Here is a 46,946-nt window from a genome sequence, read left to right as displayed (position 1 = left end):
CGATGGGGCCCTCGGGCGCCTTGGTGTCCCGGATCTCCGGACCCTCTACGTAGTTCACTTGACGACTCCGAAGGTGATGGCGAGCGGCGGGGCGACCGTCCCGGGGTGATGACCCTCGACTGGGCCAGCGGGGCCGGGTACGGCATCAGCAGCGCCCCGCCGAGGATCAGGCAGGCCCAGCGCCGGGGGAGGTTCTTTCTCACATCCGTGAGTATATGTCGACGATTATTCGCTGACGGAGTAATGCGCCCTGAGAGAAATGCGCCCCCAGCGAAAAGGGCGATGAATGGCGCGGGGCCGGGTCTAGCGTTTGGGCAATAGTCCGAGAGAAAGGCGACCCATGACGGAGACCCCGCGCGCGCAATGGCCTGACCAGCTCAGCCAGCGCCTGCTGAAGGAACGCATCCTGGTTCTCGGCCAGGAGGTCGACGACGACATTTGCAATCGGCTGTGCGGCGAGATGCTTTTGCTGGCGGCCGAGGACCCGAAGCGCGACATAACTCTTTACATCAATTCGCCGGGCGGTTCCGTGCACGCCGGGATGGCCCTGTACGACATGATGCAGTTCGTGCCGTGCGACGTGGCGACGGTGGCGATGGGCTTCGCCGCCTCCATGGGGCAGTTCCTGCTGTGCGCCGGCACCAAGGGCAAGCGCTACGCCCTGCCCAATGCCCGCGTCGTCATGCACCAGCCGCTCGGCGGCATCGGCGGCTCGGCGAGCGACATCCAGATCCAGGCCGAGAACCTCCTCTACACCAAGCGCCGCATGGCCGAGCTGATCGCCCACCACACCGGCCAGCCGCTGGAGCGCATCCAGGCCGATTCCGACCGCGACCGCTGGTTCACCGCCAAGGAGGCTCTGGAGTACGGGTTCGTCGACCACATCGCCGAAGGGATGAACTGACATGAGCGGACGCTACGTGCTGCCCTCCTTCACCGAGCGCACCTCCTACGGCGTGCAGGAGACCAACCCGTACGCCAAGCTGTTCGAGGACCGGATCATCTTCCTCGGCACCCCGATCGACGACACCTCCGCCAACGACGTCATGGCGCAGCTGCTGACGCTGGAGTCGCTCGACCCCGACCGCGACATCAACCTCTACATCAACTCGCCGGGCGGGTCGTTCACCTCGATGGCGGCCATCTACGACACCATGCAGTTCGTCCGGCCGGAGATCCAGACGGTGTGCATCGGCGAGGCCGCCTCGGCGGCGGCGGTCCTGCTGGCGGCGGGCACGCCCGGCAAGCGGGCGGCGCTGCCGCACGCCCGGGTGCTGCTCCACCAGCCGTCCGCCGAGGGCGGGCGCGGGCAGGCGAGCGATCTGGAGATCCACGCGCGCGAGCTGCTGCGCATGCGCGACCAGCAGGAGGAGATCCTCGCCCGGCACACCGGCCGCCCGGTGCTGGACATCCGGCGTGACCTGGAGCGCGACCGCATCTTCACGGCCGAGCAGGCACGCACGTACGGGCTGGTGGACGACGTCTTCGCCTCCCGCAAACGCACCCTCGCCCCCGCCCGCTGACCCGCGTTCCCGGACGGGCACGGCCCGGGTGGAGAGCAGGGGGGCACTCTCCACCCGGGTCCGGGCTGGGCTCGGCTGGGCCGGGCTGGGCTGGGCCGGGCTGGGGGGAGCTGGGGCGGGTTACGGCAGGGCGGTGCGGGGGAAGGCGAAGACGGCCCGGCCGCAGCGCTGCGGGGTGGCCGTCTCGGTGGCGCACTGGTTCCTGGTCCACTCCGTGAGCGACCAGACCATGCCGGTGGCGTAGTTGTACGACAGCGACTCGGGATGCAGGGACCAGCACGCGCGTGGCGAGCTGTACGGGTTGGAGCAGGTGTGGGACCTGCCGGTGGAGGTGCTCAGGGCCCACAGCTGGCCCCGCTCGTCCAGCCGGCTGTGCGAGACGTACCAGGTGCCGTTCCAGGACAGGACGCCCTGCATCTTGCCCACCTGGGCGCGGTACGCCTGGGCGGCCGGGGTGTAGCCGCGGGAGTCGCCGCTGAGCAGGAAGTTCGCGCCACCCAGGTGGTAGCGGTACAGGCGGCCGTGCAGGGCCGGGTCGCTGAAGTACTCCACGGCGGTCAGGCTGTCCGGGGTGGTGCCGCGGTCCAGCGAGATCGACGCGAAGCAGGGCACGCCCGAGTCGGTGCTCATCGAGCAGGTGCCGCTGGCGTAGCTGTAGAAGCCGATCTCCGGCAGCACGTACTGGTAGCCGTAGGCCGCGTAACCCGAGGCGGTCCTGCCGATGGCCGAGCTCCCGTCGTTGACCTGGAGGATCTCGTTCATGCTGAAGACCCGGATGCCCGTCGAGTTGGCGCCCGTGGCGCTGACGTAGAGCTTGTCGCCGTACCACGCCATGCCGCCGATGTGCGCCTTGGCGGGGCCGAAGGTGTTGTTGGCGTAGCTGGTGGCGTTCGCGTTGGCGGTGCCGTCCGTGGGGGCGACCAGGTAGACCCAGCGGTACTTCGGCGCGGACGGGTTCGTGTAGTCGATGAACGCGACCCTGGCGTCGTTGTTGCGGGGGCTGCTGCCGCATTCGGCGGAGTTGCAGTGGTTCCAGCCGCCGAGCATGACCTGGTACGGCCCCCAGGCGCCGTGGTCGTCGGCGTCGCCGGAGGTGGTCACGCTCTGCGGGATCCAGGTCTCGGTGTCGGCGTCACCGGTGTCCCAGCACCAGCTCACCGTGGCGGCGGGCAGGATCGGCAGGCCCGCCGCCTCGGTGGTGTCACAGGCGCGCATGGGGTGGTTGACGCTGCCCATGACGTCGCCGAACCCCACCGGCGTCAGGCCGGCCTGCGCCTTGAGCGTGGCGAGGCCGGTCGTGGGGTGCCAGACGAGGCCGGCGCCGGGGACGGCGACGAGCGGGGTTCCGTATGCCGAGTCGTCCACCGGGCCGGCGTACGCGGCGGTGGCCGCGGCGAGCGGAGTGATCAGGAGCAGGAGAAGGGCGGCGAGTCTCGCGATCGACGTGGACAAGGGGGTGTCCTCTCCGTGGGGGGGTGGGTGGAGCAGGAGCGGCGCGGGTCACCTCCTCGAACGTCGCGGGGACCGGGGGCTCAGAGGGGGGCCGTGAAGGCGTAGTCGCCGGAGGCCAGCTCGACGGCCAGCACGCCGCGCCACTCGCCGGCCACCCGCACGCCCTCGGCCGCCTCGACCGGCAGGCCGCCCTCGCGCACGGCCGCGGCGTCGGAGGTGGGGACGTGCAGGACGGCCGTCGCGCCCGGTGGCACCGACGCCTCGACGCGGACGCCACCGTCCTCCCGGCGCCAGCCGCAGGCCACGCGGCCGTACGGGGTCTCCTGGTGGGCCCGGGCCCAGCTCAGCCGCCCGCCGACGGTGGGCCGCAGCAGCAGCCGCCGGTAGGCGACCGAGCCGGAGTCCTGGTCGATGCCGGCGACCCGCCCGTACAGCCAGTCGCCCACGGAGCCGAGCGCGTAGTGGTTGAAGGAGTTCATGTTCGCCGACTGGAAGCCGCCCTCCTCGGTCCAGCCGTCCCAGCGCTCCCAGATGGTGGTGGCGCCGTGCCGGATCGAGTAGCACCAGGACGGGAACTCGTCCTGGTGCAGCAGCGCGTACGCCAGGTCGGCGTGGCCGTGCTCGGTCAGCACCGGGCACAGCAGCGACACGCCGAGGAAGCCGGTCGTCAGGTGCCGGCCGCGGGCCTCCACGTCGGCGGCCAGGTGATCGGCCGCGGCCGGCACGAGATGGCCGGGCAGCAGGTCGAAGGCCAGCGCCAGCAGGTAGGCGGTCTGCGTGCCGCCGGCCACGCGCCCGTCCGGCTCGACGAACGCCTCGGCGAACGCCTCCCGGATCGAGCGGTGCAGCTCGCCGTACGCGGCGGCGTCGTCCTTGCGGCCGAGGACGGCGGCGGCCTGCGCGGTGAGCTGGGCGGAGCGGGCGAAGTAGGCGGTGGCCAGCACCTCCCTGGGCGTCTCCACGCCGATCTGCAGCCAGTCGCCGTAGTGCTGGCCCACGCGGGAGCGCCAGATCAGGTCGGGGTTGTGCCGCCGGACGTGCTCCACCCAGGCCGTCATCGCGGGGTACGAGCGTTCGAGCACCCGTACGTCCCCGTACGCCTTGTACAGGTGCCACGGGATGATGACGCCCGCGTCGCCCCAGGCGGGGGCGCCCTCCTGGGTGACGCACACCTTCGGGGCCACGTTCGGGAACGCGCCGTCGGCGTCCTGCCCGCTGACCACGTCCCGCATCCAGCGCGCGAAGAACGCGGCCACGTCGGCGTTGCGGGCGGCCGTCGGCAGGAACACCTGGGCGTCGGCCAGCCAGCCGAGCCGCTCGTCGCGCTGCGGGCAGTCGGTCGGCACCGAGACGAAGTTGCCCCGCTGCCCCCACACGATGTTCGCCTGGAGCTGCGTCACCACCGGGTCCGAGCAGTGGAACTCGCCCGCCGCGGGCGTGTCGCTCATCAGCACCACGCCGGTCACGTCCCCGGCGCGCAGCGGGCCGGGCAGGCCGCTGACCTCCACGTACCGGAACCCGTGGAAGGTGAAGCGCGGCTCGAACACCTCGACAGGCTCCCCGGCCGCCACGTAGTGGTCGGTGGCCTCCGCAGTGCGCAGATTGTCCAGGTACAGCTCGCCGTCGTCGAGCATCTCGGCGTGCCGCAGCCTGATCGCGGTGCCGCGGGGCAGGCCGCGCAGGGTCAGGCGGACCCGGCCCACCATGTTCTGGCCGAGGTCGGCGATGTGGCGGCCGTCGCCGCGCGGCGTGACCGACACGGCGGGCAGCTCCGCCACCGCGCGCACCGGCCGGTCGGTCGTGGCGGTCAGCGCCGACAGGTCGCGGTCGAGGACGACGGCGGGCGTCCAGCCCTGGTCGTCGTAGCGGGGCGCGTCCCAGCCGGTCAGCGCCAGGCGCGCGTCGAACCGCTCGCCCATGAGCAGGTCGCCGTACACGATCGGGCCCCGCCGGGTCCGCCAGGTGCCGTCGGTGGCGACGACGCGGCGCGAGCCGTCGGCGAAGTCCACGACGAGCTGGGCGAGCAGTTGCGGCGCCGTGCCGTAGTGCAGCGCCTGGTGGCGGGCGTCGAAGCCGACGTAGCCGCTCCACCAGCCGTCCGCCAGGATCGCGCCGAGGACGTTCTCGCCCTCGCGCAGCAGGTCCGTCACGTCGTGCACCTGGTACGGGACGCGCTCGTGGTAGTCGGTCCAGCCGGGGGCGAGCTCGTGGTCGCCGACCCGGTGGCCGTTCAGCGACAGCTCGTACAGGCCGCGGGCGCTCACGTACACCCGGGCCCGCACGGCGGCCGCGTCGAGCCGGAACGCGCGGCGCAGGTGCGGGGAGGGGTTCAGCGGCCGGGTCCGCTCCGTGCGGTCGTCGTCGGCCGGCGGGTCGACGATCGGGATGAGGGCGGGGTCCTCGCCGATCCAGGCGGCCGTCCAGTCGCCGGCGTGCAGCAGGCCCGTCTCGAACCAGGACGTCGCCTCGCCCGCCGGCGCGCCGGCCGCGTCCCACAGCGAGACCCGCCAGTGGTAGCGGGTGCCGGACTGCAGCGGCGGCCCGTCGTAGCGGACGTACGGGGTCTCGGGCGGCTCGACCAGGTCGGTGTCCCACAGCAGCCTGCCGGGCTCGTCGAGGTCCTCGGGCCGCGCGGCCACCCTCAGCCGGTAGGCCGCCGGGGTGTCGCCCCGCCGGTCCGAGGCGAGCCTCCACGACAGGCGGGGACGGGGCTCGTCCAGCCCGAGGGGTTCCTCCAGGAGTTCGCAGGTCAGGCCGTATGGGGTCAGGCTGGGCACGATCGTCCTTCCTCTGCCTGTTCGGGGAGTTCTTCGGTGGTTGTCGTACGGCCTGGGTGTCAGGCCTTCCCTCGGACCGGCGCGCCGGGTGACGGGCCGGCCGGCCGGGCCGCGAGGCGGCCCGGCCGGACGCGTGGCCGGGACGAGGAGGCTGCGGAAGGAAGTCCGTCGCACCGAGGCCGCGGGTATGACCGGCTCGTGTCCGGGCTGTTAAGGAGCGGACACGAAGCATCATCCGAGGCGGTGCGGTCCCGCAGATAGCACTAAAGACATCAGACTTGGACAAAATTGACCTGATCTGTACGGCTAGGGTGGCTGCGTGACGGGATCGCCGCTCAAGATGTCCCGCGGGTTGCTCTACTTCGACGACGGCTCGCCCGCCTACGCGAGCCGCTTCACGCACGAGGGCGAGGAGCCGGTCCACACGCACAGCTTCGTCGAGATCGCCGTCGTGGTCGCCGGAACCGCCGTCCACCACTCGCTGTCCGGACGCCAGGAGCTGCGGGCCGGCGACGTCGTGCTGCTGCGGCCCGGGGTGTGGCACGGCTACGAGCGGTGCGCCGGACTCGACCTGTACAACTGCTGCGTCGGCACCGACCTGCTCCGCGGCGAGCTGGCCTGGACCCGCGAGGACGCCCGGCTCGGCTACCTGCTCTGGACCGGCCCGCACTCCCTCCAGCGCCGCGGCCTCCTGACCGCCCATCTGCACGATCCTGAGCTGATCGCCGGCGTCGGCTACCTGGAGCAGCTCGACCGGCTCCGCGAGCGCCGCATCCAGGACCACCGGGCCGACGTGATCGGCTGGCTGTCCCTCTTCCTCGGCCTGCTGTCCCGCACGGTCAGCGCCGGCCAGGACGAGGTCGCCCCCGGCACGGCGCTGACCCATCCGACCGTCATGCGGGTGGTGCGGATGGTGGAGGCCGAGCTGGCCCGGGAGTGGACGCTGGGCGAGCTGGCCGGAAGCGTCGGACTCAGCCCGGCGTACCTGGTGCGCCTGTTCAGGACGGCCACGGGGCTGCCGCCGATGGCGTACCTGGGGCGGCTCCGGGTGGAGACGGCGGCCGACCTGCTGCTGCGCACGGACGAGCCGGTCACCTCGATCGCCCAGGCGGTGGGGTGGCCGGACCAGAGCTACTTCGCGCGGCGCTTCAAGGGCTACTACGGTCTGAGCGCCACCACCTACCGCACCCGCTTCCGCACCCACCTCCCCTGACCGGGGCTGCGTGCCCCCATCAGGTCCCAGCTCTTCCATGCGGGGGTGGTGCGGACGGCGATGGTGCGCCGGTCGCCCGTCGCCGGCGACGGCAGGGCACCGGACCACGCGACGACCATGAAGCGTGTCATCGGCGCTGCTCCTGCGGTTCGCCGGTGATCCAGTTCCAGTCGGCGATCGTGGCGCGCATCAGGCGGGCGGCGGTGGACAGGTGGCTGCCGGCGCCCCAGTACAGGGTGACCGCGCGTCGGCAGTCCGGGCTGTCGACGGGGACCCAGACGGCATGGACGCGCGTGGAGCCGCTCAGGGCGAAGGCGGGGACGAGACCGACGCCGAGCCCCGCGCTGATCAGGGCCGCGATGGCGCTGGGCTCGTCGACCTCGCAGACGATCTTCGGGGTCAGGTCTCGTGCGGCGAAGAGCCGGTCCAGGAGCCGCCGCTGCCAGTGCCCTCTGCCGGCGCTGACGAAGGCCTGGCCGGCGAGCTCCTCGACGCTCACGGAGGCGCGGCCCGCCAGCGGATGGTCGAGCGGCATGGCCAGCCCCACCGCCTCGTCGAGCAGCTCCACCGACTCCAGGCCCTCCGCGGGGATCGGCTGCGAGGCGACACACAGATCGACGTCCTGGGAGCGCAGGCGGCGGGCCATGTCCTCGGCCGGCGCCCAGCGGAGCTCGACCTCGACGTCGGGGTGGGCGCGCTTGTAGGCCGCCAACGGCCCGGTGAGCGTGAGGAAGGTCTCCGAGGCCAGCCGCACGCTGCCCACCCCCTCGCTGGTGGCCTCGGCGACGGCTCGCCGCCCCGCGTCGAGCTCGCCCAGCGCGCGCTCGACGTGATCGCGGAAGAGCCGCCCCGTGTCGTTCAGCCGCAGCCGGCCGCTCCGGTCGAACAGCGGCGCGCCCAGCTCGCTCTCCAGGCGGGCGATGGTACGGCTCAGCGAGGGCTGGGCGACGCGCAGCTCCTCGGCCGCGCCGCTGAGATGTTCCAGCCGCGCCACCACCAGGAACTGCCTGAGCGAGTTGAACTCCATCACGCCTCCAGATGTATCGCGCCGCAGCGATATCGATCTCAGAGAAGATAACTCGCCCGCCATGACGTCTGGATGTTCGCGGCGCGGCCCCGGGCGGCCCGCCACGACGGTCAGGATGACCTGGGGCGCGGCGCCAGCGCCGCCTCGATACGGTCATGGATCCCGGCCGCCTCCGCCGAGAGCGGCGGCCTCCGCACCGTGGGAAGACGGCCGACCTGCCGCAGCACCAGCATCGCGAACCGCTCGGCCTCGTGCTCCTCCGGCTCGGAGTATGTCGTCCGGCCCAGTACCGAGCGGACCATGGCCGGGTCCAGCGTCGGCAGCAGGATCCGCAGCAGGGCGTCGGGGGCGATCGGCGCCGACACGTGCTCGCACACCATGTGACCCAGTTCGTGCAGGATGATGTGCTCCTGATGGGAGCGGCTCGTCCGCTGCTCGTAACAGATGTAGTCGACCGTGTCGGTGGCCAGCCACATGCCGCTCGGGCCGTCCGCGGAGGCGTCGACGGGCCTGAGCTCGATGCGGCGCCGCCGGACCCGCGCCACCTGGTGGGTGAACTCCACGATGTCGAACGGGTGCGGGATCTCGAGTCGCTCGACGATCTCTTCCAGGCGTTCGCCGCTCACGAACCTCCCCAGGGCGCGCATCGGCAACTACACCAACATCATAGGCGCTCGCGTCGCCGGCGGGGCGCCCGCGATGCTTCAACCGAAGTTGAAGCACACCGCCGTCGTCCTTTGCTTAGATTGACAGGGATGGCGGCGTCGCGGCATTGTGGCGCGTAACTGTGGTTTATCCACCTTCACTAATCCAGCAATGCAGGCAACACGGTCCGTAGCTCGTCCCCGTGGGAGGTCAGGCATTGGCAGGCGCGTCATCCGGAACGGCTGCGGGATCACCTGGCGGCGACATCAGCTTCGGCGTCCTGGGGCCCTGGGAGGTCCGGGTCGGCCAGGACCCGGTGGCGGTGCCGGTCGGCCAGCTACGGACGGTCCTCGCGTCGTTGCTGCTGTCGGTCGGCCAGTCGGTCTCGACGCCCACGCTCGCCGAGCGGCTCTGGCCGGGCGAAGGGCCGGGCTGGCCGCGCGGAGCGGTGCACACCTATGTCACCAGGCTGCGGCGGCTGATCGGGGCGGACCTCATCCAGACCGAGCCGGACGGCTACCAGCTCCAGATCGAGCCCGACGCGGTGGACCTGCACCGCTTCCGCGGCCTCGTGCGTCGCGCCGACGACGCCGGCTCCGCGGAGGAGGAGATGGCCCTGTTACGCGAGTCGCTGCGGTTGTGGCGCGGGCAGCCCTTCGGCAACGCGAGCGGCCCCTGGCTGGAAAACGAGGTGATACCCCTCCTGACCGAGGAGTGGTTCGCCGCCACCGAGCGCAGGATCGACCTGGAGCTGGCCAGTGAGCCGCCGGGGCGTCTCGTCGCCGAGCTGTCGGAGCTGACCAGGCGTTACCCGAGCCGCGAGCCGCTGTGGACGCGCCTGATCACCGCTCTGCACCGCAGCGGCAGGCGTGCGGAGGCGCTGAGCGCCTACCAGCGCGTACGTACGGTCCTGCGCGAGGAGCTCGGCCTGGACCCGAGCGAAGAGCTGGTCCAGCTGCACCAGACGGTGCTCAAGGGCGACACCGGCGACCACCCGGCCGGCACGGCCGCCCGGCGCCGGACACCGAGCCCCCGGCAGCTGCCGCACGGCATCGTGCGCTTCACCGGCCGGGAGGAGGAACTGGCGGCACTGGACAGGCTGACCTCAGGCGTGGCGGCGCCGGGCCGGAACGGCAGCGGCACGAACGCCCCGATCATCGTGACCATCGACGGCGCTCCCGGGACGGGCAAGACGACGCTGGCCGCGCACTGGGCCCACCGGGTCGCCCATGACTACCCCGACGCTCAGCTCTACCTCAACCTGCGCGGCTACGGACCGAGCGAGCCGATGACCCCGGCCGCCGCGGCGGAGAGCCTCCTGCGCGGTCTCGGCGTCGAGAGCGACGCCATCCCCGTCGACGTGGACGAGCGCTGCGCGTTGCTGCGCACCGTCCTCGCCGACCGGCACGCGCTCATCCTGCTGGACAACGCCCGCAACGCCGACCAGGTGCGCCCGCTCCTGCCGGGCGCCGGCGGCCTGGTCATCGTGACCAGCCGCGACCAGCTACGGTCTCTGTCGATCCGTGACGGCGCGCACCGTGTCACGCTGGGCGCGATGCCCGAATCCCAGGCCGTCGAGCTGCTGGCGGCGGCGGTCGGCCCCGCCCGGGTCGCCCGCGAGCCCGCGGCGGCCTCCAGGCTGGCCGAGCTGTGCGACCATCTGCCCCTGGCGCTGGCCATCATCGCCGAACGCGCGCAGCGCGCCGCCACGCTCGCCGAGGTCGTCGACGGGCTGGAGGACGAGAAGGCCCGCCTCGACAACCTGGGAACCGGCGAGAACGATCCGAACATCGACCTGCGTGCCGTTCTGTCCTGGTCCTACGCGGCGCTCAGCCCGGCGGCGGCCGCCACGTTCCACGCGCTCGGCCTGCACCCCGCCAGCGACATCGCGCTGGAGACGGTCGAGGCGCTGGTCGACCTGCCGCCCGCCGAGGTGAAGCGGGGCCTGGACCAGCTCGTGGCGGCACATCTGCTCGAACAGCGCCGCCCCTGCCGTTACCAGCTGCATGACCTGATCCGGCTGTACGCCGTCGACCAGGCACGGCTGCACATGCCGCGCGGCGAGCGGCAGGCAGCCGTGCGGCGATTCCTCGATCACTACCTCTTCACCGCCGTGAGCGCCGACCGGCATCTGGTGCCGTACCGCCGCCGCGACTTCATCGCGCCGATGCGGCCCCGCCGGCGTCCCCTGGCGTTCGCCGACGCCGACGAGGCGATGGCATGGCTGGAGCTGGAGTACGACTCCCTCCGGGCGGTGACGTCGTGGGCGGCCTCGAACGGGTGGGCCCACTACTCATGGCGCACGACCATGGCCATGACCAGCTTCTTCGACGCGCGCATCCCGTGGTCGGACGGCCTGGACAGCCTGAAGTCGGCGGTACGCGCGGCTCGGGCCGCGAGCGAGCCCGTCGGCGAGGCCTACACCCTCAACTCCGTGGGCTGCATCTACTCCGACAGAGGCGACGTCGATCTGGCGGAGAGACATTTCCGCGAAGCGCTCGTCCATTTCGAGCGGAGCAAGAACCCGTACGGCGAGGCCATGGCACTGTGCAATCTCGGCATGACATATGGCGAGGCCGGAGAATACGGAAAGGCCCAGCGGCTCCTGATGCGTGCGCTGGACCTGCACGAGCGGAACGAATATCCCCGTGGAATCGCCCTGGCCCTGGACAACCTGGGAATCGCGCGGACCGTGGCAGGCGACTACCGGAGCGCGGTCAAGGCGTTCCAGCAGGCGCACAGGATCAACCTGCGGCTCAGGGAGTACACCTCCGACGCGATGTGCCTGCGCAACCTGGGCCGCGCCTACGTCATGACGGGCGACACCCGGGCGGCCGTCCGCGCCTTCCGCCAGTCCGTCGACCTGTTCCGCCTTACGAGGAACCAGCGCTGGGAGGCGATCACCCTCGCCGATCTCGGCAACGCGCTCAACGAGGCCGGACACGACGTGCTGGCCCGCGGCATCCTGCGGACGGCGCTCGAACTGATGGGCGGGCTGGCGGACCCGCGGGCCCACCACATCGAGGCCGTTCTCGCGTCCACCGCGTGAGCGGACGCCATCGGCGCGGCCGGGCCTTTCCCAGGGAGATCTCAGCGCCGACAGGTCGGTGACAGGCCGGAGAAAGGCTGTTCTCCGCGCGCCGGGGTTAGCCTTCCGTCGGAGCACATAGCCGCACGTTTCCTGGAGGTGAGCAGGGACCGGTTATTCACGGCTATAGGTCCTTCGATTTTCTCCCGAGAAAGGCTGGAAAGAAAAATGAGCGTTTCCCAGAAGCTCGACTTCGACCTCAAGAACCTGCCGATGGACGTTTTCGACCTCGCCGACAGCGGTCTCGCCATCGAGTCGCTGACCGCGGGCCACGGGATGGCGGAGAACGGCGCGTCCGTGCTCTGCCCGAGCGTCTGCAGCACCTCGACGTCGTCGACGAGCTCGAGCAGCAGCTGATTCCCGGCTGGGCCGCCGGCGTGGCGCCGGCGGCCCGGCTCCGGCGCTTCCGGAGGACATGGTGATCTTAACGAGCGGCGCCCACGTGGAGTCGTCTGTCGTGGTGCGGGTCGCGGGTGTGCCGGTGGCGGCGTTGTCGCGACTGCGCCTGGACAGCGCGTACGGCCGGGCGGAAGGGCTGGCCCGGCTGGCGGCCACGTTACGGCGCGACGGCGAGGCGTTGTCGGAGGCACTGTATCCCCTGATCGGAGCGCTGGACGCCGGTACGGCCAAGCCGGCTCTGGTCGGCTTGCGCAGGGCGCTGCACCAGCGACGACTGCCCCGCGACACCGAATGGAACGCGCGGGTCGCCGCGCTCGTCCCCGCCGAGATCGGCGACGCGATCGAATCCTGGATCGTCACCAGGCACCGCCTCGATGACGGGCGACGCGCACTCGACGACGTGTTCGCCTCCGAGCTGCGGGAGAAGGAGCTCGTCCTGCGTGAGGTGGCAGGTCATCCGGGCTTCCGCCGGGCCTTGTCCCAGGCCAGCCCGGCCCTGTTCGGCGAGCTGGCCAAGTGGCTGGCGGACGCGCGGCGACGACCGCGCAGGCAGTCACTGGCGCGGCTGGCGAAGTACCTGGCGAGAGCGGCCGCCAAGACGAGCCCCTACGGCACCTTCATGGCGAGTGGCACCGGGACGTGGGCGGACGGTGCAGCGGGTGAGTCACCCGTACGGTTCGCTCCCGCGGAGATCCAGGGAGTGCTGGAGATCCACACCTTCCTGCTGCAGCGGATCGGCGAAACGCTGACCCGCGATCCACGCCTGGCCCGGCACCTGGTCCTGCGGGTCAACCCGAGTGCGACCCGCCGGGACGCGACCATCAGCTTCCTCGGGCGCTCCGCCGACGAACCCATCGTGACCCTGCCGGCCACCGCCGCGGTCGAGGCATGCCTGAGCCTGGCGGCGGGCCGCCCGGGATCCACGCCGGCCGAGCTCCGCTCCGGCCTGGCGGGCGGCGCCGCCGACGAGTCCCCGGTCGAGGCGTTCCTCCAGGCGTTGGTGCGGGCCGGACTCCTGGAGGAGCAGCACCCTGTCGCCGACCAGTCGACCGATCCGCTGGGCGACCTGGCCGCGTGGGTCGCGGACCACGGGGGAGCCGAGTTCGCGGACGTCGTCCAGGCGTTGCGGCGCGTACGCCGGCAGGCGCGGCTGCCCGTGGCCGTGGACGACGTCGAGGGGCACTGGAAACGGCAGTACGAACTGGAGGCCGCGCTCACCGACCTGGCGCAACCGCTCGGGTTCGAGCCGGCCGCGCTTGACGGGCAGGGCAGGCACACCTTCCGCGAGAACGCCGTCTTCACGGGTCCGGTGGCGGAGGTCGGGTCGGCGGCGTGGCGTCCGGCGCTCGAGGACCTGGACGTGGTACGGCGCTGGCTGGGCGCCTTCGACCTGACGCTGCCGTTCCGTATCGCCCTCGCCGCCTACTTCTCCGAGCGCTTCGGCCCGGGTGCCCGCGTTCCCCTCCTCGTCCTGCACCGGGCGCTCCAGGAGGTGCTCGCGCAGGACGCCGAATCCGCCGAGCTGAGCGATGCGGCGCGCGAGGTCGCCCGGCTGATGGGCCCGTCCCTGGGGGCGGGCGGCGCTCTGTCCGAGAGCCGGCTGCCGCAGCTGCGGGAGCTGGCCGCGATCCAGCGGGAGGCACGTCAGGCGGTGCTCGCCCAGCCGGAGAGGGACGGCGTCGTGAGCGTCCCGGCGGAGGTGATCAGGAAGCTGACGGAGGACTGGCCGTCGTGGGTGGTGCCCCCGCGCTCCCTGGCCTGCTATGTGCAGGTCGTCCCCGGTCACGGCGGGCTCGGGCTGGTGCTCAACGCGGCGCACACCGGTTACGGCCGTGGACGGAGCAGGGTGCTGGCCCTGATGGCGGAGGCCACGGGCGAGAGCCCGGCCACGGAGCGCCGGCCGAGTGCCCGGGTGCTCGCCGAACTGGGCGGGGTGGCCGCCTCGGCGTTGAACAGACGGGTGCCGCACGTGGCGTACGAGATCGACTATCCGTTCGCGGTCAGCAGCCGTCCCGTGGAGGAGCGCATCCCTCTGGGAGACCTCGGGATGGTCCTCGATCCGCGCAGCGGCCTGCTCACGGTGGTCTCGGAGCGGCTGGGCGCCGAACTCTCCGCCCTTCATCTGGGCATGATGTCCGACCTGCTGCTCCCACCGGCGGCTCGCCTGCTGATCCAGGTCTCGGGAGAGACGCACTACGTGCATCCCAGCATTCCGTTGCTGGCCGATCCGGCCGATCTCGACCTCCCCGTGTCGCCGGTGGCCTATCCCCGGGTGGACATCGGCGGCGTGGTGATCCAGCGTGCCCGCCGGATCGTGCCGAAGGAGATGCTTCCGGAACGCGCCAAGGGCGAGGACGACGCCGCCTATCTGCTGCGCCTGGTGTCGTGGCTGCACGAGCACGACATCCCGGTGCGGTCCTTCGTCCGGTTCGCACGTCCGGACGAGGGCGAGGGGACGGGGGACTGGACGCAGTGGATCTTCGACAAATCCCGCAAGCCCGTCTACGTCGACTTCGCCAACTGGTTCCTGGTCACGGCCTTCGAGAAGATGCTGCGGAGTTCGGGGCCGATGGTGATCTTCGACGAGGTGCTGCCCGACTTCGAGGACGCGCTGGGGCCGGACCCCGACGACCCCAGCGTCACCGAATTTCTCATCGAGATCTCTGACCAGGACGGCCGGAATGCATGAATCAGACTGGGTCAGCGCCCACGTCTTCTATCACGAGAACCTGGACGCGCTGCTGACGGACGCGGCCGGTCCGCTGATCGCCGAGCTCGCCGGGCGGGGGCTCGCGGAGGACGCGTTCTTCCTGCGGTACTGGGACGGAGGGCCGCATCTGCGCTTCCGTGCGCTGCCCACCGACCCCGCGCACCGGGCCGAGGTGGAACGGGTCATCACGGAGAGGTTCGAGAAGTATCTCGCCGAGAATCCGGCGGGCCGTTCCATGAGCCGGCAAGACTATGCCGCCGTGGGCGAAGCCCTGGCCCGGTGGGAGGGACTTCCCGGCCACACGGCGCAGCTCGCCCCGAACAATTCCGTGGCGTTCATCCCGTACCGGCGGGAGCACGACCGCTACGGCACCGGGGCCTCGATGGAGGCGGTGGAGCGGCACTTCACGGAGTCCAGCCGCATCGCCCTCGGCCTCCTGTCCGCCGGCCTGCGGCCGGAGGACCGCACCACCGCGGGGACCGCGATGATCCTGCTCACCTGGTTCTGCGGTGAGCAGGATGCGGCCCGGCTCGCTCCGTGGGTCAGGGTCGACCAGGACCGGCCCGGCGACGTGACCGAAGCCGGCCTCGCGGGAGCGACCGCGCAACCGACGGAGCACCACCGTGATCGCGTCGTCGGCCTCGCTCGCGCGATGAGAGAGCTCGCCAGGCACCTGGAGCAGGTCTCCGGGCCGGGCTCCCTGGCCGATTGGGCCCGATCGGTGTCCACGCTCCGTGAGGCGCTGGCCGCCGAGGCCGCCGCCGGCCGGTTCGAGCCACCGCCCCGGGGCTGGGAAGGGGAGGGCGCGGTCAAGGCCCGGCAGGTCCTCACCGTTCTCGACATCTGCGCTCACCTGGTCTGCAACCGGCTGGGCGTGACCGTGCAGGAAGAGGGGGCCGTCCGGCTGCTGTGCGCGGACGCGGTGGCCGTGCTCGCGGAGGAGGAGAGATAGTCCGTGGACTGGAACAGCATTCACGTCCGCTACTACGACCATGACAAGGACCCGTTGATCCTGCACGGAGTGCGCCCGCTCTTCCGTGAGCTGGCAGGGCGGGTGGACAAGCTCTTCTACACCCGGCACTGGCGGCAGGGACCCCATCTGCGGCTCAATTTCCGCACCGACCACGACACCTTCACGCAGGTGGTGTGGCCGGCCGCGGAGAAGATCATCGGCGGCTGCCTGGCCGAGCGCCCGTCAACGCTGCCGCTCGACCCCGGGCAGGAGCTCTCCTCGCATCAGCGGCTGGCCGAGCTGGAGCGGGAGACCGGCCCCCTGACGCCGTGGTTCCCCGACAACACCCTCCGCGTCGCCGAGTACGACGACCGGGAAGAGGTCCTGGGCGGGGAGCACATGGCGGAGCTGGTGGCGGATTTCTACGCCGACACCACCGGCCTCGCCTTCGCGATGACCGAGGCCGGTGGCGGCGCGCGACGGCGGCAACTGGCGTTCAAGCTGATGGTGGCGACGGCGCACCGCCTGTCGGGCACCGACATCTCACAGGGATACTTCACCTTCAGGTCCCACGCCGAGGCGTTCCTGTCGACCTTCCCGGAAGCGCGCGGGATGAGGCCGTTGTGGGACGGCTACTACCGCGAACACCGCCAGACCCTCCTCGCCCAGCTGCGGGCGGTGCTCGGCGGCGACGACGTGGACGCCTCGCTGCTGTCGGACTGGGTGGCCGCGCTCATCCCGTACCAACGGCGGGGGGCGCGGCTCCTCGAACAGGGCGCGTTCGTCGTGCCGACCGTCAGCGCCGAGGAGGAGTCGAAGCTGGCCGAGTCGAGTCCCTTTCATCGCGCGGGCTACGCCGATCCCGTGTGGGCGCAGATCCGGGACGCGCCCGAGTTCCTCCTGTACCGGCTGATGCTCAACCTCACCTATCTGCACCTGACCCGGCTCGGCCTCGCCCCCGTCGAGCGCTTCCTCCTGTGTCATCTGCTCGCCGACACCGTGGAGACGTACCTGGAGACACCGGTGCGGGAAGGACGTGCGTCATGACCGGCGAGGCTCCGGCGTACGAGGAGCATCTGCGGCTGCGGCCGGGGGTCTACAGCGCGACGGGCGCGGACGGCGAGCTGCACCTGTTCCGTCATGATCTGTGGCGGAGGGTGGAATCGTTCGGGCCGGTGGGCGCGGGCGGTCGTGCCGTACTGCGTCGCCTGGCCGAGGGGCCGTGCCCGCCGTCGGAGCTGACGGCGATCGGTGAGTCCGACCCGGGATTCCTCGCAGCCCTGCGGAGCGGGGGATGGGTGACGACCACGCTGAGCCGTCTCGGCAGGCCGTTGTACACGGTGCAGCCCGTCCGGGCGCCCGCCCCGGACGTGGAGCAGGACCTCCACCACGAGGTGAAGCTGTCCGGTTTCGCGGTGTTCCGGCGTGAGGGGGAGGACATCCTCGCCGAGGCCCCGGCCTCGTGGGCACAGGTGCTGATCCATGACCCGGAAGTCGCGGCCGTGCTCACGGAGATGGCGCGGCCGCTCTCGACGGACACGTTGAAGGGCCCGCTGCCCGAAGAGCTGATCGCCAGGCTGCTGCGCGATCTGAGCTGGACCGGCATCGCGATCCCCGCCGGGAGCGACGCGGAGTCGCAGTGGCGCCTGCGCCAGTGGCGCCCGCACGACCTGTGGTTCCATTCGCGCAGCCGCAACGGGAACGGAGGCTACTTCGACGCCGGATTCGGCCGGACGAAATGGGGGCAAGGGCAGTTCCCTCCGCTCCCCGCGCGCCGGGAACCCTATCCGGGACCCGCGGTCGACCTGCGGGTACCGGTCCTGGACGAGATCCGCGTGCGCGACCTCCGCCTGACCGACGCCATCGAGGAGCGGCGCTCGATCCGCGAGCACGACGACGACCGCCCGATCACGGCCGACCAGCTCGCGGAGCTGCTCTACCGGTGTGCCCGGGTACGCCGGGTCAACGTGTGGGAGGGCGTGGAGTACGTCGACACGCCCCGTCCCGCCGGCGGCGGGGTCGACGAGCTGGAGTTGTACCCGGTCGTCCGGAATGTCGCGGGCCTGGCGCCGGGCATGTACCACTACGACGCGCACGAGCACAGGCTGCGCCCGGTCTGCGAGCCCGGCCCCGCGGTCGGGCGGCTGCTCGCGACCGCGGGCCGGGCGGCGGCCACCACCACGTGGCCCCAGGTCCTGATCGTCGTGTCGGCCAGGTTCGGGCGGGTGATGTGGACGTACGAGGAGATGCCGTACGCCCTCATCCTCAAGCATGTCGGGGTGCTCTTCCAGACCATGTACCTGGTCGCGACCGCCATGGGACTGGCCGCCTCCGGTCTTGGCGGGGGTGACGCGCCGGCCTTCAACGAGGCCACGGGAGCCGATCCGGCGATCGAGGCCAGCGTGGGCGAGTTCATGCTCGGGAGCCGGCCGAGCCCGCCCGCCGACGAGGAACAGGAGTAGACGAACGTGGGCCTGCTGCTACGCCCCGATGCGTTCCATGCCCCGGATTCCGCAGGGATGTACCTGCTCACGTACCGGGGAGCCAGTCATCTGAAAGGCCGGTCCGCCGGGCCGCTGATCGACCTGCTGAAGCCCTACCTCGACGGACGGCACACGCTGGCCGAACTGACGGAGGAGCTGCCGCCCGAGCGCCGGGCCGCCGTGGAGAGCCTGCTCACCGCGCTGCTGGAGCGGGACGTCGTGAGAGACGTCGGCACCGCGGAGCAGGAGGCGGCCCTGGAATATCCGGAATATCCGGAATATCGCCATGAGGTGGCTTTTATCGCGCATTTCCGAGACTCGCCTATCACCATATTTCGGGCATATCGGGATAAAGTGATGCTCGTTCTGGGGTCGGGGGACCTGGTGCCGTGGGTGGCACGTGCCGCCCTGCGCACGGGATCGCGCCTGGTGAAGATGGCCACCCCGGAGCCTCAGGACGTCGCATGGGTCGAGCGCGGGCGGCGTACCCCCGACCAGAAGGTCGAGCGGCACCGGCTCGCCGACTTCAGCGAGGAGGGACTGCTGCCCCTGCTCGAAAGCGCGGACCTCGTTCTGCACGTCTCCGGCGGCGCGGCTCATGAGCCGCTGCTCGACAGGCTCTGCGCGGAGCGCAGGATCCCCCTGGCTCAGGCGGTCCTGCTGGACGGCGAGGTCTGGCTCGGCCCCGAGGACCTCGGCACGCGATCGGCGGCGAGCTGGACGGCGGGCCGGCGCCGGGTGGCGGCCCGGCCCGCGCAGCGCTCGCCCGTCGCCGTCGATCAGGCGCAGGCCGCCGCCGTCGCCGGTGTCCTGGTCCACCTGGCCTTCCGGACCGCCACCGGCCTGCTGGACGACCACCATGCCCGGCTGACCAGGATCGACCTGGCCACGCTGCGCCGTACGTCACACGCCTTCGTCCCGCACCCCTACCTCCGGCCGGCGGAACCCCCGCTCCCCGGTTTCGCCGGCCCGGCCGGCGACGTTCTCGGCCGGGAGGAGTTCTCCCGGCGGGCGGTGGTGTGCGCCGACGATCTCCTGGGAGTGTTCGGGGAGCCGACCGAGCGCGACTACGCGCAGATCCCCCTGCACGTCAGCGAGGTGGAGGTACCCGACCCGGCCGGACTGCTCGGTGGCGCCGTCTCCAGGGTCGTCGGAACGGGTCTCGACTTCGAGTCCGCGCGCCACCAGGCCGCCCTGAAGGCGTTCGCCGTCTACGCCTCGCTGATGGTGGATCCGCGCCGGCTGCTCTCGGCCGACGGCCGCGCTCCGCTGGCCACGCCGGAGTCCGACCCCGACTCCCTGCTCGCGGACCTGCGAGCCGGAAGGATCAGCGGGCTCGTCCTCGGCCGCCGGCTCACCGACGGCGGAACGCGAGCCGTCGCCGCGGACGTCGCCTTCCCCGCGCTGTCCGGCACGGGCCGGGCCACCGCGGGAATCCCCACGGGAGTCCCCACAGGCATCGCCGCGGGATACAGCTGGCAGGAGGCCGTCGACGTCGCGCTGGCCGAGCAGGCGGGACGGGTGGCGCTCGCCGATCTGGAGCACCGGACGACGCCCGTGCCCCACTTCGACCTGGACACCGGGTCGCTTCCACCGCGCGGCGAACGGTACAGGTCCATGCTCCGGGTCACGGGCGAGGCGGTCACGTGCTACGACCTCACCGGGCCGTCGGGGATTCCGGCCGCCATGACCTACCTGGGTGACACGCCTGTCGGGTACGCCGCCGGCTCGTCGGCGGCCGACGCCGTGACCGGCGCGCTCGAACAGGCCCTCCTCCATTACCAGGCGCGGCAGAACGACCAGGCCGCCTACGCGCCGCCCGCCCCGCCGGGAATACCGCCCGGGCTGCGCGGTCCGGCGACCCGGCGCTTGCCCGACTCCTTCCGCACCGACTCGGCGATCCTGGTGTCCGCGCTGGCCGGACGCGGTCTCTCGCCGGTGGCGGTGCCCCTCGACCACGATCGTGAGGTTCATTCGATCATGCCGTACACCGTCCGCGTGGTGCTGACCCATGCATGAGATCGCCGTCCTCGGCGAAGGGCTGCTCGCGGAGAGCATTGTCGCGGCGCTGTCCGGCAGCGGATCCTCCGTCTCGCCGCTCCTGACCTCCGGTGCCGTCGCGGCCGTCGTGGCCCATGACCGCTGGGACCTCTCCGGCTACGCCCGGGTCAGGGCCTCCGCCGAGGAGGCGGGCGTGCCCTGGCTGCCCGTACGTGCCGAACTGGGCCGGGTCGTCATCGGCCCGCTGGAGGTGCCCGGGCTTCCCGGTTGCGTGGACTGCGGCGAGTTCCGGCGGAGGCTGGCCCGTCTCCAGCCCGACGGGCACGAGACGGTGTGGCGGGAGCACGGGGCCACCCTGTCCGCGATGCCGTCGGCCTGGCTCACCGGGTTGGCGGCCGACCTCGCCGCCACCCTGGCCGCCGAGGAGATCGCCCGGCTCGTCAACGGGCAAACCGCGCGCACGAGATCCGCCTTCCTCTACGTGGACCTGGAGACACTGGCCGTCGAGCCGCACCCGTTCCTGCCCGACCCGCTCTGTGACACCTGCGGGACGCTGCCGCCCGACGACCGCTCGCGGGCGGGCATCTCCCTCCGGTCCCGCCCCAAACCGGCCCCGGACGTCTACCGCCTCCGCTCGATGATCGGCGAGGTGGACCCGCTCAAGGCCAGGTACGTCGACGGCGAGAGCGGTCTCATCCGATCCGTTCTCAAGAGCACCGAGGGCGGCATCGTCGTCGCCGCGGCGCCCATGGGTCTGCGCCAGGGGTCGACCGAGTACGGCTTCGGCCGTACCCGCAACTACCAGGGCAGCCAGGTCACCGCCATGCTGGAGACGCTGGAACGGCACGGCGGCATGGAGCCCGGGGGAAAGCGCACCACGGTGTCGGCCAGTTACGCCGAGGTCCGCCGCGACGCGATCGACCCCCGGACACTCGGTCTCTATCCGGCGGAGCGGCATCGGCTCCCCGGCTTCCCGTACCGCCCGTTCGACGAGGAGCAGGTGTGCCGCTGGGTCTGGGGATACTCCTTCGCCCGCAGCGCTCCTGTGCTGGTCCCCGAGACCTACGCCTACTACCGGGCCCGCCACCATGACGCCGCCCGCCCGCCGTTCGTCCAGGAGGTCTCCAACGGCTGCGCCCTGGGCGGCAGCCTCGAGGAGGCCGTCTTCCACGGGATCCTCGAAGTGGCCGAGCGCGACGCCTTCATGATGACGTGGTACGCGCGCATGCCGGTCCCGCGCATCGACGTGACCTCCGCCCGCGACTCGATGATCCCGCTGATCATCGAAGCCGTCGAGGCCGAGACCGGCTACCAGGTGATGCTCTTCGACACTACCCTCGAACAGGGCATCCCCTGCGTCTGGGCGATGGCCGTCGATCCAGGCGACGACGAGAAACGTCCGAAGGCCGCGTGCTCGGCGGGCGCGCACCCCGTCCCGGAGCGCGCGATCGAGAACGCGCTCAACGAGCTCGGCCCCCTCCTCGCCGACCTCGTCAAGCGCTATCCCGACCACATGGACGAGGCCGGCCGGATGGTGGACGACTCGTCGCTGGTGAAGGAGATGGAGGACCATCGCCTGTTGTACGGCGACCACAGGACGTACGACCGGCTGCGGTTCCTCGTCGAGACGCCACGGCGGCGGCACATCGACGACCTTCCGGCGCCGGCGCGACTGCGCAACGCCGATCTGCGGGACGACCTGATCGAGCTGGTCGACCGCTACCTCGTCACCGGTGCCGACGTCATCGTGGTGGATCAGACGACCCCCGAGCACGAGGTGTCCGACCTGGCCTGCGTGAAGGTCGTCATCCCCGGCACCCTGCCGGTCACCTTCGGCCACGACTACCGGCGGGTCGACGGTCTGCCGAGGCTGTACGAGGTGCCGTACCGGCTCGGATACCGGGATCGGCCCCTGGAGCCGCAGGACGTCAACCCGTACCCGCACGCTTTCCCGTAGAAGGGCCGGTCATGTTCGTATCGATCGTCGCCTGGGATCTCAGCAGGTCCACGGCGACCGTGGAGAGCCTGCGCGACTACCTGCGGGACTACGCCGTCGACGCCTACGCCACGCTCGAGGGGATGCGGCTGAAGGCGTGGTTCTCCAACCCCGACCGCCAGACCTGGGGGGCGGTCTACCTCTGGGACTCCGCCGAGGCCATGGACGGGTTCGCCAGGGTGAGCCGCGTCGTCGAGCTCATCGGCTACCCGCCCACGTCGGTGAGCGTCTTCCGGCTCGAAGCCATCGCCGAAGGCATCAGTGCGTACCCGAGCCTCACAGGGCTCGGCGCCGCGATGGAAGGAGACCACTCGACCGCAGGCTGAGCGGGCCCGCCTGCGGTGAGGTCTCCGGCGGTGAGGTCTCCGGATCGCTCAGGCTCTCGGCCGTGACGGCCGCCGCCAACCGGACCAACCAGTCGAGTTCGGCGTCAGGATCGGCCGGGCTGTTGTCGGGGATCGCCTGTCCGCGCGTGTCCGGCCGCTCGCCGAGCCTGCTGCGGCGCAGGGCGGAGGTGATCAGAGCGGCCTCGACGGCGATCGTGCGCGCGTCGTCGGACAGGCCCGTGGCCCGCGCCCGTCGCGTTTCGGCGATACGCGGGTCGAAATAGGGGAGGAGCCGGAGGCGGCCGTCCCAGATCTCGACGATCCGCCGGTACAGGGCCTGCTCCGGATTCCGGAGATCGACGTGCCGGGTCCTCGGCGGATCGAGGGCGATGGCCGGGAACGCGTCGTACAGCAGTTTCCAGAGCGGGAAGAGCCTGCGATAGGAGCGATCGAGCGACCACCACCGGGCGAGACGGTCCAGCCCCAGTCGCGGGCCCGCGACAGGCAGCAGGATGCCGGTCACGACGAACAGGATCGCGAGGCGGAACACCATCCCGATCAGGTTGCCGTACAGCCACGGCACCTCCCATCCGAGGAGGTGGGCGGACATGGCGGCGAGCCGTAGCCCCGCATAGGCGATGGTGCAGGTCAGGCCGAGCAGCAGCAGGCGCAGGCCGTTGCGGAGGGAGAAGCCTCTCGCGGCACTCGCGCGGTAGCGCGTGGCGCGCGCGATCTCGGTGACGATCATCGCCAGATACACGGCATAGACGTAGGAGCCGGCCGAGATCACCGGGACCTGCACGGCGGTCTGCTGACTGGCCAGGGCCTCCGCGTAGTTCGACGGGGTCGTCGCGTGCAGGATGCCGATCAGTGCCAGGACGCCGGTCAGCAGCCGCAGACGTACCCGGGTGCTCCGCACGGCCTGCCCGGCCGGATGGACCATGTAGAAGAAGGCGCATTGCCCGGAGGTCGCGGCGAGCAAGGTCAGGCAGTTGGAAAGGGTGCCCGCCGTGTTGAGCGTCGTGTGGCCGTCGATCACCTCGTGGACGGTCCGGTCCTGCAGGCAGATCGACACCGAGAGCGTCAGCAACGCGGCGCACATCCACCGCGTCGACCGGCAGTCGGGTGCGGCGCGCAGGTGGAACAGCTTGATGCCCGCCGCGATCCAGCCGGCGACGGCCAGGCCGATCAAGATGCGTGCGCCATGGCCGGGTCCGGGGCCGGCGGCGGACATCGAAGATCGGCGGCCAAGAGATCACCTGGCGTCTTCATCGCAGGGATTCTCCAGCTTCCATAGCTGATTGACCATTTCGGTGATGGCGGCGCGGCTGCCCTGGGTCAGCTCGGCGCTGCGCAGGGCGATGTGCGTGACACCCGCCTTGCGCATGCCGGCCAGCAGCTCCAGATCCTTGTCGATCTTGGCGGTCTCCGCGTCGTCCAGGAAGTAGGCGACCGGCACCCCGAAGAACGTGGCCAGCGCCGTCAGATGCATGATCGTCGGATTGACCCGCCGGCCGGTGCGCAACTGCCAGATATAGGTATGCGAGATCTGTACGTCCTGGCCCTTGCTGATGGCCTCCGCGACCGCGACGTTGCTGTATTCGGCGTCACCTTGGCGACGGACCGTCTGGAACAACCGGTTCAGCTTGTCGGCCAGCGTCCGGGGAGTCTCATCAACGCTCATCGCCGTGCCGATCCTTACAGCCAGAGTTTAGCGACTTTGCCGTCATCCTACACAGGCGTTGACGGACGGCACCTTCTCCGGCGCCGCCCAAGGTCTTCCGGCCTCCACCTGTTGACCAAAGCGGACCGGAGTCCGTATCGTGGCGCTCATCGAGATAAGCGGACCGCAGTCCGCTAGATGTGAGGAGGTCGATCACGATGGGCAAGCTGCTGCACATCTCCGCCTCGCCACGCGGCGAGGCGTCGGAGTCGTTGCGGATCGCGCGGGTGTTCACGGAGACGTACCAGGAGGCCCACCCCGGTGACGAGGTCGAGCACTGGGACCTCTGGGACGGATCGCTGCCCGGCTTCGCCGTGGGGGCCAGGGCCAAGATGACGGTGTTCGCCGGCGACGAGCCGCGGGGAGCCGAGGCCGAGGCGTGGGCCGCCGCGCGTGCGACGTTCGAGCGGTTCGACTCCGCGGACCGGCTGCTCTTCAGCGTGCCGATGTGGAACGCGTCGGTGCCGTACGTGCTCAAGCAGTTCATCGACGTCGTCAGCCAGCCCGGCTGGATCTTCACCGTCGACCCCGTGACCGGGTACGGCCACCAGCTGGCGGGACGCGGCAAGCGGGTGGCCGTCATCTACACCAGCGCGGTATGGGGGCCGCCCCTCGGTCCGGAGTTCGGCAGCGACTTCCAGTCGACGTTCTTCGAGGACTGGCTGCGCTGGACCGGCCTGACCGACCTCCAGCAGATCCGATTCCACCCCACCCTCGCCGGCGACTGGGACGAAGCGCGGCGGGCGGCCGACGCGCGCGCCCGGGACGTCGCGAAAGTCTTCTGATGGCTGTTTCCGAGGAGGAGGGGCTGCGGCTCGTCCGGGAGTACGGCGAGACGGAGCGGTGGCTCGCGGTGCTCGTGACACTGCGGCCGGACGGGCAGCCGTCGGTCAGCGTCGTCAACGCCGGGATCCTGCCGCACCCGGCCACCGGGGCGCCCACGCTCGCTCTCGTCGCCCGCGGGGGCACCGCGAAGCTGGCGAATCTGCGCCGGAACCCGCACGCCACGCTCGTCTTCCGGTCCGGATGGGAATGGGTCGCCGCCCACGGGTCCGCCCAGCTCGCCGGCCCTGACGATCCGCTGCCGGGAACCGGCCCCGACAGGCTGCCGGGGCTGCTGCGCGACATCTACCACGCCGCCGGCGGGAACCATTCTGATCTGGCCGAGTACGACCGCGTGATGGCCGCGGAGCGCCGTACCGCCGTACTGCTGCGGCCGGCCCGATTCACCACCAATCCCGTCGGAACCGAACATCAGGAGCACGGATGACAACGGACCCTTCCGCGCCGCCGCCGGTCGCGGCGGGCACCGTCCAGGTCTGGTCGGACCTGCTGTGCCCGTTCGCCTACGTCGGTCTGCTGCGGCTGCGCCGGGCACGTGCGCGGCTCGGTCTGGACGGAATCGTCCGGCTTGAGCACCGGACGTTTCCCTTGGAGCTGTTCAACGGCCCGCATCCCCGCCGCGGCACCGACACCGAGGCCGTCGGGCTGGGGCAGATCGAGCCTGACGCGGAGTTCCGGGTCTGGACCGCCGCCGACGACCTCTATCCCCACACCGTGCTGCTCGCCGCCGAAGCCGTGCACGCCGCGAACGCCCAGAGCCTGGCGGCCGGGGAGGAGCTCGACCTCGCGTTGCGACGGGCGTTCTGGACCCACTCCCGGTCGATCAGCCACCGGCAGGTCATCCTGCAGGTCGCGGGGGAGCTGCCGGCCGGCGTCGTCGACGTGACCGAGCTGGCCGCCGCGCTGGACGACGGCCGGCACCGCGCCGACGTCATGCGCGACTTCGCCATCTCCCGGACCGACACCGTTCCCGGCAGCCCGACGTTCCGCTTCGCGGACGGGACCGCCGTCGACAACCCCGGGGTCCGGGTGCACTGGGAGGGTCCGTGGGCGGCCGGCTTCCCCGTCGTCGACTCCCATGACCCCGGCGTGTACGACGACCTGCTCGAACGGGTCGTACAGGTGTGACCGCCAGGGCCGTGCTGCGGCGGGTCGTCGTCGGCGTGCTCGGGACCAACTGCTGGATCCTGCACGCCCACGGCGACCGCCGCGCGCTGATCGTGGATCCCGGGGACGAGCCAGGTTCCGTCCTGGACGCCGTCGCCGGCCTGGACGTGGTCGCCGTGCTCCTCACCCACGCGCACTTCGATCACGTTCTGGCCGTGCCCGAGGTCGTGGAGGCGCTCGGCGTCCCGGTTCTCGCGCACCCCGCCGACCAGCCCGTATGGCCGCACGAGATCGCGACCGCCCGCCGCACCGGCCACTGGGACGCGGGCACCGCGACGGCCGATCTCCTTGCGCGCGACCCCGCGCGGTTGGCCTTCTCCGCTGATGCCCGGCTGTGGGATGGCGTGTCCGTGCCGATCCTGGACGGCCAGGTCCTGCACGTCGGTCCGCTGGCGGTCCGTGCCCTGCACACCCCCGGGCATACTCCGGGCGGGCTGACGGTGGCAGTGGACGGGCACCTGCTGACCGGGGACACCCTGTTCCCCGGCGGGCCCGGACTCACCGGCCCTCCGCTGTCGGACTTTCCGGTCATCATTCGGTCCGTACGCAGGCTCCTGGCGTATCCGGGCGCGGCCGGCATCCATCCCGGACACGGCCGCAGCACCACCGTGGCCGCCGAGCTCCCGCACCTGGACGAATGGATCGCACGCGGCTGGTGAGCGGTGCCGACCGGCCGTCCGGCACGGGTCGCCGCGTGCACCCGCCGAAACTGCGCCGGCGGAGCTACGCTGCTGTGCCGTGCAGGAGACGCGCCTCGACACCGCCCGGATCCGGGCGGCCCGCCGGGTGATCGACCCGGTCTTCCTCGACACTCCGCTGTACCGCTGCGAGGCGCTGGAGCGCGTCCTCGGATGCGCGGTGAGCGTCAAGCTCGAAACGGCGAACCCGGTGCGCAGCTTCAAGGCGCGCGGCACCGAGGTGGTCGCGAGCCTGCTCGCCGACCGTGGCCCGCGAGCCGTGGTGTGCGCCAGCGCGGGCAACCTCGGCCAAGCCCTCGCCTGGTCCGGTCGCGGCCGGGGGCTCGACGTCACCGTCGTGGCCTCCCGGTTCGCGCCTGCGGCCAAGCTCGACCGCATCCGCGCCTTGGGCGCCAGGCTGGAGCTGGTGGACGGCGACTTCGACATGGCCCGCGAGCGGGCGGCGGACATCGCGCGGTACGGCGGCATCCGGCTGGTCGAGGACAGCCTGGACATCGAGACCTGCGAGGGCGCGGCGACCATCGGCCTGGAACTGGTGGAAACCGTGCCGTCGTTCGACGCCGTCCTGATCGCTCTCGGCGGCGGGGCGCTGGCCACCGGTGTGGGTCATGTGGTGAAGGCTTGCGCGCCCGAAGTCGAGGTGATCTGCGTCCAGCCGCTGGGCGCACCGGCGATGACACACTCGTGGCGCCGACGGCGCGTCGTCACCACCGACTCGACCGACACCATCGCTGACGGCGTCGCCGGCCGGCGTCCCATCCCAGCCGTCCTGGACGACCTCCTCCTGGTCGCCGACGACGCCGTCCTGGTCCAGGAGGCGTCGATCATCGCCGGTATGCGGATGCTCCTCGACCACGCCGGCCTCGTCGTCGAGCCGTCGGCCGCGCTCGGCATCGCGACGATCCTCGAAGACCGTGACCGCTTCGCCGGGCGGCACGTGGTCACCATCGTGTGCGGCAGCAACGTCGACGTGGACGCCTACCACCGCTGGGTCGGCGCGGCTCCCCTCCACAGGTCGTGACGATCGCTCCTCGCCCCCATGCTTTCGGCGCTCCTGATCCGTGTTGCGCTCGTCGAGCCAAGCAGCGCTGAACGTGGTCGATCACCACATCGGGAATGTCGTCCGGGGACGGGGAGGGACGTCACTCTGGAGAGCCGTCAGGGGGAGGCGGGCCGGATGCCGACGAGCTTGGCGAGGAACCTGTCCACCTGGTCCTCCAGCGGCGGCCACGGCATGTCGGGCTGGTTGACGCGCATCGACACCGCGCCGTGGACGGCCGCCCGCAGGTCCAGCGAGACGAGCGCGGGATCGTCCGGCGGGGCCAGCCCGGCGTCCATGCAGCTCCGCACCACGGCGGTGGTGCGCTCGGTCAGCTCCTGCTTGAACGTCATCGACGTGCGCTGGTTGAGGGTGCTCTCGTGCAGCACCTTGTACAGGCCCGGGTGGCGCCGTACCCACTCGCCCAGCGTCAGGACCCGGGCGCGCAGCCGGCCGGCGGGGTCCGGGGCGGTGGCCTCCGCCTCGTCCACGGCGCGTACGAGATCGCCGTGGAAGCGCTCCAGCGCGGCGAGCACGAGGGCGTCGCGGTCGGCGAAGTGGATGTAGACCGAGGTCGTCGCGATGCCGACCTCGCGCGTGACCGCGCGCAGGGACAGCGCCTGGTCGTCGCCCAGCTCGTCCAGCAGCCGGACGGTGACGGTGACGATCTCGTCGCGCAGCCGGTCGCCCTGGCCGCGCGGGTTGCGCCGCCGCCCGCCGCCCCGCCGATCGCCCCGCCCGCCGCTCTGCTCGCCGGGCTGCTCGCCGATCGTGTCCATGACGACCCATTGTAGGGGGACAGGTGTTGGGCTACAGTCGTAGCGCTACAACCGTTCAGTCATCGAGGAGAGTCATGTCGGATGTGAAGGCGCTGGACCCCGTGTTCGCGGAGATGAGCGCGGCCACCTACCGGGCGGTCTGGGACGAGCTCCCGGAGCTGAGCACGAGAGAGAAGATCCTGCTGTCCGTCGTCGCCGACGTGTGCGAACAGACCCTCGGGCTGCCGTTCGAGGAGCATGTGACGACGGCGCCGGAGCACGGCGTGCCCGTGGGCGACCTGCGCGAGCTGCTCCGCTTCATCGCCTACGACAGCGGCTACCCCGCGGCGCACGCGGCGCTGGCCCGGCTGGCCGAGATCGAGCGGGCGCACGGCCTGGACGGCTCCGCGGGGGAGGGGCACCAGGTGAACGCCGACGGCACGGGCAGTCCACTGCCGGCGTCGATGCTGCGGGCGGTCACCGAACTGGACGCGCCCTTCGGCGGGTACATGGCCCTGCAGTCACGCATGCGGGCCGGGATGACGCGGCTCAGCGTGCGGGAGCGCGCGTTCGCGACGATGACCGTGGACGTGCTCTATCAGACGCTCGACGAGAGCTTCCGCGCCCACACGACGCGGGCCCTCGGCGCCGGGGCCGCGCCCGAGGAGGTCCGCGCCGTCGTGCGGTTCTCCGCGCTCTTCGGGCTCACGCGGGCCTGGCGCGGCATGCGCGTGCTGAACGCGCTGCTCACCGAGACAGGCTCGGTCTACGCCTGACCGAGGTGGGCTCTGTCCGCGCCGCGTGGCCTCCTGAGCGTCAGCCGATCTCCGCCTTCCGCACGACCTCCAGGGTGGACCCCAGCTCCGGCTCGGGCACGAAGTGGCCGAAGGTGTCGTTGGCGAAGAACGAGACCCCGGCCACCGACGCGGCGTGCCCGGCCAGCACCTCCCGCTGGTAGACGTACGTCCGCCGGTCGTCCAGGTACGTCCGGTACCAGTACCACGGGTCGACGAAGTCCAGGCCGAGCAGCGGGCGCGGCCCGCCCAGGGCGGCCTTGCTCAGCAGGTTCGGGACGATCTCGGTGCGCTCCACCAGCACGGCGAACGTGCTCACCAGGATCGCGTCGAGGCTCTGGTAGGCGGCGTCGGTCATGCCCCACGCCGCCCGCTCCACCTCGGCCCGCCAGTACGTGTCCATCCAGTACACGAGCCGCCCGCCCATGGCCTCGCGCAGCCGCAGGAAGAACCGCTCGATCCCGGCCGACCGCTCCGGGGTGAGCGGCGGCGCGTTGTCGGGGTGCCAGAACCCGACCAGCCCGAACTGGTTGCCGAGCATGACGCCGTCCAGGCCGAAGTCGTCCGCGAACGCGGCCGTCTGGGCGGTGACGAAGTCCCCGGCGGGCAGCCCGGCCGGGATGCCGCCGGGGAAGGCGGCGTACCGGCGGGCGTCGGCGGTCAGCGGGGCGGTCACGTCGATCACGCCGGGCACCAGGTGCCCGCCGGCGTCGGCGGCGCTCGCCGCCACCTCGGGATGCAGGACCGTCTTCCACTCGCTGCGGCAGAACTCCGGCCCCGGCTCCAGGTACTCCAGCAGGCTGACCCGCAGCCCCCGCCGCTCCGCCTCCGCCCGCACGGCCGCGTAGATCCCGGCCAGCGTCGCGTAGTCCATCGGCTGCTCGGACAGGGTGAACATCGGCCCGGCCGAGTACGGGTTGGCCGAGCGCTCACCGCCGTCGCGCACCCGGGCCAGCCAGTCACGGTTGTGCTTCCTGACCATCGCGGCGGGCCCGCCGGGACCCAGCGCGAAGCAGTTGTAGCGGGCCCAGTCGAAGCCGTCGCCCCACGAGCCGCGTCCCGCGTAGTTGAGGACGTGGTCGCCGTTGCCGGCGCAGAACACGATCGTGACGGGCCGGTCGACGAGCCAGCCGGCGTGGTGGTCGAAGAACGCCGCCACGCCGGGGGCGGGGTCGCGCAGATCGTCGAAGATCTTGGGCGTGATCCACAGGCACGCCTCCTTGAACGTCATGGTGTCCTTCGTCGTGTTCGTCGTGTTCGTCGTGTTCGTCGGGGGATGGACATACGCCTCTGTCAACGGGCGGCCGTGAACGCCTTGTCCATGCGGCCGAGCACGCCCGGCACGTCCACCGTCCCGTTGAACAGCTCCTGGATCGAGGTCAGGTGCTCCTGCTGGACCTTCGGGCCCGGCCACGCCTGGTCGGGGTAGAGCGTGGACTTCTTCGCCGCGACGGCGTCCAGCACCGGCTGCTGCAGCGCGTCGGCCTTGAAGCCGGGGGCCGCCAGGGCGGGGCTGCTGCCGGAGGCGGTCGCGTACACGGCCTGGCCCTCCGGGGAGGCGAGGAACTGCACGAACTTGCGGGCCAGCTCCGGGTTCGCGGCCTTGGCGTTGACGCCGTACACGATGCCGACCGACACCGGCACGTACGTGCCCTCGGCGCTGTCGGTGGCGGGGAACGGCGTCATCGAGAACGTCGTCCCCTTGGGTGCGTACTCCAGCGCCGACTGCACGGCCGACAGCACGTGGACCACGCCGAGGGCCTTGCCCTGGCCGAACATCTGCATCTGCTCGTCGTAGCCGACGCCGTTGGGGCTGTCGTTGAAGCAGCCCTCGTCGCGCATCTTCAGGTACTTCTCCAGCGCCTGCTTCCACTCCGAGGCGGCGAAGGTGGCCTTGCCCTCCTTCTGCTGCTGGGTGAAGGAGGGGTTCGGGCCGTAGACGAGCGAGGCGGTCAGCGCGTACGGCACGAGCTGGGTCACCCAGGCGGACTTCAGGCCCAGCGCGAACGGCACGACGCCCTTGGCCTTGGCCTCCTTGCAGAACGTCAGGACCTCCGGCCACGTGGTCGGCTTGGCCAGGCCACTGGCCTGGAGCGCCTGGTCGTTCCAGACCGCGCCGATGGCGCCGATCGTGACGGGGACGGCGACCACCTTGCCGGCCGGGTCGGTGGTGACGGCCTTGAGGTCGGTGCTCATGCCGCCCGCCCACCCCTCGCCGGACAGGTCCATCAGCATGCCGTCCTTGCCGAGGTCGCGCACGGCCATGGTGTTGCCGCCGCCGGGCCACATGCGGAAGACGTCGGGCGCGGTCCCCGAGGCGAGCTGGGTGCGGACCTGCTGCTGGTAGGAGGCGTCGTCCTCGGTGAAGGTGGCCTTCACGGTGACGCCGGGGTTGGCCTTCTCGAACGCCGCGATCGCGGCCTTGGCCGGGCCCTGGCCGGCGGCGGCGAGCGTCAGCACCTGGCCGGGCGAGGCGGCGGTGGTGGAGCCGCCGCCCGAGGTGGAGCAGGCGGCGGCCGCGAGCGCGAGGCAGCAGGCGGCCGTGATGGTGGTGAACGACTTCATGACAGACTCCGGGGTCGGTGACGGGGGTGGGGAGCGCTAGCCTTTGAGGCCGCCGGCGAAGCCCTTGATAATGTGCTTCTGCAGCGCGAAGTAGACGACCAGGATCGGGACGACACTGATCACCAGGCCGGCGAAGATGAGGGGCCACTGGGAGACGTACTGGCTGACGAAGCCGTAGATCGCCACGGGGGCCGTGGTGTTGTCGCTGCCGCCCAGGTAGAGCAGCGGCGTGAAGAACTCGTTCCAGATGCCCACGGCGTTGAGGATCACCACGGTGCCGGTCACCGGCCGCAGCAGCGGGAAGACGACGGTGACGAACGAGCGCACCGGGCCGCAGCCGTCGAGCAGCGCCGCCTCCTCGTAGTCGAGCGGCAGCTCGCGCAGGAACATCGTGTAGAGGAAGACCGAGAACGGCATCTGCTGCCCGACGTTGATCAGGATGACCGCCCACAGCGTGCCGAGCAGGCCCATGTCGCGCATGGTCGCGTACAGCGGGAGCAGGGCGAGCTGGCCGGGGACGAGCAGGCCGCCGATGACGAAGGAGAAGGTGTAGCGCGACCAGCCGCGGGTCACGCGGGCCAGCGGGTAGGCGGCCGCCGCCGCGAAGGCGATGATCAGCACCACGCTGACGATCGTGATGACGAAGCTGTTGCCCAGCGCCGCGCCCAGGCTTGCCTCGTTCCACGCCCGCGCGTAGTTGTCGAGGGTGGGCGGCCAGGCGAAGGCCAGCGCGCTGGTCTGGCTGTCCTGCGGCTTCAGCGAGACGTTGAGCAGCCCGGCCAGCGGGACGAGGAACAGCAGCGCGAGCAGGATCAGCGTCGCCTCGCGGGTGAGGGTCCGCCAGGTGTAGCGGGCGTGCATCAGGAGCTCCTCCTCTGCGTCAGGCGGAACTGGACGCCGGCCAGCACCGCGATGACCACGGTCATGACGACGGCCAGCGCGATCGAGAACGGGAAGTCGCCCAGGGAGAAGGCGCTCTTGTAGATCGCCGTGGAGATCGTCTCGGTGGCGGTGCCGGGGCCGCCGCCGGTCATGGCCATCACCTGGTCGAACTGCTTCAGCCCGCCGATCAGGCAGAGCATCACGTTGATGACGACGGCGCCGTTGAGCAGGGGCAGCACCACGCGGCGGAACTTGCTCCACGCGCCCGCCCCGTCGATCGTGGCGGCCTCCAGCACCTCCGCCGGGATCGCCTGCAACCCCGCCAGGTAGATGACCATCGAGTACCCGGCGAACTGCCAGACGATCTCGGCCACGACCGCGTACAGCGCCGTGTCCGGATCGCCCAGCCAGTCATGCCTCAGTGAGCCCAGGCCGACGGCCTCCAGCGCGTCGTTGACCGCGCCGTCGGGCGAGAGCAGGAAGCTCCACACGTAGCCCGCGACCAGCGGCGTGAGCACCACGGGCGCGAAGAAGACGACGCGCAGCACGTAACGGCTCTTGACCATGCTGTTCACGCCGAGCGCCAGCAGCAGCCCGGCGACGTTCTGCGCCACGGTGGCCGCGGCGGCCAGCAGGAGGGTGTTGACCAGGGCGTCGCGGGCGGTCCGGTCGGCGAAGACCTCGGCGTAGTTGCCCAGGCCGACGAACGACCAGTCGGGGCGCAGCCCGTTCCAGTCGGTGAAGGAGAACAGGGCCCCGTTGGCGCTGGGCACGACGACGATGAAAAGGTAGACCGAGATGGCCGGGACCACGAACCACCACGGGGCGCGCACGCCCACCCTGCGACGGGCCCTTCCGGGAGGCGCCTGCGCGGCGGGTTCGCGTGCTCCGGGCTCCCGCCCTCCGGGCGGTGACGTCGTCGCATGCGGCACGGCCACGTGTGACTCCTCTCGCAGATGGGTGCCGGGGCTCGATGAGCCACGGGGGATGGATCATGACGGGCGCCCCTCGCGACGCCTGGGCGGCCGGGTCCGGGGGAACCGGCTCGCGTGAACGAGTCGTGAATCGATTCACGAGCGTTTCGGGCAGATTACGCGCCGTCCTCGAACCATGTCAACGGTCCGGCCGCCGGCTTCGTGAATCCATTCACGGATGCGCTAGGCTGACGGCGATCCGACCCCGCACGACAGTGAGGAGCCCGATGACCTCCCCACCGGCGCCACGGCGATCGAAGGTCGTGAGCTCCGCCCCCACCGTGGGTGACGTGGCGGCCCGCGCGGGGGTCTCCCGGGCGACGGTCTCCTACACCTTCACCCAGCCTGACCGGGTCTCGCCGGACCTGCGGCGCCGCGTGCTCGCCGCCGCCGACGAGCTCGGCTACGTCGGCAACGACGCGGCGCGGCGGCTGCGCGTCGGCCACAGCCTCGCACTCGGGCTGCTGGTCTCCAGCGCGGGCAACCCCGTCTACGCGGAGATCGCGGCGGGCGCCGAGGCCGAGGCCGCCGCGCACGGCCGTTTCATCCTCGTCGCCAACAGCGACGAGAACCTCGAACGCGAGCGCGCCTACATCAACTTCTTCGAGTCCCAGCAGGTGAGCGGCATCGTCGCCGCGCCGGTCGCGGACGTGCCCGCCGAGCTGCTCGGGCTGAGCAGGCGGGGGACGCCGTTCGTCCTCGTCGGTGTCGCGCCGGGCCCGCACAGCTACCCGGCGATCTCCGGCGACAACGAGCGGGGCGGCTACCTCGCCGCCTCCCACCTGCTCGCCCAGGGCAGGAGGCGGCTGCTGTTCGCGGGGGGCGCCCATCCCCACATCGACCTGCGGCTGGCCGGGGTGAGGCGGGCGATCGCCGAGTCCGCGGAGCCGGCCTCGCTGGAGATCGTCCGCGTGCGGGTGCAGACCGCGCAGGTCGGGGAGGAGGTCGCGCGGACACTGCTCGAACGCCCGGAGGCCGACTTCCCCGACGGGATCGTCGCGGGCAACGACCTGCTCGCCCTCGGCCTCCTGCACGGGCTGATCGTGGCCGGGGTCCGGGTGCCGCAGGACGTGTCGCTCGTGGGGTACGACGACATAGAGTTCGCCGATTTCGCGATCGTGCCGCTCACCAGCGTCAGGCACCCGTCGGCGGCGCTCGGGGCGAGCGCCGTCCGCATCCTGCTCGGTATCGAGGATGAGCAGGACATGCAGGGACGTTTCGAGCCGGAGCTCGTGATCCGCTCGACCTCCCTGCCCATCGCCGGCTCCGCCCCCGCGTAGCCCGCCCGCCCCTCGCGTAGCCCGCGCCTCACCCTGGCCGCCGGGCGCGCGTGCGGGAGCGTTGACATCGCTGAGATCTCGCCACTACGCTCGCCCGCACACCTCGCCGTGAATCGATTCACGAAGACCGGTCACCGGGCGAGACGGCCCTTCCTGGAGGCACGATCATGAGATCGACACGACATGGCGACGGCCCGGGGGCCCGTGGCGCGCGGCGCGTCACCGCCGTGGCCGTCACCGCCGCGCTGGCGCTCACACCGGCGGCCCAGGCGGCCGCGGCGACGACGCCGGGAACCGGCGTGACGGCCACGGCGGCCGCACAGGCCCCGAGCGGCCCGCTGCCCGAGGTCGCCAACCTCGACCCGGGCACGATCGACCTGGCCGACTTCACCGGCCTGGAGCAGCAGATCGCGCCCTACCTCGCCAACCTGGCCCGGCTGGCCAACAGCGTCAACGACGACAGCGCCACGAACTACGGTTTCATCACCTGCGGCTGCTGGCGCGCCGGTCAGGGACCGGACGACGCGCGCGTCATGGAGAACGTCCTCACGCTCGCCTACTTCTACACCGCCGACCGCCCGTGGAACCCGTACCGTCGCGACGAGGCCCTGCGCCGGCGGCTGGAGGCGGCGCTGCGGTTCACGCTCGGCACCCAGAACGCCGACGGGTCGTTCCCCCAGGGCGGCGGCGACGTCCACTCGCGCGCCGCGACGGGCTTCGCGCTCGAACTCTACGCGATCATGCTGGAGCTGCTCGACGCCGACGGCACGGTCGACCCTGCGCTGGTCTCGTCCCTGACCGCGGCCATGAAGCGGGCGGCCACCTGGTTCCTGGAGGACCAGGAGGTGTGGGGGCCGCGCGGCTCGCAGTTCGCCAACCAGGTCGCGGGCGGCCTGGTCGGCATCTCGCGGCTGCTGCGCCGCCTCGACGACCCGGCGTTGCGCGCCCGCTTCGAGCAGCGCCTGGCCGACCACGAGAAGATCTCGCAGAGCGAGGCCGGCTTCTTCCGGGACGGCACGGTCGCCCACCGCTACAGCCTGGAGGTGGAGACCGAGGACCTCGCGGGCTGGGCCGACCCCGCGACCCGGCCGGTGATCGACCGGATGCAGAGCCGCTACCTGGACTGGGCGCAGTACAACCTGCTCTACGACAAGCAGCTCGACGGTTACTTCATCAACACCGCCGTCGACTCCCGCCACCGCGGCTGGAACTACGCGGCCGAGCTGCCCATCGGCTCCAACGACCTCTGGGGCCGGACCATCCCGCAGGCCCGCGCCTACGCGGCCACCCGGGAGGAGGTCGCCGAGCGTCGCGCCGCCTTCGTCAAGGGCGGCTGGCAGGCCTCGGTCGCGCCGCTGGTCGCGCCGGCCTGGGCCTACCTGGACCCCGCCGTCATCCGCGACGTGGCGCTGCGGGACGAGTACTACCCGGCCGAGGCCGAGCGCGAGGCGGCGGTCGGCACGCTGCGGCCCTACGCCGGAGCCCCGTACACCGAGGTCCGCGCGGACTCGGCCACCGGCCAGCGCTTCGTCTTCGCCAAGCGTCCCGCCTACGTCGCCGGCATGGGCTTCGGCAAGCACGTCAACACCCAGTACGGCTTCTGGGACAACCAGCGCTTCGGGCTCAGCTACCTGTACGACCCGAAGCTCGGCGTGGTCATCCAGGGCCAGAACGCCCCCCAGGTCGGCGCCCCGCGCACCCGCCCGGCCGAGGCGGAGCTGTCCTGGGGCACCGGCTGGGCGGCGGCCGACGGCTTCCACGTCGACGCCTACGACCAGCCGGTCCCCGAGTTCTTCCGCGACGGCTCGCCCGTCGCCCCCGCGACCGTGGCCGACCTCGACGCCCTGGAGATCCGCTACCGGGCGGCGGGCGCCCCGGTGACCAAGTCCGTCACCCTCGGCGACACCCTCAAGGTGCGGGTCGAGGGCACGGGCGACTTCTTCGAGCGCATCCCGCTCGTCCTCGGCGAGGACGACACGCTCCAGTGGATCGGCGGCCCCGCCGGCTCCCGCGAGGTGAAGGTGGGCACCCGGGCGGACGCGGAGGGCGTCTCAGGAGTGGTCGTCAACCGTGGCGGGCGCAGCCTGGAGATCCGCTGGACCGGCGCCGGCTCGGCGACCCTGTGGCCGTCGTCCTTCCCGGTGGCGGGCGGCGGGCGCGCCCTCCAGGTCCTCGACGTCAAGGCCACGGGCCGGCTCGGCTACGACGTCCGGGTCGTGGACGACGCCTGCCCCGGCTCCGACGAGCGGTCGCACGTGTTCATCGGCGACCGCGACACCGGCGTCGTCAACGCCGGCGACGGCTCCGGCTGCACGGTCGCCGACCTCCTGCGGGCCGGCGAGCGGTGGGAGAGCCACGGCGCCTTCGTCGCCCACGTCACGAGGACGACCGCCCGGCTGGTCCGCGAGCGCGTGCTCGGCGCGCGCGACGCGGCGCGCCTGGTCGCCGAGGCGGCGCGCTCCCACGTCGGCCAGGACCTCGTCACCGCCACGCTCGACGCGGCGACCGGCGTGGCCGGGCGGGAGCTGACGGTGCGGATCACCGGACGCGACATCGCCAGGGTCACCGTCTCGGGGCCGTGCCTCACCGGCGCCGCCACGGCCGAGGGCCCCGGAGAGCTGAAGGTGACCGTACGGGAGACGGCGTTGCCCGGGCCGTGCCCGTTGACGGCCGAGTCCGTGCGGACCGGCGGGACGACCGAGATCGACGCCCTCGACCTGCGGATCGTGCCGGACGCCGAGGGCGTCGTCTTCCGCGACGGCTTCTCCTCGGCGCAGGCCACGTCCGAGGCGTGGACCGCCGTGGACGGCTCCTGGACGGTCGCCGACGGCGTGTACCGCCAGCGGGACACGACGCGGACCGGCTGGAAGTCGGTCGTCGACGACCTGCGGATCGCCGACGGCTTCGCCGAGGCCGACCTCACCTTCCGGACGTCAGCCACGTCCACGGCCTTCGCCGGCCTCCAGGTGCGGACGGCCGAGCCGGGCGACGCCTACACCCGGTCCGGGTACATGGTCTACCTGCGGCCCGACGGCTCGGTCGACGTCTTCCGCGCCGGCACGGGCGTCATCGCGAGCGGCTCGGGCGCTGCGGTCACCGGGACGGCGCGGCTCCGCGTCGAGCTGCGCGGCGCGGAGATCCGCGTCTTCGTCGGCGCCGAGCCGACGCCGCGGGTCGCCGTCACCGATCCGGACCCGATCACCGGGTCCGGCTCCGTCCAGCTCGTGACGGGCCGCGCGGCCGTCGACTTCGACAACGTCCGCGTGGCGTCCGCCCTCACGACCTCGGGGGAGCCGGCCCGCCAAGGGTCCTGACCCGGGCGGCGTGTCTTACGAGTGCGGGGTGAAACCCATGGACGCGTAGAGGCGCCGGGCCCTGACGTTGGCCTCCGTCACCGCCAGTGACAACAGCGGATAGCCCTGCTCCCCGAGCGCGTGCATCGCCGCTTCGATCAGCCGCCGGCCCAGCCCCTCGCCGGCATGTGACGGCGCGGTGAAGACGTACGCCAGCAGCGGCACCTGTTGCCACTCCGTCACCAGCGCGGCGGCCACGGGCCGGGCCCCGTCGTCCGCGACGAAGGACGCCGTGGGCAGGAAGATCCCGTGCTCGCCGGTGAGAGTCAGACGGATCTCCTCGGTCGCCGCCGCGACACTGCCCCCGGCGTCCTCCTCGTCGGGCGTCCCCCGGTACGCCTCCCACATCAGCCGCCCCAAGGCGGGTATGTCGGCCTCTCCCGGATGCCGGAAGTCGTGAGCCGGCACGGCCTGCGGCAATCGCACGTCGAGCCGGAACCGCATCGGAGCGACAGGAGGATCGGTCATACGGTAACTCGCCTTCGTCGACCCGCCGGGCCGGATGCCCCCGGGAAGGAGAACTGTAGCCGGGCCGGCGGCGCGGGTCAGAAGGGGACGCCGCAGCTCAGGATCACGTTGGCGTACGGGTGGGCCTCGCCTGTGCGGACGACCAGCTCACAGGCCCGGCCCAGCTCCTTGAGCCGCTCGTGGGCCACGTACGCCAGGCCGGGAAGCCGTTCGCGCAGGAGGGCGTCGCACGCGCGGTTGGCCTCGCGCACCTCCTCGGCGGCCGTGGCGCCCTCCACGACGATCTCGGCGAGCAGGCCGTCCAGCACGGTGCCGAACGCCGGGACGCCGGGCAGGAAGGCCAGGTCCACGATCTCGGCGCCGCGCCGCAGCGGCATGCCGCTGTCGCAGACCAGCACCCGGTCGGTGTGCCCGAGCCGCGCGAGGGCCCCCGCCAGGGCGCCGTTCAGGATGCCGCCGCGCCTCACGGGGCGCTCCGCTCTCTCCGCATGGAGCCGACCGTACGCGGCCGGACCGGGGCGCCGGGGGAGCGACACCCGGACGAATAGTACATTTGTCCATGTACTGGTGTACTACTCCGGGAGAGCGCCGATGATGTACCTGTTCCTCGCCCTGGCGATCGGGGCCGAGGTGCTGGGGACGACCCTGCTCAAGAGCACCGAGGGGTTCACCCGGCTGTGGCCGACGCTGGCCTGCCTGGCCTGTTACGGCGCGGCGTTCCTGCTGCTCGCCCGGGCCCTGGAGCGGGGCATGCAGGTGGGCGTCGCCTACGCCATCTGGGCCGGGCTGGGCACGACGCTGATCGTCGTCATCGGGATGCTGTTCCTGGGCGAGCCGCTCACCGCGGCGAAGGTCGCGGGCGTGGCCCTGGTCGTGGCGGGAGTGGTCACGCTCAACCTCGCGGGCGCGCATTGACCGCGCGGCGCGACCCGGTGGAGCGCCGGCGCCGCATGGTCCAGGCCGCCTGCGAGCTGATCCCCGAGGTGGGCGTGAACGGCCTGACGCACCGGCTCGTCGCCGCGCGGGCCGGCGTCCCGCTGGGGGCGACCACGTACTACTTCGCCTCCCTCGGCGACCTGGTCGCCGCCGCGCTCGCGCACGCCGCCGAGGCCACCGAGGAGTGGCTGCGTGTCTGGGGCGAGGAGTTGCGGAGCAGCGCGGACGTGCCCGCCACCCTCGCCGCGCTGACGGCCGCCTACCTGCGTGAGCGCGACCGGATGGTGATCTGGAACGAGCTCTACGCCGCGGCCGCGCACCGGCCCGAGCTGCGGCCGCTGGCCCGGCTGTGGATCGACGGTCTGACCGCCGTCCTGGCCGGGCGCGCGGACGCGCGGGCGGCGCGGGCCGCCGCGATGTTCGTCGACGGGGCCCTCCTGCACTGCCTCATCGACGACGAGCCCCTCGACGCCGGCTGGCTGGAGCGGTCGCTGGCCGCCCTGCTGGGCATGGGCCCCGGCTGACGGCCGCCCCGGCCGGGACCCGGCTCACCCGCCTCAGGGCCGGGGCAGCACGAGACGGACCGGGCCGAAGAGACCCGTGACGCGCTGGCCGGGGAAGACGAAATGGGTGGGGCTCACCGCGTCGAGGTGCGGGGCGAGCGTGCCGTACACCTCGACCTCCACCGTGTTGTCACCGGGCCGCAGCGCCGCGCCGACGTCGAACCGGTACGGCGAGCAGACCCTGACCCCGCAGGGGCGGCCGTTGACCCGGACCTCGGCCGTGCCGCGCACCCGGCCCAGGTCGAGGACCGCCGAGTCCGGCGACCCCGCGACGGGCACGGTCCGGAGGTAACGGACGCCGCCGCTGTACTCCGGCAGGCCCGTCCGCTCCCAGTCGCCCAGCTCGATCGGCCCCGGCCCGGCGTCGAACTCGATCGGCCCGGTCAGGATCGCCCCGCCGGCGTGCCCGGCCTCGGTCTCCACCCGCAGCGTCGCCACGCGCGGCCCGACCCGGCCGTCGAGGGGCACGGACAGGCACCCTGTGCCGTCCGCCACGGCGTCGCCGTCGACGTGGAGGACGGCCTTGCCGCGCAGCGGCACCCGGAGGGCGGTGGCGCCCGGCGGCACCCCGAACCGCAGCCACTCCACCCGGCCCTCCGTCCCCTCCTCGGCCAGCACGGCGGGGACCACCACGGAAGTGCTGGGAGCCGCCGAGAGCCAGGAGGTGTCCGGCAGCGGGTGGGGGCGGCGGGGGAGGTGCAGCGCGGCCGGGTCCAGGTACTGGGCCCGGCGGACGTGCGCCGGGACCCGGACGCCGTCCCGGACCGCCTCCCAGCCGGGCCCCGACGTGGCGCAGCCGTCCACCAGGACCGGCTCGGAGCCGTCGCCGACCCGGACCGTCACCTCGTTCACGCCCGGCCGCAGCGCCCGCGCGGCGTCGTAGCGGCGCACCCGGGGCTTGCGCATGTCCGCGTACGGGTCGAAGCCGCCCTGCCGGCCCAGCTCGACGCCGTTGACGAGGACCCGGCAGGCCGCCGACGACGCCACCTGGAGCACCGTCCCGCGCGGGGTGAACGTCGCGGTCAGCTCCCCGGGCCCCTCCGGCCCGGCGATCCACTCCGGCCGCAGGTACGCCTCCGGGTCCGTCACCACGGCGAGGTGGGCGCGCAGCGGCGCGCCGTCCTCCTCCGGGTCCAGCCGCAGGTCGAGGACGTACGTGCCGGGGGAGAGCGGGTCGCGGGCCAGGGCCAGGTAACCGCGGTCGTCCAGGGTCACCGGGGTACCGTCGATCCACGCCGCCTTGGCGGCGGGCGCCCCCACGGCCAGGTACGCGTCCCGTGGGCCCGGTACGGTCAGCTCGCACCGGAACCAGGCGGCCTGACCGGCGTCGATGGGGCCGAAGTCCAGGAACTCCTCCGGCACGTGCCCCTTGGGGCCGAGCGTGACCCGGTGGATCGGGTCCTTGCGGATCCCGCGCGACACCGAGAACACCGCGGGCCGCCAGCCGTCCGCACCCACCGGCCCGGCCGGCGAGGAGCCGGCCGACGGGGAGCCGGCCGACGGGGAGGAGGCGGGGGCGACGCGCCAGACGCCGTGCGGGCCGAAGGTGGCGTACGCGGGCCGCCACGCGTCCTCACCGTCGAGGCGGTGCTCCACCTCCCATCGCCGCAGCACCGGCCCGTCGTGACCGAGGTCGCCCCAGGTGTCGTCGAGCGTGGGCACCGGCTCCATCTCCCAGCCGGAGCCCAGGTCCACCTCCAGCGTCCCGGCCGGGGCGCTGGGGGCGGTGGGAGTCACGTCCTGGCCGGTGAACACCAGCAGCGCCGCGGGTCCCGCGTCGAACGGCACCACCACCTCCACGTGCTCCCCGTCCACCTCGTACGGCAGTGCGCGCACGCCGCCCGTGAACGGGTCGACCAGCAGCGGCGTCCCCGTGACGCCCCGCACCCGGACCGGTGTCTCCGTCGCGTACCGGGCGGGGTCGAAGTCGATCGTGGCCGTGTCCCAGCCCTGGTCCGCGCCCCGCGCGTCGGGGCGCTCCACCGCCACGCGGCTGGCCATGGGGAAGGCCGCCTGGAGGAAGACGAGCGTCGCGCCGTCCACCTCCCGCACCAGCGGCGGCGCGGGAGCCTCCACCCGGCGCAGCGGCGACAGCAGCGGCCCCAGCTCGTCGACCGTCAGCGCGAAGCGGACGAGCTCGCGCAGCGGCCCGCCGGGGAGCGTCTCCACGGCCACGACCAGGCCGCCCCGCTCCGCGAACGCGACGAGCGCCCGCTCGGTGTCCGGCTCCAGGACGGCGCAGGCGGGCAGGACGACGGCCGCGTACGACTCCCCGGCCACCTCCAGCCGCGCCCCGCCCCACCCCTGGCCCGGTCCCTGGCCGGAGGCGGAGGCGGAGGCGGGCCGGGCGGTGGCGCGCTGGAGCGAGTCGTCGTCGATGACGTCGGCGTCCAGGCCCAGCCCGTCCAGCACGCCCGGCACCATCCGGAACCACGCCATGTCGCCCACGAGCCGCCGGTACACCTCCTGCGCCCGCTCCGCCTCGGGACCGGCCCCGTCGAGGCGGGTGCCGGCCTGGGCCGTGGCCGTCGGCAGCAGCACCGCCACCTCGCACGCGTGCCGCCCCAGCGACAGCGCCGCGCACAGCCGCGTGACGGCGTCGGCGAAGACGCGGTGGTGCCGCCAGTACGGCTGCCGCCAGTCCGTGGCCGGCGGCGCCCACTCCCACCAGCCGCCCTTGGTCGTGTAGTAGACGGCGTGCGGGTTGTACAGGGTGGCGCCGGCGCGCAGCCACGGCAGCAGCCAGTCGAAGGTCTCCTCCAGCGTGCCGCCCCAGCCGCTGGAGTGGAACGCCTCGATCCACGTGCGGGGCCGCCCGTACAGGTGGGCGAGCGAGGAGTGGATGCGGGCGTCCCCGTGGTGGTCGGAGCCGGGCGCGCCGAACCAGCGGTGCGTGCGCGCGTAGTCCGCGTACAGGCTCACCCCCTCCACGGGGTGCCCGCCGCGGGCCGGGTCCTGCTGGTCGCAGCCGCTGATCAGGCCGTGCCGCTCGTGCCAGGCGGCGAGCGGCCGGAAGAACGCCTCCTCGGCCAGCTCGGCCCGGGTCCGGTGGTAGTCGCGCCGCACGAGACCCGGATCGACGCCGCCGGCACCCTCCGCGTCCCCCGCGCCCTCCGCGCCGTCCTGCCACAGCAGCGGCAGGTACGGCGTGACGTCGTAGCCGCGCCGCCGGGCGAACTCCTCGGCGAAGCCGTCCGACCAGGTCGGGATGGACGGCAGCTCGTCCTGGAAGGAGCCTGCGATCACGCCCCCCAGCCGGTGCCCGAGCCGCCGCTCGAACTCGCCGTGGACCCGGTCGATCAGCGTCGCGCACGCCTCCCGCGACAGGTAGTCGAAGCCGCGGGTCGTCACCGAGCCGTCCGCGGCGAGCCACCGCCCGGCGAAGCGCGGCTCCTCGTCCACCAGCCGCGCCTGGAGGTCCGCGCCGGAGAAGCCGAGCTGGTCGTAGAACCACAGGGAGACGCCCAGCTCCTCGGCGTCGTCGCACACCTGCTCCAGCAGCTCCCACCACGGCTCGGAGAAGAACGGCGGGTCGTCGGCGTCGGAGCCGAACATCGGCCCGGACGGCGCCAGGTTGATGATGACCAGGTTCCACACGCCGCCCTCGGCGAAGCGTTCGAGCTGCCGGCGCAGCCGGTCGCGGCGCAGCGGCTCGCCGCTCCACCACCAGATCGCCGCGGGGGAGTAGGCCCGCGGCGGCTCGGCCAGGATCCGCGCCAGCTCCGGCGGGAGTGACGACGCGAGCGCCTGCGGAGAGGACGGGAGGGGGGACGGCGGGGTCATGACGCCTCCGGAGCGGGTGTGGTGGCCACATCGAGGGAGCGGGTGAGCTGGTCGAGGTCCTGCAGCGCCTCGGGCCCGGCGCCGGCGTCCACGATGACGTGGTCGAACGTCTGGAGTCCGGCCACACGGTACAGCGCGGTCCTGGCCAGCTTGGTGTGGTCGATCAGCAGCACGCTGCGGGTGGCCGAGGCCAGCATGGCGCGCTTGACCGGCACGATGTGCTGCTCCTGGTGGTAGGCGTAGCCGCCGGTCACCGCCGAGGTCGACACGAAGCACAGGTCGGCCTGGAGGGAGGCGATGGCCTCGGTGCATGAGACGCCGAGGAAGGAGTTGTGCAGCACGTCGTAGTCACCGCCGAGCGCGATGAGCCGGATCCCGGGCATGCCGGCGACCAGCTCGATCGTGGTGAGGAAGTTGGTGACGACGGTCAGCGGCGCGAGCGGCTCCAGCCGCCGGGCGAGGGCGAGGCTGGTGGTGGAGTCGTCCAGCATGACGGCCATGCCCGGCTCGACCAGCTCCGCCGCGCGCGCGGCGACGGCGTCCTTCTCGACGCGCATCGAGCGCTCGCGGAAGCCGACGTTGCTCTCGAACACGCTGGACGGCTGCGCGGTCACGCCGCCGCGCAGCTTGCGGACCAGGCCCTGGCGTTCCAGCTCGTTCAGGTCCCGGTGGATCGTCATCACGCTGACCTGGAACAGCTCGGCCAGCTCGGCGGCCGTGATGTCGCCGCGGGCGAGGATCTGCTCGGCGATCGCCTCCTGCCGCCAGGCCGGTCCCCGCCGCGCGCCGCCGGTGTCGTCCGTCATCCCGCGAGCCCGCCCGCGGTGCGGAAGGCGATCAGCGACGGCTGCGGCCTGAGCGGTCGGGTGTCGCGCACGCGCACGCGAGGGCCGGGGCGGTCACGTTCGGCAGGCCGGGTGGAAGGGGGCATGGACGGCTCCGGGGATGTCCCGACAATCGGAGAGGAGATCGCGTGATGGACGCGGCATCAACCCTGACATGTGATAGATCACGGTGTCTAGTGTTAAAAAGTGCGTAGCCATCATCGCGCACGGGGGCCTACGACGAGAGAACACGTGGCCGGAGCCGTGTGTCGTGGCTGTTATTTATCACACGACGTTTGATATATCGCTGGGTCAGGCGGGCTGGTCCCAGATGCTCGGCGCCCCCGGCACCTCGTCCAGGCGCGAGGTCACCGGCCCCTCCAGTGCCGCCAGCGCGCTGTCCAGGTCCTCGGTCGCGATGACCACCTTCACGCCGCCGAAGGCCGTGTAGGCCAGGTCGATGTTGACGTTCGCGCTCGCGAGCTGCCGGGTCAGCTCGCCCAGCGTGCCGGGCCGGTCCTCGATGTTGACCACCAGCACGGACCGCTCGTCGGCGATCCCCATGCCCGCGCCCTCCAGCGTCCGCCGGCAGCGCGCCGCGTCAGGGTCGGCGACCAGCACGTGCACCACGCCCTTGCCCTCGCCCGTGAACGCGGCCAGGCCCTCGATGTTCACGCCGGCCTCGCCGGTGAGCTCCCCCAGGCGGGCCAGCTCCCCCGGCCGATCGCTGAGAATCACGGTGAGGTTGGTCGGCATGACCCTTCAATCTTCGCACCAGGGCATGAAGCAGACCATCAGCGGGGTCCCTCCTCGGCGGCCGCCGCGGCGTAGCGGGCGGCGAGGTCGCGCAGGTGGGCGCGCAGCTCGGGCGGGTGCAGCACGCTGAACGGCACCCCCAGACTGCCCAGGAAGCCGGCCAGGTCGTGGAGCGACTCGCTGCCCGTCTCCAGCAGGCACCCGCTCTCGCCCTCGGCGGGGTCCAGGGTCGTCAGCAGGCCGGCGGCGGGCGGGATCCGGCCGGCCACCGCCTCCACCGGCGCGTGCAACCGCACCCGGGCCGGATGCCTGTACGTAGCCGAGGATCCGCAGCCGCTCCACGTCGTTGCGCACGGTCCGCGTGGTCACGCCCAGCCGCTGCGCCAGCTCCGCCCCGCCCCACGCGCGCCGTGCCTGGAGCAGCGACAGCAGCCGCAGCAGCCGTACCGAGGTGTCCAACATGCCCCGAGTCTGCCAGGCGTTGAGGAACCGCAGCTTCCTCAAGCGTCCGTACCGTTCTGCCCGTACCGCCCTCCCCGGAACTGAAGGAGCCTTCGCATGCTGCGTGGATTCGCCACCGTCAACCTGTTCGCCGACGACCTGGCCGCCACCCTCGACCGGCTGCTCGCCATGGGCGCCGAGGAGCACCAGGGCATCGTGGACCGCGGAGGCAACGGGTTCGTGACGGCGTCCGTGGTGGACCCGTTCGGCAACGTCCTCGGCATCATGACCAACCCCCACTACCTGGAGGTCCTCGCCTCGGCCCGCCCGTCCTGACCCGCCGCTGCGGCGTGCCTCCGGCGCGCCGCCCGGGCCCGGCTTAACCTGCGGGAATGAGGCGGGGAGCAGCGGCGGTCGCCGCGACGGCGGCGGGGAGTTCAGTGCTCACGTCTGAACAACAGTCAAACCTCATATAAACTGGTTTGTCGTCTTATTTGTTTATAATTT

Annotated in this window: 41 protein-coding genes and 1 pseudogene; 23 read left to right on the top strand and 19 right to left on the bottom strand. The window is 72.2% G+C overall.

The genetic code is table 11. The features are described from left to right. Positions 1–340 precede the first annotated feature (340 nt). A complete protein-coding gene (locus ABZS51_RS30465; protein WP_310709119.1) occupies positions 341–904 on the top strand; it encodes an ATP-dependent Clp protease proteolytic subunit in 564 nt (187 codons plus the stop codon). Between the two features lies 1 nt (position 905). Continuing rightward, positions 906–1,523 (top strand): ATP-dependent Clp protease proteolytic subunit, encoded by a 618-nt coding sequence (locus tag ABZS51_RS30460; RefSeq protein ID WP_355448060.1) that lies wholly within the window; start codon positions 906–908, stop codon positions 1,521–1,523. 120 nt (positions 1,524–1,643) lie between these two features. Here ABZS51_RS30460 and ABZS51_RS30455 read toward each other — a convergent pair whose 3' ends face one another. Both ABZS51_RS30455 and ABZS51_RS30450 read right to left on the bottom strand, forming a co-directional pair. After that, positions 1,644–2,975, bottom strand: a complete 1,332-nt coding sequence (locus ABZS51_RS30455; RefSeq protein ID WP_355448057.1) for a hypothetical protein — start codon at positions 2,973–2,975, stop codon at positions 1,644–1,646. An 80-nt stretch (positions 2,976–3,055) separates the two neighbouring features. Further along, on the bottom strand, positions 3,056–5,752 hold the full coding sequence (locus ABZS51_RS30450; protein ID WP_355448054.1) for a family 78 glycoside hydrolase catalytic domain: 2,697 nt from the start codon (positions 5,750–5,752) through the stop codon (positions 3,056–3,058). 319 nt (positions 5,753–6,071) lie between these two features. Here ABZS51_RS30450 and ABZS51_RS30445 point away from each other — a divergent pair, with 319 nt between their 5' ends. Further along, the gene (locus tag ABZS51_RS30445; RefSeq protein ID WP_355448051.1) at positions 6,072–6,965 is read left to right on the top strand and encodes an AraC family transcriptional regulator; all 894 of its coding nucleotides are present in this window, start codon (positions 6,072–6,074) and stop codon (positions 6,963–6,965) included. Here ABZS51_RS30445 and ABZS51_RS30440 read toward each other — a convergent pair. From ABZS51_RS30440 to ABZS51_RS30430, 3 genes are all read right to left on the bottom strand, one after another. Beyond that, the gene (locus ABZS51_RS30440) at positions 6,932–7,096 is read right to left on the bottom strand and encodes a hypothetical protein (RefSeq protein WP_355448048.1); all 165 of its coding nucleotides are present in this window, start codon (positions 7,094–7,096) and stop codon (positions 6,932–6,934) included. The two genes, ABZS51_RS30445 and ABZS51_RS30440, sit on opposite strands and share 34 nt — an antisense overlap. Further along, the gene (locus tag ABZS51_RS30435; protein ID WP_355448045.1) at positions 7,093–7,992 is read right to left on the bottom strand and encodes a LysR substrate-binding domain-containing protein; all 900 of its coding nucleotides are present in this window, start codon (positions 7,990–7,992) and stop codon (positions 7,093–7,095) included. The genes ABZS51_RS30440 and ABZS51_RS30435 overlap by 4 nt, the downstream gene beginning before the upstream one ends. A gap of 110 nt (positions 7,993–8,102) precedes the next feature. After that, complete coding sequence (locus tag ABZS51_RS30430; protein WP_355448042.1) at positions 8,103–8,618, bottom strand: hypothetical protein; 516 nt, start codon at positions 8,616–8,618, stop codon at positions 8,103–8,105. Positions 8,619–8,854: 236 nt separating this feature from the next. Between ABZS51_RS30430 and ABZS51_RS30425 the strand changes: the two genes are divergently transcribed. The 9 genes from ABZS51_RS30425 to ABZS51_RS30385 all read left to right on the top strand — a co-directional run bounded on the left by ABZS51_RS30425 (position 8,855) and on the right by ABZS51_RS30385 (position 22,592). Then, on the top strand, positions 8,855–11,686 hold the full coding sequence (locus ABZS51_RS30425; RefSeq protein ID WP_355448039.1) for a BTAD domain-containing putative transcriptional regulator: 2,832 nt from the start codon (positions 8,855–8,857) through the stop codon (positions 11,684–11,686). 207 nt (positions 11,687–11,893) lie between these two features. Then, positions 11,894–12,082, top strand: a complete 189-nt coding sequence (locus ABZS51_RS30420; protein ID WP_355448036.1) for a thiomuracin/GE37468 family thiazolyl RiPP peptide — start codon at positions 11,894–11,896, stop codon at positions 12,080–12,082. A gap of 85 nt (positions 12,083–12,167) precedes the next feature. Beyond that, positions 12,168–14,813 (top strand): lantibiotic dehydratase, encoded by a 2,646-nt coding sequence (locus ABZS51_RS30415; protein ID WP_355448033.1) that lies wholly within the window; start codon positions 12,168–12,170, stop codon positions 14,811–14,813. Further along, on the top strand, positions 14,806–15,786 hold the full coding sequence (locus tag ABZS51_RS30410) for a thiopeptide-type bacteriocin biosynthesis protein (RefSeq protein ID WP_355448031.1): 981 nt from the start codon (positions 14,806–14,808) through the stop codon (positions 15,784–15,786). The genes ABZS51_RS30415 and ABZS51_RS30410 overlap by 8 nt, the downstream gene beginning before the upstream one ends. 3 nt (positions 15,787–15,789) lie before the next feature. Then, positions 15,790–16,833, top strand: coding sequence for a thiopeptide maturation pyridine synthase (locus ABZS51_RS30405; RefSeq protein ID WP_355448028.1), 1,044 nt, complete (start codon positions 15,790–15,792; stop codon positions 16,831–16,833). Then, on the top strand, positions 16,830–18,248 hold the full coding sequence (locus ABZS51_RS30400) for a SagB family peptide dehydrogenase (RefSeq protein WP_355448025.1): 1,419 nt from the start codon (positions 16,830–16,832) through the stop codon (positions 18,246–18,248). The genes ABZS51_RS30405 and ABZS51_RS30400 overlap by 4 nt, the downstream gene beginning before the upstream one ends. Before the next feature lie 57 nt (positions 18,249–18,305). Next, positions 18,306–20,288, top strand: coding sequence for a YcaO-like family protein (locus tag ABZS51_RS30395; protein ID WP_355448022.1), 1,983 nt, complete (start codon positions 18,306–18,308; stop codon positions 20,286–20,288). Then, positions 20,281–22,227 carry a TOMM precursor leader peptide-binding protein gene (locus tag ABZS51_RS30390; protein WP_355448019.1) on the top strand — a complete coding sequence of 649 codons (1,947 nt, stop codon included), beginning with the start codon at positions 20,281–20,283 and terminating at the stop codon, positions 22,225–22,227. The genes ABZS51_RS30395 and ABZS51_RS30390 overlap by 8 nt, the downstream gene beginning before the upstream one ends. Positions 22,228–22,238: 11 nt before the next feature. Further along, positions 22,239–22,592, top strand: a complete 354-nt coding sequence (locus ABZS51_RS30385) for a hypothetical protein (protein ID WP_355448016.1) — start codon at positions 22,239–22,241, stop codon at positions 22,590–22,592. On the opposite strand, the gene ABZS51_RS30380 is transcribed toward ABZS51_RS30385, so the two are convergent. Continuing rightward, positions 22,543–23,784, bottom strand: coding sequence for an MAB_1171c family putative transporter (locus tag ABZS51_RS30380; RefSeq protein ID WP_355448013.1), 1,242 nt, complete (start codon positions 23,782–23,784; stop codon positions 22,543–22,545). The genes ABZS51_RS30385 and ABZS51_RS30380 overlap by 50 nt on opposite strands. A 63-nt stretch (positions 23,785–23,847) precedes the next feature. Next, positions 23,848–24,276 (bottom strand): helix-turn-helix domain-containing protein, encoded by a 429-nt coding sequence (locus tag ABZS51_RS30375; RefSeq protein WP_355448010.1) that lies wholly within the window; start codon positions 24,274–24,276, stop codon positions 23,848–23,850. A 197-nt stretch (positions 24,277–24,473) separates the two neighbouring features. On the opposite strand from ABZS51_RS30375, the gene ABZS51_RS30370 reads away from it, so the two are divergent. The 5 genes from ABZS51_RS30370 (at position 24,474) to ABZS51_RS30350 (ending at position 28,044) form a co-directional block, all read left to right on the top strand. Continuing rightward, complete coding sequence (locus ABZS51_RS30370) at positions 24,474–25,100, top strand: NAD(P)H-dependent oxidoreductase (RefSeq protein WP_355448007.1); 627 nt, start codon at positions 24,474–24,476, stop codon at positions 25,098–25,100. Beyond that, on the top strand, positions 25,100–25,585 hold the full coding sequence (locus tag ABZS51_RS30365; RefSeq protein WP_355448005.1) for a pyridoxamine 5'-phosphate oxidase family protein: 486 nt from the start codon (positions 25,100–25,102) through the stop codon (positions 25,583–25,585). Before ABZS51_RS30370 ends, ABZS51_RS30365 begins: the two co-directional genes overlap by 1 nt. Next, on the top strand, positions 25,582–26,286 hold the full coding sequence (locus ABZS51_RS30360) for a DsbA family protein (RefSeq protein WP_355448003.1): 705 nt from the start codon (positions 25,582–25,584) through the stop codon (positions 26,284–26,286). The genes ABZS51_RS30365 and ABZS51_RS30360 overlap by 4 nt, the downstream gene beginning before the upstream one ends. Continuing rightward, complete coding sequence (locus tag ABZS51_RS30355; protein WP_355448000.1) at positions 26,283–26,984, top strand: MBL fold metallo-hydrolase; 702 nt, start codon at positions 26,283–26,285, stop codon at positions 26,982–26,984. Before ABZS51_RS30360 ends, ABZS51_RS30355 begins: the two co-directional genes overlap by 4 nt. A gap of 79 nt (positions 26,985–27,063) precedes the next feature. Next, a complete protein-coding gene (locus ABZS51_RS30350) occupies positions 27,064–28,044 on the top strand; it encodes a pyridoxal-phosphate dependent enzyme (protein ID WP_355447997.1) in 981 nt (326 codons plus the stop codon). 137 nt (positions 28,045–28,181) lie between these two features. On the opposite strand, the gene ABZS51_RS30345 is transcribed toward ABZS51_RS30350, so the two are convergent. Continuing rightward, positions 28,182–28,841, bottom strand: coding sequence for a TetR/AcrR family transcriptional regulator (locus ABZS51_RS30345; RefSeq protein ID WP_355447994.1), 660 nt, complete (start codon positions 28,839–28,841; stop codon positions 28,182–28,184). 74 nt (positions 28,842–28,915) lie between these two features. Between ABZS51_RS30345 and ABZS51_RS30340 the strand changes: the two genes are divergently transcribed. After that, positions 28,916–29,596 (top strand): carboxymuconolactone decarboxylase family protein, encoded by a 681-nt coding sequence (locus ABZS51_RS30340; RefSeq protein ID WP_355447991.1) that lies wholly within the window; start codon positions 28,916–28,918, stop codon positions 29,594–29,596. A gap of 40 nt (positions 29,597–29,636) precedes the next feature. Here ABZS51_RS30340 and ABZS51_RS30335 read toward each other — a convergent pair whose 3' ends face one another. The 4 genes from ABZS51_RS30335 to ABZS51_RS30320 form a co-directional block, all read right to left on the bottom strand. Next, complete coding sequence (locus tag ABZS51_RS30335) at positions 29,637–30,845, bottom strand: hypothetical protein (protein WP_355447988.1); 1,209 nt, start codon at positions 30,843–30,845, stop codon at positions 29,637–29,639. Positions 30,846–30,907: 62 nt separating this feature from the next. Continuing rightward, complete coding sequence (locus ABZS51_RS30330; RefSeq protein ID WP_310709134.1) at positions 30,908–32,179, bottom strand: extracellular solute-binding protein; 1,272 nt, start codon at positions 32,177–32,179, stop codon at positions 30,908–30,910. Positions 32,180–32,215: 36 nt separating this feature from the next. Next, positions 32,216–33,040: a carbohydrate ABC transporter permease gene (locus ABZS51_RS30325; RefSeq protein WP_355447985.1), complete on the bottom strand. Its 825-nt coding sequence runs from the start codon at positions 33,038–33,040 to the stop codon at positions 32,216–32,218. Further along, positions 33,040–33,894 carry a sugar ABC transporter permease gene (locus ABZS51_RS30320; protein ID WP_355447982.1) on the bottom strand — a complete coding sequence of 285 codons (855 nt, stop codon included), beginning with the start codon at positions 33,892–33,894 and terminating at the stop codon, positions 33,040–33,042. Before ABZS51_RS30320 ends, ABZS51_RS30325 begins: the two co-directional genes overlap by 1 nt. A 368-nt stretch (positions 33,895–34,262) precedes the next feature. On the opposite strand from ABZS51_RS30320, the gene ABZS51_RS30315 reads away from it, so the two are divergent. Together ABZS51_RS30315 and ABZS51_RS30310 are read left to right on the top strand one after the other, a co-directional pair. Then, positions 34,263–35,315 (top strand): LacI family DNA-binding transcriptional regulator, encoded by a 1,053-nt coding sequence (locus ABZS51_RS30315; protein WP_355447979.1) that lies wholly within the window; start codon positions 34,263–34,265, stop codon positions 35,313–35,315. A 167-nt stretch (positions 35,316–35,482) separates the two neighbouring features. After that, on the top strand, positions 35,483–38,629 hold the full coding sequence (locus ABZS51_RS30310; protein ID WP_355447976.1) for a hypothetical protein: 3,147 nt from the start codon (positions 35,483–35,485) through the stop codon (positions 38,627–38,629). Between the two features lie 15 nt (positions 38,630–38,644). Here ABZS51_RS30310 and ABZS51_RS30305 read toward each other — a convergent pair whose 3' ends face one another. Beyond that, positions 38,645–39,136 (bottom strand): GNAT family N-acetyltransferase, encoded by a 492-nt coding sequence (locus ABZS51_RS30305; RefSeq protein WP_355447974.1) that lies wholly within the window; start codon positions 39,134–39,136, stop codon positions 38,645–38,647. Between the two features lie 77 nt (positions 39,137–39,213). Further along, positions 39,214–39,603 (bottom strand): D-ribose pyranase, encoded by a 390-nt coding sequence (gene rbsD / locus ABZS51_RS30300; protein WP_355447971.1) that lies wholly within the window; start codon positions 39,601–39,603, stop codon positions 39,214–39,216. A 124-nt stretch (positions 39,604–39,727) separates the two neighbouring features. On the opposite strand from rbsD, the gene ABZS51_RS30295 reads away from it, so the two are divergent. After that, complete coding sequence (locus tag ABZS51_RS30295; protein ID WP_355447968.1) at positions 39,728–40,051, top strand: SMR family transporter; 324 nt, start codon at positions 39,728–39,730, stop codon at positions 40,049–40,051. Next, positions 40,048–40,596 (top strand): TetR family transcriptional regulator, encoded by a 549-nt coding sequence (locus tag ABZS51_RS30290; RefSeq protein ID WP_355447965.1) that lies wholly within the window; start codon positions 40,048–40,050, stop codon positions 40,594–40,596. Before ABZS51_RS30295 ends, ABZS51_RS30290 begins: the two co-directional genes overlap by 4 nt. Positions 40,597–40,629: 33 nt before the next feature. Here ABZS51_RS30290 and ABZS51_RS30285 read toward each other — a convergent pair whose 3' ends face one another. From ABZS51_RS30285 to ABZS51_RS30265, 5 genes and pseudogenes are all read right to left on the bottom strand, one after another. Next, positions 40,630–44,418 (bottom strand): glycosyl hydrolase, encoded by a 3,789-nt coding sequence (locus ABZS51_RS30285; protein ID WP_355447962.1) that lies wholly within the window; start codon positions 44,416–44,418, stop codon positions 40,630–40,632. Continuing rightward, positions 44,415–45,224 (bottom strand): DeoR/GlpR family DNA-binding transcription regulator, encoded by an 810-nt coding sequence (locus ABZS51_RS30280; protein WP_310709145.1) that lies wholly within the window; start codon positions 45,222–45,224, stop codon positions 44,415–44,417. Before ABZS51_RS30280 ends, ABZS51_RS30285 begins: the two co-directional genes overlap by 4 nt. A gap of 330 nt (positions 45,225–45,554) precedes the next feature. Then, the gene (locus tag ABZS51_RS30275; RefSeq protein WP_310709146.1) at positions 45,555–45,998 is read right to left on the bottom strand and encodes a hypothetical protein; all 444 of its coding nucleotides are present in this window, start codon (positions 45,996–45,998) and stop codon (positions 45,555–45,557) included. Positions 45,999–46,036: 38 nt separating this feature from the next. Continuing rightward, on the bottom strand, positions 46,037–46,294 hold the full coding sequence (locus ABZS51_RS30270) for a WYL domain-containing protein (protein ID WP_355447958.1): 258 nt from the start codon (positions 46,292–46,294) through the stop codon (positions 46,037–46,039). A 19-nt stretch (positions 46,295–46,313) separates the two neighbouring features. After that, positions 46,314–46,460: pseudogene (locus ABZS51_RS30265) on the bottom strand (helix-turn-helix domain-containing protein); the annotation flags it as partial. A 96-nt stretch (positions 46,461–46,556) separates the two neighbouring features. Here ABZS51_RS30265 and ABZS51_RS30260 point away from each other — a divergent pair. After that, a complete protein-coding gene (locus ABZS51_RS30260) occupies positions 46,557–46,775 on the top strand; it encodes a VOC family protein (protein ID WP_355447955.1) in 219 nt (72 codons plus the stop codon). The last annotated feature ends 171 nt before the right edge of the window (positions 46,776–46,946 follow it).

Origin of the sequence: Nonomuraea sp. NPDC005501, assembly GCF_040605905.1 — a bacterium.
GTDB lineage: Bacteria > Actinomycetota > Actinomycetes > Streptosporangiales > Streptosporangiaceae > Nonomuraea.
The sequence above is the reverse complement of the archived record's forward strand: the minus strand, read 5'-3'. Positions and strand labels throughout refer to the sequence as shown.

Excerpts from the sequence above, each read along its gene's own strand:
- ABZS51_RS30465 (WP_310709119.1), top strand. The coding sequence starts at position 341 with ATGACGGAGACCCCGCGCGCGCAATGGCCTGACCAGCTCAGCCAGCGC.
- ABZS51_RS30460 (WP_355448060.1), top strand. The coding sequence starts at position 906 with ATGAGCGGACGCTACGTGCTGCCCTCCTTCACCGAGCGCACCTCCTAC.
- ABZS51_RS30440 (WP_355448048.1), bottom strand. The coding sequence starts at position 7,096 with ATGACACGCTTCATGGTCGTCGCGTGGTCCGGTGCCCTGCCGTCGCCG.
- ABZS51_RS30435 (WP_355448045.1), bottom strand. The coding sequence starts at position 7,992 with ATGGAGTTCAACTCGCTCAGGCAGTTCCTGGTGGTGGCGCGGCTGGAA.
- ABZS51_RS30420 (WP_355448036.1), top strand. The coding sequence starts at position 11,894 with ATGAGCGTTTCCCAGAAGCTCGACTTCGACCTCAAGAACCTGCCGATG.
- ABZS51_RS30410 (WP_355448031.1), top strand. The coding sequence starts at position 14,806 with ATGCATGAATCAGACTGGGTCAGCGCCCACGTCTTCTATCACGAGAAC.
- ABZS51_RS30400 (WP_355448025.1), top strand. The coding sequence starts at position 16,830 with ATGACCGGCGAGGCTCCGGCGTACGAGGAGCATCTGCGGCTGCGGCCG.
- ABZS51_RS30395 (WP_355448022.1), top strand. The coding sequence starts at position 18,306 with ATGTACCTGCTCACGTACCGGGGAGCCAGTCATCTGAAAGGCCGGTCC.
- ABZS51_RS30390 (WP_355448019.1), top strand. The coding sequence starts at position 20,281 with ATGCATGAGATCGCCGTCCTCGGCGAAGGGCTGCTCGCGGAGAGCATT.
- ABZS51_RS30385 (WP_355448016.1), top strand. The coding sequence starts at position 22,239 with ATGTTCGTATCGATCGTCGCCTGGGATCTCAGCAGGTCCACGGCGACC.
- ABZS51_RS30375 (WP_355448010.1), bottom strand. The coding sequence starts at position 24,276 with ATGAGCGTTGATGAGACTCCCCGGACGCTGGCCGACAAGCTGAACCGG.
- ABZS51_RS30370 (WP_355448007.1), top strand. The coding sequence starts at position 24,474 with ATGGGCAAGCTGCTGCACATCTCCGCCTCGCCACGCGGCGAGGCGTCG.
- ABZS51_RS30365 (WP_355448005.1), top strand. The coding sequence starts at position 25,100 with ATGGCTGTTTCCGAGGAGGAGGGGCTGCGGCTCGTCCGGGAGTACGGC.
- ABZS51_RS30360 (WP_355448003.1), top strand. The coding sequence starts at position 25,582 with ATGACAACGGACCCTTCCGCGCCGCCGCCGGTCGCGGCGGGCACCGTC.
- ABZS51_RS30345 (WP_355447994.1), bottom strand. The coding sequence starts at position 28,841 with ATGGACACGATCGGCGAGCAGCCCGGCGAGCAGAGCGGCGGGCGGGGC.
- ABZS51_RS30340 (WP_355447991.1), top strand. The coding sequence starts at position 28,916 with ATGTCGGATGTGAAGGCGCTGGACCCCGTGTTCGCGGAGATGAGCGCG.
- ABZS51_RS30335 (WP_355447988.1), bottom strand. The coding sequence starts at position 30,845 with ATGACGTTCAAGGAGGCGTGCCTGTGGATCACGCCCAAGATCTTCGAC.
- ABZS51_RS30330 (WP_310709134.1), bottom strand. The coding sequence starts at position 32,179 with ATGAAGTCGTTCACCACCATCACGGCCGCCTGCTGCCTCGCGCTCGCG.
- ABZS51_RS30325 (WP_355447985.1), bottom strand. The coding sequence starts at position 33,040 with ATGCACGCCCGCTACACCTGGCGGACCCTCACCCGCGAGGCGACGCTG.
- ABZS51_RS30315 (WP_355447979.1), top strand. The coding sequence starts at position 34,263 with ATGACCTCCCCACCGGCGCCACGGCGATCGAAGGTCGTGAGCTCCGCC.
- ABZS51_RS30310 (WP_355447976.1), top strand. The coding sequence starts at position 35,483 with ATGAGATCGACACGACATGGCGACGGCCCGGGGGCCCGTGGCGCGCGG.
- ABZS51_RS30305 (WP_355447974.1), bottom strand. The coding sequence starts at position 39,136 with ATGACCGATCCTCCTGTCGCTCCGATGCGGTTCCGGCTCGACGTGCGA.
- ABZS51_RS30295 (WP_355447968.1), top strand. The coding sequence starts at position 39,728 with ATGATGTACCTGTTCCTCGCCCTGGCGATCGGGGCCGAGGTGCTGGGG.
- ABZS51_RS30285 (WP_355447962.1), bottom strand. The coding sequence starts at position 44,418 with ATGACCCCGCCGTCCCCCCTCCCGTCCTCTCCGCAGGCGCTCGCGTCG.
- ABZS51_RS30280 (WP_310709145.1), bottom strand. The coding sequence starts at position 45,224 with ATGACGGACGACACCGGCGGCGCGCGGCGGGGACCGGCCTGGCGGCAG.
- ABZS51_RS30275 (WP_310709146.1), bottom strand. The coding sequence starts at position 45,998 with ATGCCGACCAACCTCACCGTGATTCTCAGCGATCGGCCGGGGGAGCTG.
- ABZS51_RS30260 (WP_355447955.1), top strand. The coding sequence starts at position 46,557 with ATGCTGCGTGGATTCGCCACCGTCAACCTGTTCGCCGACGACCTGGCC.